Genomic DNA, 45,783 nt, shown 5'->3' on the forward strand with positions numbered 1-45,783 from the left:
TGGGAGCGGTCGGCCGCACGGTCGGAGCGGTCAACCCGCGGTCGACCCGTCGGCCGGTCGGAGCGGCCAGCCGGTCGGCCCTGACGGTCGGGGGTGGGTCTAGGCCAGGCCTCCCGCTCGCTGTCGTCGTCGGCTTCGCCAGACCCCGTCGAGGGAGAGGACCGGGGCGCCGGCGAGGACGAGGGGCAGCCAGGCCATGAGGTAGGCGAGGTCGTTGCCGTAGTAGTACGGGTCCGAGGCCCAGCTCACCGTCAGCCACAGACTGAGCGAGATCAGCGCGCCGCCGAGCGCGGCGATTCGAGTGAGAAGGCCCAGCAGGGTGCCGATACCGACGGCGAGTTCCCCGAAGGCCATGGCGTAGCCGAAGCCGACGGGGCTCTTCAGGGCCATGTCGACCAGGGCCGGGATGGCCGAGGAGTCACGGGCGGCGCGCATGGTGTCGCCGATCGAGCCGGCGCCGCTGCCCTTCAGGAAGGCGCCGTCGGTGAGTTTGTCGAGGCCCGCATAGATGAAGGTGACGCCGAGGAAGATGCGCAGAGGAAGGAGGGCGTACCGGGTGGCGGTGTCACGCCAACTGCGGCCGCCGCCGTCTAGGTAAGGGGGGTAGGTGTCCATCCGCATGCCGTGAGTCATCGCCCGTAGCCGCCTCTCGCCCGGAGTGGTGGGACCCCTCAACAGACCTTACGTACGAAATGGGGGGTGCGCTCAACTGCTTGCACGGGCTTTCCGCCCACCAATTGACAGCACGGGTGCTCCATCCCGCCGGTTCGCCCCCCGCTGTTCACTCCCCGCCGGTTCACTCCCGCTGTTCACTCCCCGTCGTTCACTTCGCGTCGGTTCGCCCGTCGGTTCACTCACCGCCCGTTCTCCCCCGGCCCGTTCTCCCCCGGCCCGTTCTCCCCCGGCCCGTTCTCCCCTTCCCGTTCCCTCCCCCTCCCGTTCAGTCCGTCACGTCGATCACGTAGCGGTTCGTCTCCGTTCCCGCGGCTGTGACGACCTGTACTTCGACTCGGCCCGGTTCCACGTCCGCCGGGACGGGGACGGTGAGGACGGCGTCGGTCGGATTGCTGAAGCCGCCCGTGACCGGGACGAGGGGGACGTGGACGTGGACCGGGCCGATGCGGACGACCATGCGGGAGAGACGGTCCGCGGTCTGGGCGCCGGGCGGCACGAAGCCGGCGCCGCGGATCTCGATGTCGTCGCCGGTGCGGATCGGGGCGTCGAGGTCGCCGGCCTCGCGGGAGCGGACGACGGAGAGAATGACGGGACGGCCGCCCTCGGCGTACTTGCCGGCGAGGTAGGTCGCCGCCGAGACCAGGACGACGACGGCCAGGCCCCAGGGCAGGTCGGGGAGCTGGTCGGGGCGGCGGGCCAGCCGGACCGCGGCGAAGACGAGGGCGACGGCGACGATCACGACGTACTGGATGTCGGCGAAGGTGCCGCGGCCGGCGTCGTCGGTCAGCAGGTCGGCGGCGCGCGGGCGGTGGGCGCGGACCTTCTGGAGCCGCTGGGCGAGGACGCGCAGGCCGACCACCCGGCGCACCAGCACGGCGATCCCGCAGACCACGGCGAGGACGGTCACCACACCGGCGCCCCGGGCGAGGTCGAGGCCGGCGATCAGCGCGTCGCGTTGGGCGTGGTCGGAGGCGGCGGCGAGCCGTCCGACCAGGACCAGCACGGCGTAGGCGACGAGCAGGACCCAGGCGGCGGCGACCGCACGGGAGGTGGAGAGGCGGTTGTCCTCGCCGATCACCGGTGCGAGCGCCCCGCCGCGGGCCCGGTGGAACCAGGAGGCGGCGGTCAGCACGCCGGCGACGACGAGCGCGGCGAGGAGTCCGGCGGTGCGGGCGGCGGTCCAGCCCGCACCGATGGCGGTCAGGGACTGGACCAGCAGCAGCGCGACGACCGTCACCCATACGGTGACCGCCGTGCGGAACCACAGGCGGGCCAGCCAGGCCTCGCCCTCGGCGCGCCCGCGGTCGGCGACGAGTTCCGCGGACTGGGTGAGCTCCTCGGAGACCCACTGCCGGGAGGCGGACGCGGAGTGGACGACGGCGGCCGGCACACCCTGTCCAGCCGCGAACTCGTCCCGTTTCACCAGGAACGCGGCCACCGCGCGCCGGTGCCCTTCGCGTGCCCCGTGCGGGCAGTCCCCGCAGGTGCAGCCGCCGTCGTGCGCGCCCGCTCCCTGGCCAGGGACCATGCCCTGCCTCGCCTCCTGCACCGCCACGTCCGACGCCCGCCTTCCCCGCGACCCGATCGGATGGCGGCCCTGGAGAACCCGCTGCGGACCCCGCCCGCCACCCTGTGAACAACTCCCCTGTAATGACAGCGAATTGTGCCCTACGGCACACCCTGTCGTTTCCGGTAGGTGTGATCGGCGCGGGTGAAGCGGGGCGGGCCGTGTTGACCCGGCTGCGAGAATTTCCGTATGGCCGAGATCATCCAGCGTGACGGGACCTGGGCCTTCGACGGCACGACGGTCAGGATCACGCCGGGGCTGCATCGCTCCGTGCCGCTGTTCCGGCAGACGTACGGGGAGATCGCCGTGCCTCTGGAGGCGGTCGCCGGGATCGTCTACGAGCCCGAACGCAGGCGCGGCCGGCTGCGGATGCGGCTGCGCGAGGGCGCGGATCCGCTGTTGCAGGCGACGGGCGGTCGGCTGCCCGACGCGGCCGATCCCTATCGGCTCACGGTGGACATGGACCGCTCCGGGGTCGCCGAGTACCTGGCCGAGGAGATCCGGCACGCGCTGCTGCTCGAGCAGATTCCCCATGAGGCGACCAGGGCGTATCTCCTGCCGGGTCCGCCGGTTCCGGTCTCGGTGCGGTCGTCCGACGGGACGGTCTCCTTCGACGGCATCCAGGTGCGCGTCGACTGGGCGGACACCTCCGACCGGGTGAAGCGGGCGACCGGCCCGCGGGTGATCGACGTCGGGGATCTGGTGCAGGTCGAGTGGCTGCCCAACTCCGGTTACGAGGACGGTTTCCTGCGCTTCGTGACCCGCGAGACGGTGTTCTCGAAACTGCCGGCGGAGAAGGACCCGTACGCCTTGGACCTGTGGGGCAACGTGAGCCGCGACCTGCTGACGGCGCTGGTGGCGACCGCGGTCACCGCCCGTCTCCCGCACCCCTCAGCCCGCGCGCACACCGAACTCGGCCACGAGGACGCGGGCGAGGGTGAGCGCGCGGGCGCGGGTGCGGGAGACGACCGGTTCCGCCGGGCGGCCGCGGCCCACGTGCCCCGGGCCGACCACCACGACGTACTGCTGCGCCGGCTGCGCGAACTGGGCGAGCTGCACCGGGACGGGGTACTGACGGACGAGGAGTTCGCGAGGACGAAGGCGGTCGTCCTTCGGGGTTTCTGAGACCGGACGCCCCTTGAACCCCCGTTGAATCCCCCGTACTCAGCTCACTCAGCTCACTCAGCTCAACAGGTCCGGTTCGCTGCGGCTGATGTCCTGCCAGAGCGGCTGGTAGTTGATCCAGGCCACCAGGTCGCCGCCGAGCTGTTCCCGGGTCGCCACCGCCGCCCGATGGTCGATCAGGACGGGCCGGCCCGCCGCCCGCGCGGTCAGCTGGACCTGGCTGGAGCGTTCCATCGACAGGAACCACCAGGCGGCCGCGTCGACGGAGTCGCCGACCGTCAGCAGGCCGTGGTTGCGCAGTACGAGCGCCTTGTGGGAGCCGAGCGCGGCCGCGATGCGCCGCCCTTCACCCGCGTCGACGGCCACCCCGGTATAGGCGTCGTAGAGGGCGTGGTCCTCGTAGAACGCGCAGCTCTCCTGGGTGATGGGGTCGAGGAGTTCGCCGAGCGCGGCCAGGGCGCGGCCGTGGACCGAGTGGCAGTGAGCCACGGCGACGACGTCGGGGCGGGCGGCGTGGACCTGCGCGTGCACGGTGAAGGCGGCCTGGTTGACGTGGTAGCGGCCCTCGACGACCTGTCCCTCGGCGTTGGCCAGCACCAGGTCGCTGACGGTGACGTGCTTGAACGGCATCCCGAACGGGTTGACCCAGAAGCAGTCGCTGAACTCGGGGTCGCGGGCGGTGATGTGCCCGGAGACGCCGTCCTCGAAGCCGAGCCGTCCGAAGATCCGCACCGCCCCTGCCAGCCGTTCCTTGCGGTGCCTGCGCTCGTCCTCCGTCGAGTCGTGCATCGGCGGCATCGCGAACTGCAGCCGGTCGGTGGGCAGCGGGGCAGGCGGCGTGGGCCCGTGCATCGGTCCTCCAGCACTGGGTTGCTTTACGACGCGGAAGTTACCGTCGGTCAGTGCAAAAGGGCAGAGCTGTTATGCAAAGATGACGATTTCCGTCACCTTCGGAGCACGTCTTGAGCATCGCCGACCGCCACATCACCTCCCTCATGCGTCAGATCTCGACGCGCAACGCCATCGAGCTGGTCCATCCCTTCGCCGAGTTGCAGACGTTCGGTGCACTGGTCTACATCGCCGAGTGCTACGGCTTCCGGTACGAGAGCGTGCGTCTGGTCGGCAAGCAGCGCATCCTGCACGTCCAGCTGGTGCGCGACCCCAGCCCGTGGGCGCGGCAGCGGGCCGCGGCGAACTCGGCGGCCTTCCCCGACCCGGGCCCCGGCCGGCCCGTGCCGGGCATGTACCTGGGCTCGCTCACCCCGGTCCCCGAGGCCCAGCCGGACGTCGACCTGATCACGGCGCTCATCCGCCACGACGCCCTCGGCGCGGCCGCCAACCGCAGGCAGCTGCAGTTCATCGGCTGGGGCTCGGCGGTGCTGTTCCTGCTGATAGCCGTGCTGACCGGCGTGTACGCCGTGCTGCTCCCGCTCGCCGTGCTGATGCCGGCGTTCATGCTGGGCGCGCTGCGGGTGAACACGAGCCGACGCGCGAAGCTGGCCAAGCAGCTCACGGCGGCCGGGTGCACGCCGGTGCGGGGCGCGGCGGGGTCGGAGCGGTATGTGCGGCCGGTGCCGCAGGGATTCTGACCCGACGTCCTGACCCGACGTCCTTCCCGACGTCCTGACCCGACGTCCTGGCTATACCTGGGCTATACCGGACAGAAGATGTCGGGTATCGGCGTCAGACTCGCCGTATGACAGCGAACTGGGCGGTCTTCGCCGCCGACGAACCCGCACTCGCGAAGGTCGCCGAGGACCGCTTCGGGGCTTTCACGCATCACGTCCTCGCCACTCTCCGCAAGGACGGCTCCCCGCGCACCACCGGTATCGAGGTCCGTTTCCTCGGCGGTGAGCTGTGGCTCGGCATGATGCCGGGCTCGCTCAAGGCCCTCGACCTGCGCCGGGACCCTCGCTTCGCCCTCCAGGCCAACCCGGGCGAGGGCACCGGGATGGGCGGGGGCGACGTACGGATCGCCGGTCGGGCCGTGGAGGTGGTGGACGGGGCGGCGAAGGCGGCGTACGTGAAAGAGGTGGAACCGCCGGAGCCGTTCCACCTCTTCCGCACCGAGCTGACGGAGGTCGTGCGGACCTACGTCGAGGACGACACGTATCTGGTCGCCCAGGTCTGGAAGCCCGGAGAGCCGGTGCGCACTCTCAAGCGGACCTGAACCCCGTGGAGGGGGTCACTCCCACTCGATGGTGCCCGGCGGCTTCGAGGTCACGTCGACGACGACACGGTTGACGTCACGCACCTCGTTGGTGATCCGGGTGGAGATCTTCGCCAGGACGTCGTAGGGCAGGCGGGACCAGTCGGCGGTCATCGCGTCCTCGGAGGAGACCGGGCGCAGGACGATCGGGTGGCCGTAGGTGCGGCCGTCGCCCTGGACACCGACGCTGCGCACGTCCGCGAGCAGGACCACCGGGCACTGCCAGATCTCCCGGTCGAGACCGGCGGCCGTCAGCTCCTCGCGGGCGATGGCGTCGGCGTCGCGCAGCAGGTCCAGGCGGTCCTTGGTGACCTCGCCGACGATCCGGATACCGAGGCCGGGACCCGGGAACGGCTGACGCTGGACGATCTCCTCCGGCAGGCCGAGTTCCTGGCCGACCATCCGGACCTCGTCCTTGAACAGCTTGCGCAGCGGCTCGATCAGCTGGAACTCGAGGTCCTCCGGCAGGCCGCCCACGTTGTGGTGCGACTTGATGTTCGCCGTGCCGGTGCCGCCGCCGGACTCGACGACGTCCGGGTACAGCGTGCCCTGGACGAGGAACTCCACGGCCGGGCCCTCGTCGGCGATGATCTCCGCCTGGGCCTGCTCGAAGACGCGGATGAACTCGCGGCCGATGATCTTCCGCTTCTCCTCGGGGTCGCTGACCCCCTTGAGAGCGGTGAGGAAACGCTCCTCCGCGTCGACGACCTTCAGCTGGACGCCGGTCGCGGCCACGAAGTCCTTCTCGACCTGCTCGGTCTCGCCCTTGCGCATCAGACCGTGGTCGACGTAGACGCAGGTCAGCTGGGAGCCGATGGCCTTCTGGACGAGGGCGGCGGCGACCGCGGAGTCCACGCCGCCCGAGAGACCGCAGATGGCGCGCTTGTCGCCGACCTGCTCGCGGATGGCCGCGACCTGCTCCTCGATGACGTTGCCCGTGGTCCAGGACGGGGTGAGCCCGGCGCCTCGGTAGAGGAAGTGCTCCAGCACCTGCTGGCCGTGCGTGGAGTGCATGACCTCGGGGTGGTACTGGACGCCGTACAGCTTCTTCTCGTCGTTCTCGAAGGCGGCGACCGGGACGACGTCCGTGGACGCCGAGACGGAGAAGCCCTCGGGAGCAGCGGAGCAGGCGTCGCCGTGCGACATCCACACGGCCTGCTCGGCCGGGGTGCCCTCGAAGAGGGTGGAGGACGAGCGGGAGACGTGCAGGTCGGTGCGGCCGTACTCACGGGCACCGGTGTTGTCGACGGTGCCGCCGAGGGTCTGCGCCATCAGCTGGAAGCCGTAGCACATGCCGAAGACGGGGACGCCGGCCTCGAAAAGGGCGCGGTCGACGGTCGGGGCGCCCTCCTCGTACACGGACGAGGGGCCGCCGGAGAGGATGATCGCCGCCGGGTTCTTGGCGAGCATCTCCTCGACCGGCGTGGTGCTCGGCACGATCTCGCTGTAGACCCGCGCCTCGCGGACTCGACGGGCGATGAGCTGGGCGTACTGCGCGCCGAAGTCGACGACCAGGACGGTGTCGGGGGCGGCGGCAGCGGGAGTCGCTGATGACACGGGGGCCTTCCGGCGGTGGGCGGGGTCTCTGTGCTGGCCAATTCTACCGAGGTGGGCGTGGGTCCGGGCCCGTGCCCGCACAGCCGCCTCGTCTCAGGATGCGAACCGCCTTGGACCTCGCCCGACGACACTGCATACTGGCCGCATGCTTTCGCACACGACCTTCGTCTTTACCTATGGCAACCGGCCCACCGGCTGCCATGGTCGTGCTGCTTGAGCAACTGACAAGCGACTTCCCAGGCGCCCCGGGCCGACAAGGTCCGGGGCGCCTGGTGTTTTCCGGATCCTGTCGCTCCGGGGCGTCCCACCGAACCGACGAGGAGCCCCCATGACCGCCACCGACGTGACCGGCGCCCGTACCCCCGAGGCCGCCGACGTGATCACCGGCGCACGCGCACGCATCGACGCCCTGGACGACCGGATCATCGGGCTGATCCAGGAACGGATGGCGGTGTCCGCCGTCGTCCAGGAGGCGCGGATCACCTCCGGCGGGCGGCGGGTGAACCTCTCCCGCGAGATGGAGATCCTCAGCCACTACAGCGAGGCGCTGGGCAAGCCGGGTACGTCCCTCGCCATGACGCTCCTGGAGCTGTGCCGGGGTCGCATCTGAGTTCGGGCGGCCTCTCACCCGTACGGCGCGTGACTGCCCCAAGGACGGTGTCGTTGGTCCCGGTGTCCGCTCCAGCCAGGGGCGGGCCCGTAAGAACCACGCGTGGCTCGCTGGAGCGATGAGGCGTGCGGATCGTGCCGTGCGTCGTGGGACCTCGCTCCGGAAAGGTGACCGGACGGCAGGGGACAGCAGCCCGGTCACCCAAGAGAACGGCCGGCCTCGGGGACGCCCGGGGCCGACCGGCGGAAATTGCAAAAATGCACAAGGGCTGGGTCAAACGGTTGCGGGGGCCGCGCTCATCCAGCACGATGCGTAGAAAGCTCCATTTCGACCCTGCAGGGCGGTGCACGCCACTCGGTCTTGCACTGCACTCGACAAGCCAGCGGCGCAACCCCCCGGCGCCGCTCCCAGGCACCGGCGCTGCCCTGACGCCGGTGCTGACGATGACGAAGGGCCTCGCGGATTCCGTCCCGCGAGGCCCTTCGCCATGTCCGGGCGAGCGGTCGGGCGAAAGGCCGGGAAGTGGACCCGGGACGTGGACCCGGGAAGCGGACCCGGGAGGGGACCCAGGAAGAGGACCCGGGAGGGGACCCAGGAAGAGGACCCGGCAAAGGTCATGGATTTCTCAAAACTTTCGCCGATCTTTCACGCTATGCACACATCGAGCCTCTTAGAGATCACATCGAGCCAAACAGCGCTTGGTCAACTTTTGGCCAGTGCTTGATCCCGTTAGATCGCCCCATCCGCCCCGCGCTCATCGGAACCTCCGATGAATCGCACAGGTGGCGGACAGACAGGGGGGATCGCAGGTGGCGATCAAACGGAGAACGGTCTTCGTCATAGGGGTGGCGACCGCCGCCCTGGCCGCGGGCACCACCATGGTCCAGGCCGCACTGACCGACAACATGTACCCGACCAGTAACTACTTCCACACCTGTTTCGACGGCGACATGGGCGACGGGTTCTGCCAGACGGACAACAAGACCCTCACCCTCTACAGGGAGGGCAGTCTCTCCTCGGCCGAGAAGAACACCATCGCCCGTGCGGCGAAGGACTACTTCGGGCCGACCGACCTCGTCGTGAAGATCCAGTCCTCGGGTGTCTACCGGGGCGGCGCGGAGACCGACGTCATCTACAAAGCGAAGACCCTCTCGCGCGGGAAGATCGGCATCACCTGGTGTGACGACGCCGTCGACGCGAAGAAGTGCGACCAGCACTACATCGTCTTCAACAAGGACCACACCGGAATCGGCTCGGTCAACAAGTCGGACGCCTGCCACGAGACCGGGCACGCCGTCGGCCTGACGCACGGCCCCGACGCCAGCCCCCGGCTCGGCCTGTACGACGACCGCCTCGGCTGCATGTCGTACAACGACGTCTACAAGCTCGGCGCCAACAACAAAGAGAACATCAACGCGACCTACTGAGGTCCGTCCGGATCTGGCGAGAACAGTTCACATCTGACGAGCTGACCAGGGGGAATCTCGTGGCAATGAGCACCAGAAGAAAAGTGACGGGGACCGTGCTGGGCGCCGCCGTGGCCGGTGTCCTGATCGGTTCGGCCGCGCTCGTCCCGTTCACGGACGACGCGCACGCCGATGCGGCGGGCCGGCGCGGCGACGTCGTCCTCGGCGAGTCGAAGGACGCCATCCCCTCCCGCACCGCGAGCGACTGGGTCTCGTACGGCGACCAGGCGGCGGTCGTCCATGTGGCCGCCGAGCACGAAGGGGTCGCCGACAGCGAGGAGACCGCGGCCGGCGAGGGGTATCTGTCCCGGACGATCGACCTCCAGGTCAAGGAGCGCGTGTGGTCGCGGTCCGGGGCCACCGCCCTGCCCGACAGCCTGTCGATCATCGCCGACGGCTGGGAGTTCAAGGAGGGCGACAGCAAGCTCCGGGTGAGCTCGCAGGACGCCTCCCGCATGGAGGTCGGGCATGACTACCTGGTCTCGTTCGCCCACTTCTCCGACGGGGAGTGGTCGACGCTGGGGACCGGCGCCATCCTGCCCTACGACGGCAACGAGGTGGGCCAGGGCGAGTACGAGGGCACGACGGTCACCGCCTCGGCGTACCGCTCGACGATGGCGGCCCGGCTGGTCAGCGGGGTGGCCGAGCCCCTCACCTACCAGGCGGCCGGCAAGACCGCGGCCGGTGTCAAGACGCTGCTGACCAGCGCCACGCCCGACGCCACCGCCGCACAGAACTACGCCCTCGACGCGGTGGCCCGGGCCCGGCTGGTCGCCAAGGCCGCCGCGGCCGCGGCGGCGGCCTCGGACACCTTCTGCCGGGTCGCGGCGCCGCTCGCGACCGACGCCGGCAGCAAGTACTCGCCGGGTGAGCTCTCGGACATCGTGGGCGACCTGGCCGGGATGACGGAGACGCCGGCGGACGCCACGATCCTGCGGGCCTACGCGGCGCAGCTGCGCTCCGGCGACACGTCCACCTGGACCGCCAGCACCATCCGCAGGACGGCGGCCACCCGGATCGGGCGCGCCTGCACCATCGACGTCGGCGACCTCCTGCCGAACGACACGGGCGACACGGAGTAACCGGCGCGGAGTGACCGGCATGAAGTGACCGGCGCGGAGTGACCGGCGCGGAGTGACGGATGCGAGTCGTGGCCCGAGCGTTCGGGCCACGACTCGGCCGGGGGCCGTGCTCCCCGAACGAACAGAGGCCTCGCGGCGTCACAGTGGCGACCTGCTGTACCGACCAAGGGGGAGTCCCGTGGCCATGACCACGCGAACGAAGATCACGGGGGTCGTGCTGGGCGCGGCCCTCGCCGGCGCGCTCGCGCTCGTCCCGCTGACGGACGACGGCCCCGGCCCCGGCCACGACACCGGCCACGACTCCGCCGCCACAGGCGCCACCGCAGGCGGGAACGTCGTGCTCGGCGAGTCGGAGAAGGAGGCCGTGCCCTCGTTCACCGCGACCGACTGGGTGTCGCACGGCGACCAGGTCGCGGTCGTCCGGGTCACGGCCGAGCACGAGCGGCGCGAGACCTCGAGCGCGGACTCAAGCGCGGACCCGGGCAAGGACTCGGGCGAGGACTCGGGTGACGGCTCGGGTGACGGCTCGGGCGAGGACTACCTGTCGCGGACGGTCGACCTCCGGGTCGACCGACGACTCTGGACCCGCGCCGGCGCGCCGGCGCTGCCGGCCACCGTGTCGGTCACCGCCGACGGATGGCAGCTGAAGGACGGCGCGAAGAGGGAGGTGGGGTCGCGGGACTCCTCGCGGCTGGAGGTCGGCCACGACTACGTGGTCGCGTTCGGACACTTCTCCGACGGAGGGTGGGCCCCGCTCGGTTCGGGCGCCGTCCTGCCCTGCGACGGCGGTCGGATCGGCGAGGGCGAGTTCCAGGGGGAGACCGTCACCGCCGACGCCTACCGCTCGGCGCTGCGGCAGCGGCTGATCCCCGGCGACGAGGAGCCGGTGGCGTACCGGGCCGCGGGGAAACCGGCCGCCGGCGTCCAGGGGATCCTGCGGGGCGCGAAGCCGACCGGTGGCTGAATCCGACCCGCCACCCGACCCGCCAAAGGTGTGATGCGCGCCACATAAAGATCCTGTGAGCCCAGGGCAACTGTTCACAGGCTTCACCTGTCACACCTACTGAAACAAGGCCCACTCCCACACCCCCATGCGGAAGGCCTCCCCCCAACCGGATCGACCCGAGGTCTTCATGAAGCTTCGCCGCACGATGGTGACCATGGCCGCGACCGCTGTCATCGCGCCGCTCGCCCTGCTGTCCGCGCCCGCCGCCTTCGCGGAGGAGAACGGCACGTCCTCCCCGAGCCCGACCGCGACGGAGACCGTCACCTCCACGCCGTCCACGGCCGACTCGAACACCCCGGGCACGTCCGGCTCCCCGACCGACACCACGTCGCCGTCCTCGTCGTCCTCGTCGGACGGCGGCGCGAAGACGTCCGGTACGCCGTCGGACACCACGTCGCCGTCCGCGACCGGCTCGGGCACGGCCGGCGCGAGCGCTTCGGCAAGCGCGGACGACGGCGGGTTCGACCCGTACACGGACTGCAAGAGCGTCGACCTGGACAAGAACCTCTCGGCGACGATCAGCGGCCTGCCGAGCAAGATCGTCGCCGGTTCCGGCTGGCACGACTTCACGTACGAGGTGGAGAACAACTCCGACGTCGACTTCAAGAACGTGTACATGGCCACGTTCCTGGAGTACTCCGACGACACGGACGCCTGGCTGTCCGAGGGCCTCGCCGTCGTCCAGGTCAAGGAGGACGGCAAGTGGACCAACGCCTACCAGGACTCCTACGAGGACGAGGACGGCAAGACCGTCAACGTCACCGGTTCCTTCGTGGGTCTGCTGGACGAGCTGGAGAAGGACTCCTCCGCCACCCTCGACCTGCGGGTGAAGGTCGGCGCGAAAGCTCCGGCGGGCTCCTCGCTCGCGATGAGCGAGGCCGTCTACGTGGGCGACAAGGCCGACTGCCACTACAACGGTGACGAGTACGACGTCCAGATCCTCGCCGCCGGCGGCGACGCGGGCGGCGCCGGCGACGCCAAGCCGAACGGCGACAAGCCCACCAGCGGCACCGGCGCCCGGCCCCAGGGCAGCGCCAAGCCGATCAGCGGCAGCCTCGCCTCGACCGGCTCCAGCTCCGCGCTGCCGATGATCGGACTGATCGGCGGGGTCACCGTGATCGCCGGCGCGGGCGCGGTGTTCGCCGCACGCCGCCGCAAGGTGGGCTCGCACGCGTAACACGTCTTGACGGTCCGAGGACCGGAGGACCAGCGAAGGGACCTGCGCTCGGAGGGGGGCGCAGGTCCCTTCGCCCATTCCCTGGGCCGGTGGCCCTACTCCTTGGGCGGGACGGCCGGCATGCCCAGGAAGGGCAGGCGCAGCGCGCCGAACGCCTCCGCCGGGACCGCCGGGCTGACCGGCTCCACCGGCTTCAGCCGCTCGTACGCCGTTCCCTGTGCCGGGCGTGGGTCCGTCTCGCCCTTGTTGGGCCAGTACGACATCGCCCGCTCGGCCTGCGCGGTGATGGTGAGGGAGGGGTTCACGCCCAGGTTGGCGGAGACCGCGGCGCCGTCGACGACGGAGATGCCGGGGTGGCCGTAGAGGCGGTGGTAGGGGTCGATGACGCCGGTCTCGCGGGAGTCGCCGATGGGGCAGCCGCCGAGGAAGTGGGCGGTGAGTGGGGTGCCCATCAGCTCTCCGACGTTGGAGCCGGCGAAGCCGTTGATGTCGGCGGCGATCGCGGAGGCGGCCTCGGAAGCGGCCCTGATCTGCTTGGGGTTGGGGGCGCCATGCCCTTGACGCGCCGTCAGCAGACCCTTGCCGACGCCGTCCGGTTTCAGGTAGGTCGTCAGCGAGTTGTCCAGGGACTGCATGACCAGGCCGATGATGGTCCGCTCCGACCAGCGGCGGTTGGACAGCGAGCGCAGGACGAGCAGGGGGTGACGGACGGCGTTCGCCAGCCAGCCGGCGACCCTCGACGAGCCGTCCGCGTAGGGCACTTGGAGGATCGACAGGCCGCCCATCGAGTTGGAGCCCTTGCCGTAGCGGACGGGTTCGATATGGGTGTCGGCGTCGGGGTGGATCGAGGAGGTGATGGCGACGCCGCGCGTGAAGTCCGCCTTCGGCGCGCCGGTCGCCTTGCGGTAGCGGCGGTCGTCGGTCTGCGCGCCGACCAGGGCCTCGGAGTTGGTGCGGGTCAGCTCGCCCAGCCGATGGGAGAGGTGGGGGAGTTGGCCGCCCGCCTTCATGCGGTGCAGGAGGGTCTGGGTGCCGTACGTCCCGGCGGCGAGGACGACCCGGCGGGCCTTGAAGATCCGGCCCTTCGCCTTGCGGCGGTCGTCGGTGGGGAGGGTGGCGACGGCGTAGCCGCCCTGTGAGTCGTCCGTGACGGACACGACCGTCGTCATCGGGTGCACGACCGCGCCCGCCTGTTCGGCGAGGTGGAGGTAGTTCTCGTTCAGGGTGTTCTTCGCGCCGTGCCGGCAGCCGGTCATGCACTCGCCGCACTCGGTACAGGCGGTGCGGTCGGGGCCGACGCCCCCGAAGTAGGGGTCGGGCACCTGCTCCCCCGGCCTCGCCTTCACGCCTGTGCCGTCCGCGTCCTCGCCGTCGCCGAAGAACACGCCGACCGGCGCCATGTGGAAGGTGTCACCGACGCCCATCCGCTCCGCGGCCGCCTTCAGGTGCACGTCGGAGGGGGTGATGGTCGGGTTGAGGCGTACGCCGAGCATGCGGCGCGCCTGGTCGTAGTACGGCTTCAGCTCCTCCTGCCAGTCGGTGATGTCACGCCACTGGGGGTCGTCGAAGAAGGGCTTGGGCGGTACGTAGAGGGTGTTGGCGTAGTTCAGGGAGCCGCCGCCCACGCCCGCGCCGGCCAGCACCATGACGTTGCCCAGCAGGTGGATGCGCTGGATGCCGTACAGGCCCAGTCCGGGGGCCCAGAGGTAGTTCTTCAGGTCCCAGGAGTTCTTCGGGAGTGCCTCGCGGGTGAAGCGGCGGCCGGCTTCCAGGACGCCGACGCGGTAACCCTTTTCCGTCAGCCGCAGGGCGGTCACGGAGCCGCCGAAGCCGGATCCGACGACGATGACGTCGTAGTCGTAGTCATCGTCGTGGGCGCGGGAGTGGGCGGGGGCGGGGGCTTGGGCGTGGGCGTCCTGGGGCACGTGCTCTCCTCGTTGAGAACGGGCGGGGTTCTGGGGCGTGTTGCGCCCTAAGGCCTGTCCGGCGGAGCATGCCGCAGACGCGGGGAATGGCACGCCCTCCTCCGCCTTGCAGGTGGCCGCACCATCCCCCGCTCACCTGCATCGATCAGGCACCGCTGCTTTCCTGCGACCTGATCCGCCGGACAGGCCCTAGCGCAGCCGGAGTGCCTTCATCACCTTCAGGCTCCGGCTCATGAACTCCGCGTACTTCGCGTCGTCCATGCCCAGCGCCGGGGCCAGCGGCAGCAGACGCTGCTGGGCGACCGTCTGGGCCTCCGTGTACTTGAGGATGCCCTCGGAGCCGTGGCGGCGGCCGAGGCCGGACTCCTTCATGCCGCCCATGGGGGACTGGACGCTGCCGTAGGCGGCGGCATAGCCCTCGTTGACGTTCACGGTGCCGGCCCGCACGCGGGAGGCGACGTCGCGGCCGCGGCGGCCGTCCTTCGTCCACACCGACGAGTTCAGGCCGTACGGCGTGGCGTTGGCCTGCTCGATCGCCTCGTCGTCGGTCTTGAAGCGGTAGATGGAGACGACCGGGCCGAAGGTCTCCTCCGTGCACACCGACATCGGCTCGGTCACACCGTCGAGGATGGTCGGCTCGAAGAAGTACGGGCCGATGTCCGGGCGGGCGACACCGCCGGCGACGACCTCGGCGCCCTTGGCGACGGCCTCGTCCACGTGCCGGGTCACCGTCTCCAGCTGGCGCTCGCCGACCAGGGAGCCCATGTCGGCGCCGTAGGCGAGGGAGGTGCCGAGGCGCATGGCCCTGGTGCGGGCGGCGAAGCGCTCGACGAAGGCGTCCGCGATCGACTCGTGGACGTACAACCGCTCGATGGAGATGCAGAGTTGACCGGCGGAGGAGAAGCAGGCGCGGACGGCGCCGGCCGCGGCCTTCTCGATGTCGGCGTCATCGAGGACCAGCATGGCGTTCTTGCCGCCGAGTTCGAGGGAGACGCCGACGAGACGGGCGGCGGCGCCCTGGGCGACCTCGCGGCCGGTGCGGGTGGAGCCGGTGAAGGACACGTAGTCGGCGTGCTTGACGACCTCCGGGCCGACGACCGGGCCCTCGCCGAGGACGACCTGGAAGACGTCGGCGGGCAGGCCGGCCTCGACGAGCAGGTCACGGGCCCACAGGGCGGTCAGGCAGGTCTCGGTGTCGGGCTTCATGACGACCGCGTTGCCCGCGACGAACGCGGGGAGCGCATCGCCGACCGACAGCTCCAGCGGGTAGTTCCAGGGCGCGATCTGGCCGACGACGCCGCGCGGGTGGCGCAGTTCGGTGACCTTCGTCAGGGTCGGCATGGCACCGGCGTGCCGCTTGGGGCGCAGGTAGTAGGGGGCCCTGCGGCCGTAGTGCCGTGCGGCGACGGCGACGGCCTGCACCTCCTCGTGGGCGTGCAGGCGCGCCTTGCCGGTCTCCAGCTGGATCAGGTCGAGCACCTCGGCCTGACGGGCCAGTATCAGATCGTGGAAACGGAGCAGGACGGCGGCGCGCTCCCGCACGGGCGTGCGCGCCCAGACGGCCTGCGCCCTGCGGGCCGTCTCGTAGGCCCGCTCCACGTCCGCCGGGGTGGACTCTGGCAGGTCGGCCAGCTTCTCGCCGGTGAACGGTGTGTGGTTGGCCGTACGGCCGGAGCCGGTCACGCCCTTGGTGAGCTGGGCGACCAGCTCCGGCGTGACCACGTCGGCGGCGGTGCGGACACCGGTGGGGGTGGGGGCGATCGGGTTGGTGCCGGTCTTGGCCGACATCTTGTCCGGCGTCGTTTCCGGTGTTGCTTCCGGCGTCGTTTCCGGGGCCTGCGAGTCCGTCATGAGGCGCAGGGTATGACGTGGGGAAGACTTTGGGTACCCGCCGGTAATACGGTTTCACCGACCGCACACACGACGCCAGCGTTCACTGGCAACAAACCTGCTGATCAGGGCGTCGGGTCAGGTCGTTCACCGAGCTCCAGGCGGTCGCGGGCCTGCTTGAACACGGCGGTGCCCTGCTTCTCGTCCGGGGTGCCCTTGGGCATGTCGACGCGCAGTTCGTACAGGCGGGCGTCGGCGGTGCGGACGAAGAGCTCCATGACGCGGGTCGGCGTGTCGTCCAGTCCGTAGGTGGTGTCGGCGAGGGCGGCGTCGTATCCGTGGAAGGTGGTGCGGGTGGTCTGGGTGCGCGCGTCGGGGGCGTGGCCCCGCCAGGTCTCGTGTGCCTGGGCCGCCAGCGCCATCGGCGCGGCGGGCGCCCGATCCCACTGCCTGAGCCGTACGTCGACGGCGCCCGCCGAGTAGACCACCTGGCGGGGCTGCCGACCGGCGGCGCCCTGCCGGGCGGACTCCCGGTACGGACTCGGGAGGGTGAGCACGGCGTCCATTGCGTCCTCCCGGTGGGCGACCCAACGCGCCCGCGCGGGGGCAGGCTCCGACGGGGCGGCCGGCGCCGAACTGGCGTAGGTCACCGTCCGCTCCCCGTCCGCCCCGCTCGCGCCCTCCCCCGGGAGGAGGGAGGTTCCCAGCCAGGCCCCGCCGACGAGGACCCCGGTGAGCAGCGCGAGGGCGAGGGGGCGGTGGTGGAGGATGCGGTGGTGAAGGGGACGCCGGGGCCGCGGGATCGGGGTGGGGCGCGGCCCCCCGGTCTGCAGCGTCCCGACCCGAAGCGTCCCGACGTCGTCCCCGAGCTCGCGCAGGCTCCCCGCGTCCTGAGGCACGGTGTCCTTCCCCGCTCCCTCCGCCACGGGGAAGGACGCGGATCCGCCCTCGGCCGCCCGCTCCAGCGCGCCGGCGGTCTCCTCGGCGGTGGGGCGGTCGTTCGGGTCGCGGGTCAGAAGGGCGGTGAGAAGAGGTGCGAGGGGGCCGGCCTGTTCCGGCTCGGGTGGGTCCGTGGCGAGGATCGCGGCGAGCGTGGACTCCGGGGTCGGGCGGCGGAACGGCGAGTGGCCCTCGACGGCCGTGTAGAGGAGGACGCCCAGCGACCACAGGTCGGAGGCCGGTCCCGCGCCACGACCGGACATCCGCTCGGGCGCCACGAACTCCAGCGAGCCCAGGAACTCTGCGTCGGCGGTGAGGGACTCCTCGCCCTGGACGTGCGCGATGCCGAAGTCTGTGAGGACGACCCGGCCGTGAGGGTGCCCCCGGTCCGGCGAAGCCGGGAGCGGGGCAGGCCCGAGCAGGACGTTGGCGGGCTTCACGTCCCGGTGGACGATCCCGACGGCGTGCGCGGCACGCAGGGCGCCCAGCACGCCGAGGCCGACACGGGCCGCCTCGGCGGGTTCCAGCGGGCCGCGCCTCAGCACCTCGTGCAGGGACTCGCCCCGGATCAACTCCATGACGATCCAGGGCAGTCCCCCATCGGGGCCGGCCCCGTCCTCCTCGACCACCACGTCGTGAATGGTGACGGCGCAGGGATGGTCGACGCGGGCGGCGGCCCGGGCCTCGCGGTAGAGGCGGTGGGCGGCCCGACGGTGGGACTCGTCCTCGGGGTCGCCGGCCAACCGGGGCTGCTTGACGGCGACTTCGCGTTCCACGAGCTCGTCGCGGGCCCGCCAGACGGTGCCCATGCCACCGGAGCCGATGCGTTCGAGCAGCCGGTAACGCCCGCCCACTATCCGTCCCTTGGCGCCGCCGGGATCACCGTCGTTGCTCATGCCTCCATGACTACCACGATCCCCCTCACCCCCACCGCCCCACAGCGAACCCTCCCGTCCCCGACCGCCGCACCTCCACCACACCCGACCCGACGAAGTGCGTCGGTATCACCAACTCACCCTCGTCCGCCGCCCGTTCGAGGACCCGGGCGCGACTGGCAGCCGCCCGGCCGGGGTCGAGGCAGAAGCAGCTGCTGCACTCCGGCCGCAGCACCTGCACCGGGTTGTGCAGTCCGGCCCGGTGCACGGGCGCGACACTGTCCTCGTGGACCAGCCGGTCGTCCTCCCCCACGCCACCGCCGTGGCCGCCTGCCGGACCGAAGTAGCTGTCGTCGGCGGCCGGGAGGAGGTAACGGGCCCGGGGGAAGGCCGGCGTCCACTCCCCCGCCGCGTAGGCTTGTCGAGGGCCAGGCCGGCGGTCGTCGTGCGGGCCGCCTCGCGGCCGTTCCTACCGTGTCACGAACGTGTCGACGGCGACGTCGAAGTACTCCCGCGCCTCCCGCACCTTCCCGACCGGAGCCGACACCCACACGTCGTACAGCCGCCCGCTCTCCTCCCAGCACAGGTCGTACGTGTGCCGGGGGCCCTCCGCCGCGCTGAAGCCGTCCCAGGTGAACTCCCAGAGGGCGGCGGGGCGTCCGCCGTGTGTGGACTTCGTGACCCGGCCGTCGTGGTAGCCGGGGTTGGTGTCCGCACCCTTGGCCGCCGCCCGCTCCATCACGCTCAGCGGGCCGCCCGGTTGCGGGTCGGCGATCTTGACGCCGAGACGGAAGACCTGCCCCGGGGACATGTAGAAGACCCGCTCGCCCTGCGGCACCCGCGTGAAGCCGTCCGGCACGGCGAGCGCGAACCCGCCGGGGTCGTCGGCCACGCGGTAGCCCGACGGCGCGGAGGGCCCGCGGGTCCCCCCGACGGGCTGCACGGGAACCGCCGTGGAGGAAGGGGGGAAGGCTGCGGAAGAGGAGGGTCGGGGGGTGGGTGTGGGCGCAGGGCTCGTCGTACCGCCGGCCGAACCGCTCGCCGTACCGCTCGTCGACGCACCGGTCCCCGGTGCCGAACTCGTGGGCGTGCGCCCTCCGTCGCCGTCCTTCCCGTTCATCAGCAGCGCCGCCGCCGACACGCCCGCCCCCGCCATCGCGGCGACCAGCAGCGCGGCCACCAGCACCCCCCGCGTCGAGCGCTCCCGGGCGGGCGGGTCCGGCTGTGGCCGGGGAAGATCGGCCTGGGTCGGCGTGTAGCCGGACGACACCGGCTGCGGCGTCCGCCCGGTCTCCAGGTAGGCGCGCAGCAGCCGCTCCGCCTCCGCCCCGCCCAGCCGCCGGTCCGGATCGCGCTCCAACAGGCCCCGTACGACGGGCAGGAGCGGCCCGGCCTGCGCGGGCGTACGGATCTCGGCGAAGACGACGGCATGCAGGATGCCGCCCAACGAGTCGCGCCGGAAAGGGGATTCGCCGCTGAGCGCCGTACACAGCAGCGCGCCCAGCGACCACAGGTCGGCCTCCGCGCCGGTCCGCGCCCCGGACATCCGCTCCGGCGCGGTGTATTCGGGCGAGCCGACGAACGAGCCGGTCTCGGTGAGCGTGGTGGCGCCCGCGACCTGCGCGATGCCGAAGTCGGTGAGGACGACGCGGTCGCTGTCGCGTTCCAGCAGGACGTTCGCGGGCTTGATGTCCCGGTGCAGGACCCCCGCCGCGTGTGCGGCGCGCAGCGCGCCCAGCAGGGCCACGCCGATGCGGGCCACCTCGTCCGGCGCGAGCGGGCCGTGCGCGGCGATCCGGTCGGCGAGCGAGCCGCCGTCGATCAACTCCATGACGATGTACGGGCGTTCGCCGTCCTCGACGACGTCGTGCACGACGATGATGTGCGGGTGGCTCAGCTGGGCGACCGCGCGGGCCTCGCGCAGTGTCCGGTCGCGGCGGCCCCGCGCCTCCTCGTCCGACAGCGTGTCGTCGTGGGTCAGCTCCTTGACGGCGACACGCCGTCCCAGCAGCTGGTCGGTGGCCCGCCACACGACCCCCATGCCGCCGCGCCCGAGCCTCGCCTCCAGCCGGTAACGGCCCGCGATGACCCGTACGTCGTTCCCGCCCCCCTCGGTCCCCATGCGCCCATCATGCCCCACCGGACGCCATGCCTCCGGGACGCCGTCCGGCCAACTGCGGGGAGCTATGAGGCGGGTTCGCGCCAGCTCTGCAGCACGGACCTGAACTGCTTGGCCGTCGTGGCCCAGTCCGCCGCGGGCGAGGACATGTAGATCGCGTACTCGGTGCCGTTGCGGGCGACGTACGTCTCCTCGATCGCGCGGCGCGGCCCGGGGAACTCCGTGTCCTTGGCCTGCGCGGTCCAGGTGTACTCCCACTCGGAGCCGTCGCGGTCGCGGTAGACGTTCTTCTCCAGGGTGACCCGGTTGTAGGCGACCAGCCGCTTGAGCTGCTGCTCCAGGTCGATCTGGTGCGCGTACGGGTCGCTGAAGTCGGGGGACTTGTCGAGGGCGATGCGCACGAAGTGCTTGCCGCCGTCGGGCGAGTAGTCGATCTGCTGGAGGTCGCCGTCGTCCTGGAACACCGTCCGCTCCCAGCCGTCGGGCAGCGAGAGCCCGAAGCCGAGCGGGTCCTCGACCGGCTTCCAGGAGTCGGGCACGGCGCTCGGGGCGCCGATGCCCGTCGGGCTCGGCGATGCGGACGACGACGCCTGCCCCGCCGAACCACTGGCCTCCGGCTGCCCCGTGTCCCACTCCTGCAGCGCCACCGCCGTACCCCCGCCGACCAGCGCGGCGACGACGATCACGAGCGCGAGCGTGCGCAGCCGGCGGCGCCGGGGCGGCCGGCCGACCGACGTGGACGAGTCCGGGCCGATGTGCGTCGGGCCCACGGCCGTCGGGCCGTAGCCGGGAACCGGCGTCGACGCCTCCGGCGGCACGGGAACGTACGCCGTACCAGCGGTACCGGAGATACCACCGGCACCAGAGGTACCACCTGTACCGGGGATACCGCCCGTGCCAGAGATACCGCCCGTGCCCGAAGTAGCGCCCGTGCCCGACGTCGGGCTGAACATGGAGTGCGAGATGGGGTGACCCCCCGTGGCCCGGTCGGGGCCGCCGAACTGCGTCGGCACATACGCCGGTGGCCCGTTCGGGCGCCGTCCCTCGGCCACCTCGGCCAGAAGGTGCTCGGCTTCGGTGGTGTCGGGGCGGGTGGCCGGGTCCTTGCGCAGCAGGGCGGTGATGACGGGGCCGAGCGGGCCGGCGTACTGCGGGTCGGCGGCCTCCTCCTCGACGACGGCCTGCAGCGTGGTCAGCGGCGAGGTGCGCCGGAACGGCGACCGCCCCTCCACCGCCGTGTACAGCGTCGCACCCAGCGCCCACAGGTCGGAGGACGGACCGGGATCGTGGCCGCGCACCCGCTCGGGGGCGAGATAGTCGACGGAGCCGACGACCTCACCGGTGCGCGTGATGGTCGTGTCGCCCTCGATCTGCGCGATGCCGAAGTCGGTGAGCAGGACACGGCCGTCGTGCCCGAGGAGAACGTTGCCGGGCTTGACGTCACGGTGCAGGACGCCCGCGGAGTGCGCGGCACGCAGGGCACGCAGCACCCACAGGCCGATCCGGGCCGCCTCGGCGGGCTCGACGCGCCCGTCCTCCTTGACGGCGTCGGCCAGCGAGCGGCCCTCGACCAGCTCCATCACGATCCACGGCCGGCCGTCGTGTTCGAGCACGTCATGCACGGTGACCACGGCGGAGTGGTTGATCCGCGCCGCCGCGCGCGCCTCCGCCCTGGTCCGCGCCAGCAGGACGCCCCGGTCGCCCTCCGATACGTAGAGCGCGGCCGTCAGCTCCTTGATGGCGACAGCCCGGTGCAGCAGCTCGTCGTGGGCACGCCACACCCGGCCCATGCCGCCGCTGCCGATGGAATCGGCAAGCCGGTAGCGGCCCGCGAGGAGCAGGCCCTGCATCTGATTCACGTTGCCCCGCAATGCTCTTGACAGGCTCAGCGTAAAGACCGGGCCGCATTCGTGGAACCAGCGGGGTCCCAAGGAGACACCACTGTGACGGTTGTCGCTTCCACGACCATGCGGGAACCGGGACGAACCGGGCGACTCTCAGCCGGTGTACTGGTAAGTGGCCGACGCCTGCTCGTACAGCCGCGTGACCTCGTCGCGCTCCGCCTCGGGACCTCTGACCTGCACGATGTGGTACCGCCCTGAGATGAGAACAGCGAGGTTGCGCACGTAGAGCGCGCGTCCGCCACCGTCGGTCCAGGTGAACTGCCCCTCGGCCATGGTCCGCGCGCCCACCGTCGTCGTACGCAGCCCGGAGGCCGTCGCCCAGCTGGAGTCGCGGTACGGCTGGAGCTCGCTCTCCTTCTCCCGCTGGTAGACCATCGGGTCGCTGCCGTTCGACGAGGCGCTGTCGCGTCCCGGTACGACGATCAGCTCGAAGTCCCCGTGCGCGTAGACGACCTGCCCGCGTCCGTTCTTCGGCGTACGGTCCCAGCCGTTGGCCACGGCCACCTGGAAGCCGGCGTCGTCCTTACGGACGGTGAAGCCGTCGGCGACGTTCGCGCCGGCGCCGCCCGTGCTGCCGGTGCCTCCGGTCTGCGTCCGGGTGGCTTCCGAGGACGCGGAGGCCCCGGCGCCCGGCGAGGTCTGGTCGGGCCGGGGCTCGCTGCTCGCGTCGGGCGCCTGGCCCGCCGGCGTCGCCGTGGACCCGGTCCGTTGGGAGCCGTCGGTACCGGCCGCGCCGTCCTCACCGGCCTTGGGCATGAACAGCACGGCGTAGGCGATCGCCGCGGCCAGCACCAGCAGGATCAGCACCAGCAGCGTGCGGCCCAGACTGCGCGGCGAGCGGTCCGTGTCCTGGCGGCCCCGCTTGTGCCGCCCGTGCGTCGCGGGCAGTCCGGCGCGCCGTCTGCGCACCAGCTCGCCCTTGCGGCGGACGATCGGCAGCCGACGCGGATCGGCGGGCGGCGCGGCCACGACGTACGTGCCCGCCTCCGGCTCCGGCGCGGAACGGACCAGCGAGCGCAGCCAGCCCCGCAGTTCCTCGAAGTCGAGGCGCTCGGTGGGGTCCTGGCGCAGCAGCGACTCCACGACCGGCCTGAGCGGTCCGCACTCCTCGGCGAAGGCGGGCGGCTCGGCGCACACCAGCTGCACCAGCTCGGCCGTCGACTCCTCCGGGTACGGCGCATGCCCCTGTACGGCCCGGAAGAGCAGCGCGCCGAGCGCCCACAGGTCGGTCGCGGGACCGATCGGCGCGGCCAGCTGCCAGTTCTCGTGCACGGGTCCGGCCTGCTCGGGCGCCCACCGCTCGGTGACCGGCCCGACGACGGCCATCCGCGCCTGCCGTGCCCGCTCGGCGGCCAGCGCGGTGGCGGGTCCACGCCGGGGAACGCTCCCGGGCGCCTCGGCCGCGAGCTCGTCCCAACGGGCCCCGGCCGGCGCCTCGCCCGACGGTTCCTGCGCGGGCGGGTGGGAAGCGTGCGGGAGCGGAGCATACGGCGACACGCCGGGCACGGGGGCGCCCCGGACACCGTAGGGGTCGGCGATCTGCCCGGGAGGCCCGCCGTCCACGCCCCCGGAGGCGTTGTCCGCCGAGGGCCGGGCGCCGGGCAGGGCCGCCCGCCCGTTCTGCTGCGCCTCCTGGGCCTCCTGCACCCGGGCCGCCGCCCGCGCGCCCGCCCGGTACGCGGCGATCGCCCCGGCCCGCGCGGCACGGATGTCTCCGCCGGTCTCCAGGGGCGCCCTGCGGGCCACCGCCCCGCCCCCACCGGACGCCTCGCCCGCCGGCACCGGCAGCACACCGGTCGCCCGCGCCTCTATGGCAGCCCGCCGAGCAGCCTCAGGATCCACCGCCTCGGCCCCCGACCCAAACCCACCTTCAACAGCACCACCAACCCCAGCCCCACCAAACCCACCAGCAGCCCCACCAACACCACCTGCACCAGCAGGCCCAAGGGCAGCCCCTCTGACACCACCTGCCCCACCTGCCCCAGCACCACCGAGCACACCGGGCCCACCAACACCTCTGGATGCACCGGGATCACTGGAACCACCGGCACCACCGGCACCACCGGGCTGAAGCGGCACCGCGGCCCGAGGCCCGCTGCCTCCACCTGCCCCGCCGCTCCCACCGTTACCGGCGCTACCGCCGGAGGCATCCTCGTCCGTCGGCACCGGGTCGTACCCGCACAGCGCCTCTTCGGCCGCGCCGACCGCGAGGCCGGTCAGCATGACCCGCCCGTCGTCGCAGACGAGGACCGTGCGCGCGGTGATGTTCCGGTGCACCCAGCCATGTGCGTGCAGCACCCGCAGCGCCGTGAGCACGTCGGAGGCGACCTCGGCCGCCCGGTACGGCGTCAGCGGCTGCTCGGCGAGCAGTGCCGCCAGCGGCCGGGCGGCGACCAGTTCACTCACTATCCACAGCGAACCGCCCTCGGCGAACACGTCGAAGACCTGGTCCAGCCGCGGATGGTCGGGAATGCTCGCCGCGGCCTGCGCCGCCTCCATCGCCCGCCGTACGACAGGGTCGGCGGGCCGTCTCGTCCCGGCGCCCGCACCCGCACCCGCGCCCACACCCCGTGCCCCCGGCCGCCGTGCGCCGCGCTCGCGGGCCGTGAACCCGTCGGGCAGCCCCTCCGCGTCGAGCACCTCCGCCTCGACGACCTCCGGCAACGGCACCTGGCGAACCAGGACTTCCTGCCCGCTGTAGGTGTCGAAGGCCCGGGTCTCGGTGAGTTCGTACTCGTCGGAGGGCGGCAGCGGCAGGCGGTAGCGGTCGACGAGTACCCGACCCGCATAGTCGTCCACGTTGCCTCCCCCGGCCACCCGGTCGGTCAATTCCGTTCGCCTTGCGTGCCGTTACAGCCTTATCCGGCCGTGTTGCCGGATGCGTACGGTCCGCAAGCACTCACGATACGTGCCGGAGGCAACCCGCAGAGAGGGGATGCGAGATCTCGCGCCCCCAACACGGTCGCCGACGGCCGCTACTTCTTCGGCGTGAAGGTGTCCGTCAGCGTCGTCCAGGTGGTCGCCCGCAGGTCGGTGCCCCAGGCGGCGGACTTCGCCGCGTACATCAGCGCGTACCCCTGGCTGGCGCTCACGACGAACCCGCGGTCGATCGTGCGGTACGCCGTCCCGCGCTTCGTGTAGGTGAACTCCCAGTCGGCCGTGTTCCAGCCCCGGTAGTTCACCTTCTCTATTCGGATCTTCTTGTACTGAGAACGCTCCATGGAGCGCTCCTGGTTCTTCCAGTCGGCGACGGGATCGTCCTTGGGCGTGGTCGTCCAGGCGACGAGCAGCGTCTGTCCGTCGGGCCCGGTGAAACGGTCCCCCGCTGCGTCCGAGGACTTGTACTTCCACCCTGTGGGCAGCCCGATCGAGTAGCCCTGACCGCCCTGGTACGTCGTCGCCGCCTTGCTGGTCTCGGTGGCGTTGACGCCGGACCCGGCGCCGCCGTCCGTGGCGGTGTTGCTGGGCGTGGCACCGGACGAGGAGCCGGACGGCGCCGACGACCCGTCCGTACGCGTCCCGCTGCCCTCGTCCTCCTTGGTGCCGGCGCTCGCGCTGCCGCCGGCCGCCGTCCGGGAACCGCCGCCGCTCTTCGAGCCGCCCGCGGTGTCGTCGCCACCGCCGAGCGTGAGGGCCAGCACGGTGCCGAGCACCGCGAGCACCACGACCACGGCGATGATCACGAGCGTCCGCTTCGGCACCACGTCGGTCAGCGGGGCCCTGGGCACGGGCCGCGGCGGCAGGTCCGGCGGCGTCATCACGGGCCATCCCGAACTCCGCCCGCCCGCTTCCCCGTTCCCCCGCGAACCGGAAGCGGAAGCCGAAGCGGAAGCGGAGGCCGGGCCGGAAGGGGAGCCGGAACGCGCCGCAGGAACCGACGGGGACGACGACGGCGAAGCCGATGCCGCTCCGGCCGCCGGCCTGGACGCCGACGCCGGTGCCGACGCCGAGGCTGATGCCGTCCTGGCCTGGGACGCCGGTGAGGCAGGCGTGGCGGCGGGTGGGGCAGCGGCAGACCGTGCGGCCCCGGCAGACCGTGCGGCCCCGGTACCCCGTGCCGCCCCGCCGTTGGGCGCCTCGCCCGCACTCATGGAACCGGAAGCACCCGGCCCGTTCGCCGACTTGGCGCGGGACGCGGCCGCCGAGGTGGCCGCGCCCGCCGCGACGGCGGCCTTCCGCACGGACCGGAACGCCCCGCGCAGCTTCTCGCCCGCCTCAGCGCCCGACGAACTCCCCTTTCCTCCCGGGGCGTCCGGCTGTGCCGGCAGCGGCACGACCTTCGTCGCGTCGGCCGGCTCCGCGTGACGCGGCTCGGGGGCGTGAAGCACCGCGTTGAACATCGCCCGCGCACCGGCGTCGTCGAGTCGCCGCGCGGGATCCTTGGTGAGCAGCCCGTAGATGACGTCCTTCAGCGGGCCCGCGTTCTTCGGCTCCTCCAACTGCTCGGTCATCACCGCGGTGAGCGTCGCGATCGCGGAGCCCTTGTCGTACGGGGGCGCGCCTTCGACCGCCGCGTACAGCAGACCGCCGAGCGACCACAGGTCGGCCGCCGGTCCCGGCTTGTGCCCGCGGGCCCGCTCCGGGGAGATGTAGGAGGGCGCGCCGACGAGCATGCCGGTGGAGGTGATCGACGGGTCGCCCTCGACCTGGGCGATGCCGAAGTCGGTGAGCACGACCCGGCCGTCCTCGGCGATCAGCACGTTGGACGGCTTCACGTCACGGTGCAGGATGCCTTCGCGGTGCGCCGACCGCAGCACGTCGAGGATCGCCAGCCCGACCTCGGCCGCGCGCTTCGGCTCCAGCACGCCGTCCTCGCGGATGACCTCGGCGAGCGACTTGCCCTCGACGAGCTCCATCACGATCCACGGCCGGTCGTCCTCCTCGACCACGTCGAAGACCGTCACCGCGCTGTTGTTGCGGATCCGCGCGATGGCCTTGGCCTCGCGCAGCGTCCGCGTGATCAGCCGCCGCTTCTCGTCCTCGTCGATGTTCCCCGGGAACCGCAGCTCCTTGACGGCGACCGTGCGCCCGAGGGTCTCGTCCTCGGCACGCCACACCGTCCCCATGCCGCCGCGGCCGAGTACGTCTCCAAGCCGGTACCGCCCGGCGAGGAGACGTGCGCTCTTGTCCTGACGGGATGACCCCGCCCGCTCCGCCTCCGACATGCGTCCCCTCATGCAACCCGCCCTGACAGAGCCTCCATTGTCCCTCACCCGACAAGTGCCCGACGCCCAGGGTGCCCCTCATCGCATCCCGCCCGCCCCCCAGAAGTGGATCATTCCGGCCAGAAGGCCGAGTTCTGCCCTCGCACCCCGTAGAACGAGCCGGTTCCGAACAGGGATCCCGGTTCCCTACGCTCGTTCGAGTGAACCGGCCGCACACAGGCCCAAGTCGGCAGAGGCAGGTGGGAGTCGAGGCGGACCGGAGCAGATCAGAAGGGCACGATGTCCGGTGCGCCCAGGCGGGCCGCGTCCGCCGTCAGGTCGTCGGGCTGGCGTTGCGACTCCCGCTCGGCCTCCACCCGCTTCTCGTAGTGCTGGACCTCGCGTTCGATGTGGTCCTTGTCCCAGCCGAGGACCGGCGCCATCAGTTCGGCGGCCTCCCGGGCGCTGCGCGTGCCGCGGTCGAACGTCTCGATGGAGATGCGCGTACGGCGCGTCAGCACGTCGTCCAGATGGCGTGCTCCCTCGTGGGAGGCGGCGTAGACGATCTCGGCGCGCAGATAGTCGTCGGCGGCCTGGAGCGGCTCGCCGAGCGAGGGGTCGGCCGCGATGAGATCCAGCACCTCCTCCGCCAGCGAACCGTAACGGTTCAGCAGGTGCTCCACGCGCACCACGTGCAGGCCCGTCCGCGCGGCGGTCCGCGCCCGCGCGTTCCACAGCGCCGGGTAGCCCTCCGCGCCCAGCAGCGGCACGTCCTCCGTGACGCAGTCGGCGACCCGCTGGTCGAGCCCGTGCACCGCCTCGTCGGTCGCGTCCTTCGCCATCACCCGGTACGTCGTGTACTTGCCGCCCGCCACGACCACCAGTCCCGGCACCGGATGCGCGACGGTGTGCTCCCGCGACAGCTTGCTGGTGGCGTCGGACTCGCCTGCCAGCAGCGGCCGTAGCCCCGCGTACACGCCCTCGACGTCGTCCCTGGTCAGCGGCACCGCGAGCACCGAGTTCACATGCTCGAGGAGGTAGTCGATGTCGGCGCTGGACGCGGCCGGGTGGGCCTTGTCGAGGTCCCAGTCGGTGTCGGTGGTGCCGATGATCCAGTGCCGGCCCCAGGGGATGACGAACAGCACGGACTTCTCGGTTCGCAGGATCAGGCCGGTGGAGGAGCTGATGCGGTCCCGCGGCACGACGAGGTGGATTCCCTTGGAGGCGCGGACGTGGAACTGGCCCCGCTCCCCCACCATGGCCTGCGTGTCGTCGGTCCACACGCCTGTGGCGTTGACGATCTGCCGGGCGCGGACCTCGTACTCCCCGCCCGCCTCGACGTCCTGTACGCGCGCGCCCACGACCCGTTCGCCCTCGCGCAGAAAGCCCGTCACCCGCGCGCGGTTGGCCGCCTTCGCCCCGTAGGCCGCCGCGGTGCGCACCAGGGTGGCGACGAAGCGGGCGTCGTCCATCTGCGCGTCGTAGTACTGCAACGCGCCGATCAGGGCGTCCTTCTTCAAGGCGGGGGCGACACGCAGCGCGTGACGGCGGGTCAGGTGGCGGTGCGTCGGCAGGCCCCGGCCGTGCCCGCGGGCCATGGACATCGCGTCGTAGAGCGCGACGCCCGAACCGGCGTACAGCCGCTCCCAGCCCTTGTGCTGAAGCGGGTACAGGAAGGGCACCGGCTTCACGAGGTGCGGAGCGAGCCGCTCCAGCAGCAGCCCGCGTTCCTTGAGCGCTTCCCGCACGAGGGCGAAGTCGAGCATCTCCAGGTAGCGCAGGCCGCCGTGGATCAGCTTGCTGGACCTGCTCGACGTGCCCGACGCCCAGTCGCGTGCCTCGACCAGTCCGGTGGACAGGCCGCGCGTCACGGCGTCCAGGGCGGTGCCCGCGCCGACCACGCCCGCTCCCACCACCAGCACGTCCAGCTCGCGCTCGGCCATGGCCGCCAGTGACTCGGCTCGCTGCGCCGGCCCCAGTGTCGCTGTCCTCACCGCTGCCTCCCGCTGTCGGTCGCGCCGGCCGCACCCGTCAGGGCGAAGCCCGGTCCATACCCTTCATGCCCAAATTCTGACGGTGTTGCCCGACTTCAGCCACCACTCGCCCCCAGCCTGTGGACAACTCTCGCGGAACCGGAGCGGACCTCCCGGGAAACGGGCCGGCCGCACACGGCCGCGCACGGCGGGTCAACACGGCAGGCCAACACAGCCGACCAATCCCACATAACGGTCATATTTACTCCTAGTCTGACATTGCGCTCGTCCATCCTGTCCACCGGGCTTGCGCACCTGTCCCACCTCGGTTATTGGGAAGGACGGCATACGCCATGCCCGCAGATCTCGCCGTCATCGGACTCGGCCCGCTCGGCCTGCCCCTGGCCCAGGCCGCCGTGGCCGCCGGCGTCCCCACCGTCGGCTACCGCACCGGCCCCGAGGCCGGCTCCCTCAGCCCCGCCGAACTGCGCCGGATGCTCTCGGGGGGCTTCCGGCCGGCCACCAACCCCGCCGAACTGGGCCGCGTGCGCACCGCCGTCATCTGCGCCCCGACCTCGCGCGACGCGGACGGCGCACTCGACCTGAGCCAGGTGGAGGCGGCCGCCCGCACCCTCGCCGGACACCTGCGCCCGCACACCACCGTGATCCTGGAGTCGCCCGTGTACCCCGGTGCAACGGAGGAATTCCTGCGACCGCTGCTGGAGGAGATGTCCGGCCTGCGCGCGGGCCGCGATTTCCACCTCGCCTACTCCCCCAGCCGGGTCGACCCGGGCAGTCGCGCCTTCACCCCGGCCAACACCCCGAAGGTCATCGGCGGACTCACCCCCGCCTGCACCGAGTCCGCGGCGACCTTCTACAGCCGCCTCACCGACAAGGTGGTACGCGCGCGTGGCCTGCGGGAAGCCGAGACCGTGCAGCTTCTGGAGACCAACTTCCGGCACGTCAACATCGCCCTCGTCAACGAGATGGCCGTCCTCTGCCACGACTTGGGCGTCGACCTGTGGGACGTCGTCCGCTGCGCCGAGACCAAGCCGTTCGGCTTCGAGTCCTTCCGCCCCGGACCCGGCGTCGGCGGCCACTCCGTCCCCCTGGACCGCACCGGCCGGCCCGGCAGCCCCCTGCGCATGGTGGAACTCGCCCAACAGGTCAACAGCCGCATGCCCCGCTACGTCGTCCAGCGCGCCGCCGCCCTCCTCAACGAGTACGGCAAGTCGGCGCGGGGCGCGCGCGTGCTGCTCCTCGGCGTCACCTACAAGCCCGACCTCGCCGACCAGCAGGGCACACCCGCGCGCGAGATCGCGATCCGCCTGATGGAACTGGGCGCGGCCGTCAGCTACCACGACCCGCACGTCCCGTCCTGGAGCGTCCTGGACCGCCCGGTCCCCCGCGCCGACTCCCTCTACGAGGCCGCCGCCGAAGCCGATCTGACGATCCTCCTCCAACAGCACCGCACGTACGACCTCCAGGGCCTGTCGGTGAAGGCCCAGCTGTTGCTGGACACGCGGGGCGCGACTCCCACGGGGGCGGCGCACCGGTTGTGAACCGGGGCGCACACGCTCGACCCGGGCTCCTGGAGCTGGTGGCGCACGACCCTGCCCGCCGGTAACGTACGAAGCGGGTGGAGCCCTCCGCAGCGGGAACTGCGGCGGGCTCCAGATGGATCACGGAGTGTCCGCCCCTAGTGTGTTTGGGGGCGGCCGCTCACCACCCGAAAAGGGTGGAGCCCGCCGCAGTGGGCACTGCGGCGGGCTCCAGATGGTTCACGGAGTGTCCGCCCCTAGTGTGTTTGGGGGCGGCCGCTCACCATCCGAAAAGACGCAAGATCCACCTCCTCCGGCACTGCACCATCCGAAGACGGAGTCGGTCCCAGCGGGTGGGCTTGCGGTGGCGTCCCATGGGCGCCCCCTTCCACGACACCGCCCATACCCGGTGGACGGCACGTTCAGGAACTCGGGCCGGGCCCCGAGGGCGGGGTCCGGAACACATGTCCTTGGAAGGGGGCACCCCACACAACTGGGGCGCCGACAGGGACGCTACCGCCCACGACCCCCCTGACCAGCCCACATCCGCCCCGAACGCAACCGCACGCCCCCACGCCACGCGCCCCGGCCCGCCCGTCGGCGGGCGAACGTGCAAACGAGAGGGGCCGGTCATCTCACCCGGGTGAGATGACCGGCCCCTTTCGGCCGTCCGGGGAACTACCGCCGGTGCACCGAGTCCGCCACCGTGACCTCGACCCGCTGGAACTCCTTGAGCTCGCTGTAGCCGGTGGTGGCCATGGCGCGGCGCAGGGCGCCGAAGAAGTTCATCGAGCCGTCGGGCGTGTGCGAGGGGCCCGTGAGGACCTCCTCGATGGTGCCGACCGTGCCGAGGTCGACCTTCTTGCCGCGCGGCAGCTCCTCGTTGACGGCCTCCATGCCCCAGTGGTGGCCACGGCCCGGCGCGTCGGTCGCGCGCGCGAGCGGGGAGCCCATCATCACCGAGTCGGCGCCGCAGGCGATCGCCTTGGGCAGGTCGCCGGACCAGCCGACGCCGCCGTCCGCGATCACGTGCACATACCGGCCGCCGGACTCGTCCATGTAGTCGCGGCGGGCCGCGGCGACGTCCGCCACCGCCGTCGCCATCGGGACCTGGATGCCCAGCACGTTGCGCGTGGTGTGCGCCGCGCCGCCGCCGAAGCCGACCAGGACGCCCGCCGCACCCGTGCGCATCAGGTGCAGGGCCGCCGTGTAGGTGGCGCAGCCGCCGACGATCACCGGGACGTCGAGCTCGTAGATGAACTGCTTCAGGTTCAGCGGCTCGTGCGAGCCGGAGACGTGCTCGGCCGACACCGTCGTACCGCGGATGACGAAGATGTCCACGCCCGCGTCGACGACGGCCTTGGAGAACTGGGCCGTGCGCTGCGGGGAGAGCGCGGCGGCGGTGACCACACCGGAGTCGCGCACCTCCTTGATGCGCCGGCCGATCAGGTCTTCCTTGATGGGGGCGGCGTAGATCTCCTGGAGGCGGCGGGTGGCCGCCTCGACGGGCAGGCCCACGATCTCGTCGAGCAGCGGCTGCGGGTCCTCGTGCCGCGTCCACAGGCCCTCGAGGTTGAGCACGCCGAGGCCGCCCAGCTCGCCGATGCGGATCGCGGTGGCCGGGGAGACGACCGAGTCCATGGGGGCGGCCAGGAAGGGCAGCTCGAAACGGTAGGCGTCGATCTGCCAGGCGATCGAGACCTCCTTCGGGTCCCGCGTACGGCGGCTGGGGACGACGGCGATGTCGTCGAAGGCGTACGCCCGGCGGCCGCGCTTGCCGCGCCCGATCTCGATCTCAGTCACGTGTGTGGCCTTTCCCTGATGCGTTCAGCGTCTTCCAGTATCGCCGACGGGCACGACAAGGGCGGCCCCGGATGCTCCGGGACCGCCCTCGCCGTGCCGCACGCGCGCGCGTGACAACTACTTGCTGCTGTAGTTCGGCGCCTCGACCGTCATCTGGATGTCGTGCGGGTGGCTCTCCTTGAGGCCCGCGGAGGTGATCCGGACGAAGCGGCCCTTGGACTCCATCTCCTCGATGGTGGCGGCGCCCACGTAGCCCATGGTCTGGCGCAGACCGCCGACGAGCTGGTGCAGCACGTTGCCGAGCGGGCCGCGGTAGGGCACCTGGCCCTCGATGCCCTCGGGCACGAGCTTGTCGTCGGCGGCGACCTCGGCCTGGAAGTAGCGGTCCTTGGAGTACGACTTGGCCTGGCCGCGGGACTGCATGGCGCCCAGCGAGCCCATGCCGCGGTACGACTTGAACTGCTTGCCGTTGATGAACTGCAGCTCGCCCGGGGACTCCTCGCAGCCCGCGAGCAGTGAGCCCAGCATCACCGTGTCGGCGCCGGCGGCGAGCGCCTTGCCGATGTCGCCGGAGTACTGCAGGCCGCCGTCGCCGATCAGCGGGATGCCCGCCGGGCGGGCGGCGAGGGAGGCCTCGTAGATGGCGGTGACCTGCGGGACGCCGATGCCGGCGACCACGCGGGTGGTGCAGATCGAGCCGGGGCCGACGCCGACCTTGATGCCGTCGACGCCGGCGTCGATCAGGGCCTGGGCGCCGTCGCGGGTGGCGACGTTGCCGCCGATCACGTCGACGCGGACGCTCGACTTGATCTTCGACATCCAGCTGAGGGCGTTGCTGTTGTGGCCGTGCGATGTGTCGACGACCAGGAAGTCCACGCCGGCCTCGGCGAGGGCCTGGGCGCGCTCCAGCGCCTCGGGGCTGGCTCCGACGGCGGCGCCGACGAGGAGGCGGCCCTCGCCGTCCTTCGCCGCCCGGGGGTACTGCTCGGCCTTGACGAAGTCCTTGACGGTGATGAGGCCCTTGAGGACGCCCGCCTCGTCGACCAGGGGAAGCTTCTCGATCTTGTGGCGGCGCAGCAGCTCCATGGCGTCCGTGCCGGAGATGCCGACGTGGCCGGTGACCAGCGGCATCGGCGTCATGACCTCGCGCACCTGACGGGTGCGGTCGGACTCGAAGGCCATGTCGCGGTTGGTGACGATGCCGAGGAGCTTCTTGTCGCCGTCGGTGACCGGGACGCCGCTGATGCGGAACTTCGCGCACAGGGCGTCGGCCTCGGCGAGCGTGGCGTCCGGGTGCACGGTGATCGGGTCGGTGACCATGCCGGACTCGGAGCGCTTCACCAGGTCGACCTGGTTGACCTGGTCCTCGATGGAGAGGTTGCGGTGCAGCACGCCGACGCCGCCCTGGCGGGCCATCGCGATCGCCATGCGGGACTCGGTGACCTTGTCCATCGCCGCCGACAGCAGCGGGATGTTGACACGGACGTTCCGGGAGATGCGGGACGAGGTGTCGACCGCGTTGGGGAGCACCTCGGATGCGCCCGGCAGCAGCAGCACGTCGTCGTAGGTGAGCCCGAGGGTCGCGAATTTTCCGGGCACTCCGTCGACGTTGGCAGTCATGACACCTTCCCCAAATGGCCTTGATCGGTGCGGATGTCCATGCTAACGGGAAGCGCACCTCCCGAATTCCACGGTCGAGTGTGACTCCGGGCTTCGTATGTTCGTACGGAAACAGTGGGCCGCCTGTTCACCGAAGGCACTGTTACCGGGATCTGTGGCGGGATCCGTTACCAGGACGGCTACTGCTCGGCGAGCGCCCGCAGCCTGCTCAGCGCCCGGTGCTGGGCCACACGGACCGCGCCGGGTGACATTCCCAACATCTGGCCGGTCTCCTCTGCGGTGAGGCCCACCGCGATGCGCAGCAGGAGCAGTTCCCGCTGGTTCTCGGGCAGGTTGGCCAGCAGTTTCTTGGCCCATTCGGCATCGCTGCTGAGGAGGGCGCGCTCCTCGGGGCCGAGCGAGTCGTCCGGACGTTCGGGCATCTCGTCGGACGGGACCGCCGTCGAGCCCGGGTGACGCATCGCGGCGCGCTGGAGGTCGGCGACCTTGTGCGCTGCGATGGCGAAGACGAAGGCTTCGAAGGGCCTGCCGGTGTCCCGGTAGCGGGGCAGGGCGAGGAGGACGGCCACGCAGACCTCCTGGGCGAGGTCCTCCACGAAGTGCCGTGCGTCGCCGGGCAGCCGGGACAGCCGGGTGCGGCAGTAACGCAGGGCCAGCGGGTGGACGTGGGCCAGCAGGTCGTGGGTGGCCTGCTCGTCGCCGTCCACGGCGCGATGGACGAGCGATCCGATCGTCCCCACGGCAGTGACCGCCTCGTCATCGCGCATCGGTCCATGGTGCACTGCGGCCGGACCAGCCGCGGCACCGTGCCCGTCGTTGTGCACCGAAGCGTTATGAGCAGGTGCGCCGGAACTCATCCCCTGCGCCCTCCCCTTCCGCTCGACCGACTCGTCCCCGAGGAACTCCACACCTCAAGGATGCGGCATCCGCGGCGAAACGAGCAGCGGGCACCCGGCGGGACGGGGTGCCGCTCCCGCCCGCCGTGCGGCGGGAGGGGGTGTCACCCGGCCTCCGGACCGCTTCTGAGCAGGGAGATTCGCCCATGAGCCCGCTCCCCTCACTGAATGACCGATGTCACCCTGAACCGGCCCGATCCGGATGCGATCCGGATGTGATCCGGACTCGATCCGAACCGGTCCGATGGCCGGACGGCCCAGGACCTGTCCCCTTGCGGACCGGTCCGGGCCACGGGGCCGGGCAGCCGGGGCAGTCGCTAACGGACCAGTCCCCAGCGGAAGCCGAGCGCCACGGCGTGCGCGCGGTCCGAGGCGCCGAGTTTCTTGAACAGCCGCCGCGCGTGCGTCTTGACGGTGTCCTCGGAGAGGAACAGCTCGCGACCGATCTCCGCGTTGGAGCGGCCGTGACTCATGCCTTCGAGGACCTGGATCTCACGCGCGGTGAGCGTGGGCGCCGCGCCCATCTCGGCCGAGCGCAGCCGGCGCGGGGCGAGCCGCCACGTCGGGTCGGCGAGGGCCTGGGTGACGGTCGCGCGCAGTTCCGCACGCGAGGCGTCCTTGTGCAGGTAGCCGCGGGCGCCGGCGGCGACCGCGAGGGCGACGCCGTCCAGGTCCTCGGCGACGGTCAGCATGATGATGCGTGCGCCGGGGTCGGCGGACAGCAGCCGCCGTACGGTCTCGACGCCGCCCAGTCCGGGCATGCGTACGTCCATCAGAATCAGGTCCGAGCGGTCGGCACCCCAGCGGCGGAGGACTTCCTCGCCGTTGGCCGCCGTCGTCACGCGCTCGACGCCGGGCACGGTCGCGACCGCGCGGCGGAGCGCCTCTCGGGCAAGCGGGGAGTCGTCGCAGACGAGGACGGAAGTCATGGCCGCCCTCCGCAGCTGATGCGCGTCACCTTGTGCCTCCAGGCTGGTACGAATCGTCACCTGTGCGGTCGACCGTCTCGGACGCCTGCCCGAGCGTTTGTGTTTTCAACCGCCACCGCACTCTCAACGACGGTCACTCGAAAGAGTTACGGGGCTGCGTGCATTCTTCGGCACTCTACGTGAGGGCGCGGACACAGAGGAGACAGCCACACGGACCCTCAAGCTTTCATCACAACCCATGCCCCATTCAGACCTATTTCTTCCCTTTTACTGGTGTCTGAGGCTAGATTCGCAATGAGTCATATTTTCATCTCCTTAGATCGTAGTTGTACGGTCGTGGGCACCGTATCCGCTCAGAACGGCTACAAGGGGTCACGCAATGGCAGATTTCTCCCGCCTTCCCGGACCGAACGCCGACCTGTGGGACTGGCAGCTGCTGGCTGCCTGCCGCGGGGTGGACAGTTCGCTCTTCTTCCATCCGGAGGGTGAGCGCGGGGCGGCTCGGAGCGCTCGAGAGAACTCGGCCAAGGAGGTCTGCATGAGGTGCCCGGTCCGTGCGCAGTGCGCAGCGCACGCGCTGGCGGTACGCGAGCCGTACGGCGTCTGGGGCGGGTTGACCGAGGACGAGCGCGAGGAGCTCATGGGGCGGGCGCGCAACCGCCTGGTATCGGCGTCCTCCGGCGCGAGAGACGCCTCGTCGAACACATGAAGGAACGTTTCTTCAGAGCGGAGGGCACGCGCGCGTGCCCTCCGCTTCGTTCTGGGGCGCTGCCCTACTGGCGCGCCGCGGCCCGTCCCAGCTGCTCCAGCGTGGCCGTCACGGCCGGCACCTGGGCCAGGTCGGGCAGGGTGAGCGCGACGATCTCCCGCCGCACCGGCGGTTCCAGCGTCACCGCGCGGGCGCCCCGGGGCCGTACGGAGTCGATCGCGAGCTGGGGCAGGACGGCGACGCCGAGGCCGGCGCCCACCAGGCCGACCACCGCCGGGTAGTCGTCGGTCGCGAAGTCGATACGGGGCGTGAAGCCCGCGTTCTCGCACACCTGGACGAGCTGGCCGCGGCAGCGCGGGCAGCCGGCGATCCACGGCTCGGCCGCGAGGTCGCCGATGGCGACGGACCCCCGGGCGCCGGTGCGCGCGAGGCGGTGGCCTTCGGGGACGAGAGCGACCAGCCGGTCCGTCAGCAGCGGCCGTACGACCAGGTCGTCCCACTCGCCTTCGCCGGCTTCCCTGGCTTCCGCGGCTTTCCCGGCTTTCCCTGCCCCACCGCCGCCGTTGCCCGTGGTGCGTTCGTAGCGGAAGGCGAGGGCGATGTCGCAGTCGCCCTCGCGCAGCAGTTCGACCGACCTCGGGGGCTCGGCCTCCTCCAGGGAGACGCGGGTGCCGGGGTGGGCCGCACGCAGGGCGGCGAGGGCGGTCGGGACGAGGGTGGAGCTGCCGCTGGGGAAGGAGACCAGGCGGACCCGGCCGGCCCGCAGGCCCGCGATGGCGGCGACCTCCTCCTCGGCGGCGGTCAGTCCGGAGAGGATGCCGGCCGCATGCCGGACGAGAGCCTCGCCCGCCTGGGTCAGGCGCATCTCGCGGCCGCTGCGGACCAGCAGGGGTGTGCCGACGGACGCCTCCAGGGCCTTCATCTGCTGGCTGACGGCCGGCTGGGTGCAGCCCAGCTCGCGCCCGGCCGCCGAGAACGAGCCGGTGGCGGCCACGGCGCGCAGGACACGGAGATGACGGGCCTCGATCATGACGTCGAGCATAAGCGAAGCTTGGACATGGCGGCGAATAATCGGTCGACGCTTTGACATCCGGTCGCTTAGCGTGGCGGCATGAGACTTCTGGCAGTCAACCTGGGCCGTGCGAAGGCTGTGCCGTACACGGACAACCCGGAGGGCGTGACCGGGATCGACAAACGGCCGGTGGAGGGGCCGGTGCGGGTGGCCGCGCCCGGCCCCAAGGGCATCGGCGGGAGCGGGCTGGCCGGGGACGCGGTGTGCAAGAGACAACACCACGGCGGCGACGACCAGGCCGTGTACGCGATGGCGCGCGAGGACCTCGACGAGTGGGAACGCGCGCTGGGCCGCCCCCTGGCCGACGGGGCGTTCGGCGAGAACCTCACGACGGCGGGCCTCGACGTGTCCGGCGCGCTGGTCGGGGAGCGCTGGCGCATCGGATCCGGTGTCGTACTGGAGATCACCTGCGGGCGCATCCCCTGTATGACCTTTCAGGGGCACCTGGGCGAGCAGCGGTGGGTGAAGCGGTTCACCGAGCGCGGCGCGCCGGGGGCGTATCTGCGGGTGATCGCGCCGGGTGAGATCCGCGCCGGGGACCCGGTGGAGATCGTGCACCGGCCGGACCACGACGTGACGGTGGCGCTGCAGTTCCGGGCCGTCACCACGCACCGGGAGCTGCTGCCCCGGCTGCTCGCGGCGGGCGAGGCGCTGCATCCGGAGTCACTGGCCGCGGCCCGGAAGTACGCGGCGGAGCACGGGGGCTGAGCCCAGGTCACGGGCCCGGCGCTCACCGGGCCTTCACGTTCGGGAGGCCGCGTGCAGAGAACGGACGGAGGCACTCCGGGTCATTACGCTTCTGCCATGACAACGGCTCTCATTACGGGTTCGACCGCGGGCATCGGTGCCGCGTTCGCACGCAGACTCGCGGCGGACGGGCATGATCTCGTCCTCGTGGCACGGGACACCAAGCGGCTGCGCGAGCAGGCGACCGAGTTGCACGACCGGCACGGCATCGAGGCGGAGGTGCTGACGGCCGACCTGGCGACGGACGAGGGCATCGAGACGGTGGCCGCCCGGCTCAACGACCGCAAGAACCCCGTCGACCTGCTGATCAACAACGCGGGCTTCGGCAACAAGGGCCGCTATCTCGACGTGTCCATGGCCGACGAGCTGAAGATGCTCAAGGTGCACTGCGAGGCGGTGCTGCGGCTGACGTCCGCGGCGGCGACGACGATGCGGGAGCGCGGGCGAGGGGGCGTGGTCAACGTGGCCTCGGTGGCGGCGTTCGTGCCGCGCGGGACGTACGGGGCGTCCAAGGCGTGGGTCGTGCAGTTCACGCAGGGTGCGGCGAAGGATCTGGCGGGCAGCGGGGTGCGGCTGATGGCGCTGTGCCCGGGGTTCGTGCGCACGGAGTTCCACGAGCGGGCCGGGATGGGCACGGACAACATCCCGGGCTGGATGTGGCTGGACGCGGACAAGCTGGTCGCGGCGGCGCTGGACGATCTGGCGCGCGGGAAGTCGCTGTCGATTCCCGACCCGCGCTACAAGGCGCTGATGGGGCTGGTGAAGGTGACGCCCCGGTCGCTGCTGGGCGGGATCAGCTCGAAGACGGGACGCAAGTACGGGCCTCGGTGACCGGGCTCGGCGGGGACCGCTCTGGTGGGCAGGTGGCGTCGGCGCTCCGGTGGGAAGATGGGCGTGAGGGGTACCGGACCCAGGGGGGCCGGAGGCTGCGCCATGACGTTCGTACAGCTCATCGACTGCAGGACCAGCCGGTTCGACGAGATGGACCGGCTGATGGACACATGGGTCGAACAGACCAAGGGGAAGCGAACCGCGACGCACGCGGTGGTCGGCAAGGACCGTTCCGACGCGTCGCACTTCATCGAGATCGTGGAGTTCCCGTCGTACGAGGAGGCGATGCGGAACTCGAACCTTCCGGAGACCGGCAAAGTGTTCCAGGAGCTGGTGGCCCTGTGCGACGAGATGCCGACGTTCACGGATCTCGAGGTGGTACGGGACGAGCAGTTGTATGCGGAGACCGCGCGGCGGTTCTTCGAGGCCGTGGCCGCGCGGGGTGAACTGCCGCCGCTGGACGGGCTGATCGCCGAGGAGTACCACGACCACGATCCCGCCAACGAGCAGGACACCATGGGCATGGACGCGATGCGGCGGGAGGTCGAGATGTGGCGGGGCGGCTTCGACTTCGCCTTCTCCGTCGAAGACCAGTTCGGGCAGGGCGACCGGGTGTGCAACCGGTGGACCTGGCGCGGGACCCACAAGGGCGACTTCATGGGGCTCCCGGCGACGGGGAAGCAGGTCACGATGACCGGGACGACCGTCTTCCGGTGCCGGGAGGACGGAAAGCTCGTCGAGGGCTGGTGGCAGTACGACCGGCTCGGGCTGATGGGGCAGCTGGGGGCGCTGGACGCGCTGGAGACGTGAAAGCCGAGCCGTAAGTCACGGGGCCGCCCGCGAAGAGACCGCCCGCGAAGGGGGAAGCCCCCGTTCCGTGACCGGAACGGGGGCTTCTTCGTGCTGTTCGGTGCTGCTCGCCTCAGTGGGAGTGGCCGTGGCCGTGGCCCGCGGCGGCCGGCTCTTCCTCTTCCTTCTTCTCGACGACCAGGGTCTCGGTCGTCAGCAGGAGGGAGGCGATGGAGGCGGCGTTCTCCAGGGCGGAGCGGGTGACCTTGACCGGGTCGATGACGCCGGCCTTGACCAGGTCGCCGTACTCGCCGGTGGCGGCGTTGAAGCCCTGGCCCTTGTCGAGCTCGGCGACCTTGGAGGTGATGACATAGCCCTCCAGGCCGGCGTTCTCGGCGATCCAGCGCAGCGGCTCGACGACGGCGCGGCGGACGACGGCGACACCGGTCGCCTCGTCGCCGGTCTTGCCGAGGCCGCCCTCCAGCACCTTGGCGGCGTGGACGAGCGCGGAACCGCCACCGGAGACGATGCCCTCCTCGACCGCGGCGCGGGTCGCGGAGATGGCGTCCTCCAGGCGGTGCTTCTTCTCCTTCAGCTCCACCTCGGTGGCGGCGCCGACCTTGATCACGCACACGCCGCCGGCCAGCTTCGCGAGGCGCTCCTGGAGCTTCTCGCGGTCCCAGTCGGAGTCGGTGTTCTCGATCTCGGCCTTGATCTGGGCGATGCGGCCCACGACGTCCTCGGAGTTGCCGGCGCCGTCGACGAGGGTGGTGTCGTCCTTGGTGACGGTGACGCGGCGGGCGGAGCCGAGCACGTCGATGCCGACCTGGTCGAGCTTGAGGCCGACCTCCTCGGAGATGACGGTGGCGCCGGTGAGGACGGCCATGTCCTGCAGCATCGCCTTGCGACGGTCACCGAAGCCGGGGGCCTTCACGGCGACCGCGTTGAACGTGCCGCGGATCTTGTTGACGACGAGGGTGGAGAGCGCCTCGCCCTCCAGGTCCTCGGCGATGATCAGCAGCGGCTTGGAGGAGTTGGTCTGGATGACCTTCTCCAGCAGCGGCAGCAGGTCGGCGATGGAGGAGATCTTGCCCTGGTTGATGAGGATGTAGGGGTCCTCCAGGACGGCCTCCATGCGCTCCTGGTCCGTCACGAAGTACGGCGACAGGTAGCCCTTGTCGAAGGCCATGCCCTCGGTGAAGTCCAGCTCCAGACCGAAGGTGTTGGACTCCTCGACGGTGATGACGCCGTCCTTGCCGACCTTGTCCATCGCCTCGGCGATGAGCTCGCCGACCTGCGTGTCCTGGGCGGACAGGGCGGCGACGGCGGCGATGTCGGACTTCTCGTCGATCGGCCGGGCGGTGGCCAGCAGGTCCTCGGAGATCGCCTTGACGGCGGCGTCGATGCCCTTCTTCAGGGCGGCCGGGGAGGCGCCGGCGGCGACGTTCTTCAGGCCCTCGCGGACGAGCGCCTGGGCCAGGACGGTGGCGGTGGTGGTGCCGTCGCCCGCGATGTCGTTGGTCTTGGTCGCCACCTCCTTCACCAGCTGCGCGCCGAGGTTCTCGTACGGGTCGTCGAGCTCGACCTCACGGGCGATCGTGACACCGTCGTTGGTGATGGTGGGGGCGCCGAACTTCTTGTCGATGACGACGTTGCGGCCCTTGGGGCCGATCGTCACCTTGACCGTGTCGGCAAGCTTGTTGACGCCGCGCTCGAGGGCGCGACGGGCGTCCTCGTCGAACTTCAGGATCTTCGCCATGGGAGCGGTTCAGCCCTCTCGGAAAACGTGGGGAACGAACTGCGCCCCCAGCGCCCGGCTTCACAAAGTCGCGGGGGCCAGGGGCGCAGTTCACTGCAAAACTGGGTGAATTACTTCTCGATGATCGCGAGCACGTCGCGAGCCGAGAGGACGAGGTACTCCTCGCCGTTGTACTTCACCTCGGTGCCGCCGTACTTGCTGTACAGGACGACGTCGCCAACCTTGACGTCGAGCGGCAGGCGCTCGCCGTTCTCGAAGCGGCCCGGACCCACGGCGAGGACGGCGCCCTCCTGGGGCTTCTCCTTCGCGGTGTCCGGGATGACCAGGCCAGAGGCGGTGGTCTGCTCGGCGTCGAGCGGCTGGACCACGATGCGGTCCTCGAGCGGCTTGATGGCAACCTTGGAGCTGGTGGTCGTCACGATCCGACCTCCCCCTTCGGAGATCTCACGGGGTTAACTGTCTGAGGTGGCGACCAGGTGGATCCGTCGTCGCGGGTGCCGGACCTGCCCGTCGCTGTGTTGGCACTCTCCAGTGGTGAGTGCCAGAGCTGAGACTATGACCGCGATTAGCACTCGGTCAAGCCGAGTGCCAATCGCGTTTGGAGGCTGTCGCCCCCGGACCCCCCGCTTCGGCGGAGACGGACCCGCCGGCGCCGCGAAGAACTCTCACACGTAGTCCTCCAACCGGCCCACCGTCAGACCCTCTTCCTGCACCCGTCGCAGCAGCCGCACCGTGCGTTGTCTCATGCTCGGGCCCGTCGTCTCGTCGGGGTCCACGGCGATGATGTCGCCGGGGCGCAGACGGGGGGAGCCGTGGGCGTAGGCGAGGTCGGCGGGACCCATGGAGACGCGCCAGAGGACGATCGCCGTGATGCCGCAGTCGGCGGCGGCGCGGCGGGTGGTGGTGTCGTAGGCGCCGTAGGGCGGGCGGAAGAGGCGGGGGCGCAGGCCGAAGCGGGCGCGGAGCTTGTCCTGCTGGCCGCAGATCTCGGCGCGCTGGCCGGCGTAGGGCAGGCCGCGCAGGGCCGGGTGGTCCAGGGTGTGGTTCTGGATGTTCGCCCCGACGGAGCGGAGGCGGGCGAAGTGCCCGTAGCCGGGGCCGACCACACTGTCCGTCAGGAACATGCTGACCGGGAGACGCAGTTCGCGGACCATGTCGACGAAGCGGGGGTCGCGTTCGGCGCCGTCGTCGTAGGTGAGGAAGACGACCTTGTCGGTGGTCGGGACGTGGTCGACGACCGGTGGGAGGCCGGCGCCGGGGCTGCCCGCGAGGGGCCGGCCGGCCGGGTGGGACGGGGCGGGGGCCAGGGGGGAGGTCAGACCCCAACGGCGGTACGGGTCCTGGGCGGCCGGGCCGGGTGGGCGGACCCCGGCGGCGGCCTTCCTGCCCAGCCGTTCGATCGGGTCGACGGACTGGGCGCAGCCGGTGAGCAGGGCGAGTGCCAGGACGCCGGCGGTCAGGGACCGGAGGCTCACAGGTAGTCCTCCAGCCGTGCCACCGCGTACCCCTTCTCCGTGATCTTGTCGAGGAACCGGCGGATCATGTCGGGCATCGTGCCCTTCCAGTCGCCGCGACCGCGGAAATGGCTCAGGACGATGTCGCCGGGGTGGATGTCCTGGTCCCACTCGCGGTACTCCCAGTGGTCGACGAAGACCTCCTCGTCCCAGATGGGGGCGTATCTGATGCCGCACGACTTGGCGGCGCGCAGGGTGTCCTGGTTGTAGTTGCCGTAGGGCGGGCGGAACAGGGTGGGGCGTCTGCCGTACTGCCGCTCCATCACGTCCTGCATGCCGCAGATCTCGCGCTGCTGCTGCCGGTACGACAGCCCCGGCAGGTACGGGTGGTGGAGCGTGTGGTTGTTCAGTACGACCCCGGTGCCCTGCATCTTCTTGAAGTAGCCGTAGTCGTCCTTGATCAGGTAGTCGCTGAGGAAGGCGGAGTACGGGATCTTCAGGTCGCTCATCATGCGCAGGAACGCCGGGTCCTTCTCGGAGCCGTCGTCGATGGTGAGGAAGACGACCCTGTCGTTGGTCGGGATCGTGGTGAAGACCGGGGGGAGGCCGAGCGTCTCCTGGTCGTCCACCTCGAAGCCCTCGCGGGCCGTGATCTCCGGCTTGTGGGCGGGCGGCGCCGGGGGCGTCAGCGGGACCTTCTTCAGCCCCCAGCGCTTCGCCGCGGCGACCCGGGCCTGCTGGGCGGCGCGGAGCCGGGAGGCGTACGTGTGCAGGGCGCGGGCCGGTGGGGCCGCGGGGGGCGCCGCCCGGTCCGGCTGCTGGCCCGGCGCGGGGCGGATCCCCTTGCCTGCCCCACCGGTCCCCGCGCCGCCTCCCGCGCAGCCCGTCGCGACGGCGGCGAGGGTGAGGACCGCGGCCGCGCTCCGGAGGCCCGTGAGGCGGAGCCCCGTGCGCCTTGTCCACCTCGTGCGCCGCGTGCTCCTCATGTGCCCGATGCGCCCCGCCTCCACGGCTCCGGTGCGGCGACAACCAGCCTCGTAACGGCCACTCTTGTCATCATTTTGTACGACAGATCCCATGGCGCCGGATCCTCGCAGTCACCGCCCCGGAACCTCGCCCGACACCGCCGCCGGAGGCGCACCATCCACCGACTGGCCCACAATGACCCGGTGAACGACCTCGCCCCCCTCCTCACCCCCGAGGGCCGCGCCCTCCTCGACGCCGTGCGCGGCATCGCCCCCGCCGACGAGCTCGCGGTCGCCACCCGGCTGCGCCGCGAGCACCCCGCGGACCTGGTGTCCGCGGCCCTGGGCCAGGCCCGGCTGCGCCAGCGGGCGGCGGCGAAGTTCGGGGCCGAGGACGCCGAGCGGATGTTCTTCACGCCGCACGGGGTGGAGCAGTCGACGCGGGCGAGTGTGGCGACGTATCGGGCGGAGTGCTTCCGGGCGCTGGGCATCCGCTCCCTCGCGGACCTGTGCTGCGGTATCGGCGGGGACGCCATCGCGCTCGCCCGTGCCGGGATCCGGGTGCTCGCGGTGGACCGGGATCCGCTGACCGCGGCGGTGGCGCGGGCGAACGCCGACGCGCTGGGGCTCGCCGACCTCATCGAGGTGCGGGAGGCGGACGTCACGGACGTCGACACGAGCGGCTACGACGCCGTGTTCGTCGACCCTGCGCGGCGTGGCGGTCGCGGCCGGATCTTCGATCCGGAGGCCTATTCGCCGCCGTTGTCCTGGGCCGTCGAGGCCGCCCGCAAGGCGCCGCGCGCCGCGCTGAAGATCGCGCCCGGCGTCCCTCACGAGGCGATCCCCGAGGACGCCGAGGCCGAGTGGATCTCGGACGGCGGGGATGTGAAGGAGGCCGTGCTGTGGTTCGGGACCGGCGAGCCGGGGGCCGTTCGGGCGACCCTGCTGCCCGGCCCGCGGACGCTGCTCGGCGGCGGTCTGCCCGACCCGGCGGTCCGGCCGGTCGGGCGGTATCTGTACGAGCCCGACGGCGCCGTCATCCGGGCGCATCTGGTCGCCGACGTGGCCCGGGACCTCGACGGCGGGCTGATCGACGAGACCATCGCCTACGTCACCGCCGACGCCCTGCACGCCACCCCGTACGCCTCCGCCTACGAGATCACCGACCAACTGCCGTTCAACGTCAAGAAGTTGAAGGCGCTGCTGCGGGAGCGTGAGGTCGGGATCCTCACCGTGAAGAAGCGGGGGTCGGCGGTCGAGCCGGAGGAGCTGCGCAAGAAGGCGCTGCCCAGGCCGCAGGGGCGCAACTCCGTGACCGTGTTCCTGACGCGGGTGGCGGGGGGGGGGGGGGGGGGGGGGGGGGGGGGGGGCCGCCGCCCGCCCCCGCGGGCCGGGGGGGGGGGGGGGGGCGGGGCGGGGGGGGGGGCGGGGGGGCCGGGGGGGGGGGGGGGCGGGGGGGGCGGCGGGGGCGCCCCCCCCCCCGCG

The 45,783-nt window shown here is 71.6% G+C and carries 35 protein-coding genes and 1 pseudogene; 14 read left to right on the plus strand and 22 right to left on the minus strand.

All coding sequences use genetic code 11. The features are described from left to right. Positions 1–99: 99 nt before the first annotated feature. Together ACIBTS_RS26505 and ACIBTS_RS26510 are read right to left on the minus strand one after the other, a co-directional pair. Positions 100–633, minus strand: coding sequence for a DoxX family protein (locus ACIBTS_RS26505; RefSeq protein WP_399322626.1), 534 nt, complete (start codon positions 631–633; stop codon positions 100–102). A 307-nt stretch (positions 634–940) separates the two neighbouring features. Then, positions 941–2,230, minus strand: a complete 1,290-nt coding sequence (locus ACIBTS_RS26510; protein WP_399322628.1) for a hypothetical protein — start codon at positions 2,228–2,230, stop codon at positions 941–943. A 201-nt stretch (positions 2,231–2,431) separates the two neighbouring features. On the opposite strand from ACIBTS_RS26510, the gene ACIBTS_RS26515 reads away from it, so the two are divergent. After that, positions 2,432–3,367 carry a DUF4429 domain-containing protein gene (locus tag ACIBTS_RS26515; protein ID WP_399322630.1) on the plus strand — a complete coding sequence of 312 codons (936 nt, stop codon included), beginning with the start codon at positions 2,432–2,434 and terminating at the stop codon, positions 3,365–3,367. Between the two features lie 57 nt (positions 3,368–3,424). On the opposite strand, the gene ACIBTS_RS26520 is transcribed toward ACIBTS_RS26515, so the two are convergent. Beyond that, complete coding sequence (locus tag ACIBTS_RS26520; protein ID WP_399322632.1) at positions 3,425–4,219, minus strand: class II aldolase/adducin family protein; 795 nt, start codon at positions 4,217–4,219, stop codon at positions 3,425–3,427. Positions 4,220–4,329: 110 nt separating this feature from the next. On the opposite strand from ACIBTS_RS26520, the gene ACIBTS_RS26525 reads away from it, so the two are divergent. Together ACIBTS_RS26525 and ACIBTS_RS26530 are read left to right on the plus strand one after the other, a co-directional pair. Beyond that, positions 4,330–4,956, plus strand: a complete 627-nt coding sequence (locus tag ACIBTS_RS26525; RefSeq protein ID WP_399322633.1) for a hypothetical protein — start codon at positions 4,330–4,332, stop codon at positions 4,954–4,956. 107 nt (positions 4,957–5,063) lie between these two features. Beyond that, complete coding sequence (locus ACIBTS_RS26530; protein WP_399322635.1) at positions 5,064–5,537, plus strand: pyridoxamine 5'-phosphate oxidase family protein; 474 nt, start codon at positions 5,064–5,066, stop codon at positions 5,535–5,537. A gap of 15 nt (positions 5,538–5,552) precedes the next feature. Here ACIBTS_RS26530 and guaA read toward each other — a convergent pair whose 3' ends face one another. Then, positions 5,553–7,133 (minus strand): glutamine-hydrolyzing GMP synthase, encoded by a 1,581-nt coding sequence (gene guaA, locus ACIBTS_RS26535; protein ID WP_079660351.1) that lies wholly within the window; start codon positions 7,131–7,133, stop codon positions 5,553–5,555. Positions 7,134–7,419: 286 nt separating this feature from the next. On the opposite strand from guaA, the gene ACIBTS_RS26540 reads away from it, so the two are divergent. The 5 genes from ACIBTS_RS26540 (at position 7,420) to ACIBTS_RS26560 (ending at position 12,474) form a co-directional block, all read left to right on the plus strand. Further along, entirely contained in the window at positions 7,420–7,743 is a 324-nt protein-coding gene (locus ACIBTS_RS26540; RefSeq protein ID WP_319672262.1) for a chorismate mutase, read from the plus strand. A gap of 809 nt (positions 7,744–8,552) precedes the next feature. Beyond that, positions 8,553–9,170 carry a hypothetical protein gene (locus ACIBTS_RS26545; protein ID WP_319672257.1) on the plus strand — a complete coding sequence of 206 codons (618 nt, stop codon included), beginning with the start codon at positions 8,553–8,555 and terminating at the stop codon, positions 9,168–9,170. A 65-nt stretch (positions 9,171–9,235) separates the two neighbouring features. Beyond that, positions 9,236–10,291: a hypothetical protein gene (locus ACIBTS_RS26550; RefSeq protein ID WP_399322636.1), complete on the plus strand. Its 1,056-nt coding sequence runs from the start codon at positions 9,236–9,238 to the stop codon at positions 10,289–10,291. A gap of 184 nt (positions 10,292–10,475) precedes the next feature. Further along, a complete protein-coding gene (locus ACIBTS_RS26555) occupies positions 10,476–11,255 on the plus strand; it encodes a hypothetical protein (protein WP_399322637.1) in 780 nt (259 codons plus the stop codon). Between the two features lie 196 nt (positions 11,256–11,451). Then, on the plus strand, positions 11,452–12,474 hold the full coding sequence (locus ACIBTS_RS26560; RefSeq protein ID WP_399322638.1) for an LPXTG cell wall anchor domain-containing protein: 1,023 nt from the start codon (positions 11,452–11,454) through the stop codon (positions 12,472–12,474). 95 nt (positions 12,475–12,569) lie between these two features. On the opposite strand, the gene ACIBTS_RS26565 is transcribed toward ACIBTS_RS26560, so the two are convergent. The 9 genes and pseudogenes from ACIBTS_RS26565 to ACIBTS_RS26605 form a co-directional block, all read right to left on the minus strand. Further along, positions 12,570–14,399, minus strand: coding sequence for a GMC family oxidoreductase N-terminal domain-containing protein (locus ACIBTS_RS26565; protein ID WP_399322639.1), 1,830 nt, complete (start codon positions 14,397–14,399; stop codon positions 12,570–12,572). A 189-nt stretch (positions 14,400–14,588) separates the two neighbouring features. Then, complete coding sequence (locus ACIBTS_RS26570; RefSeq protein WP_399322640.1) at positions 14,589–16,250, minus strand: succinic semialdehyde dehydrogenase; 1,662 nt, start codon at positions 16,248–16,250, stop codon at positions 14,589–14,591. 104 nt (positions 16,251–16,354) lie between these two features. Then, the gene (locus ACIBTS_RS26575; RefSeq protein WP_399322641.1) at positions 16,355–18,064 is read right to left on the minus strand and encodes a serine/threonine-protein kinase; all 1,710 of its coding nucleotides are present in this window, start codon (positions 18,062–18,064) and stop codon (positions 16,355–16,357) included. 25 nt (positions 18,065–18,089) lie between these two features. Continuing rightward, a pseudogene (locus ACIBTS_RS26580) lies at positions 18,090–18,449 on the minus strand (MBL fold metallo-hydrolase); the annotation flags it as partial. Positions 18,450–18,512: 63 nt separating this feature from the next. Next, positions 18,513–20,165 carry a serine/threonine-protein kinase gene (locus ACIBTS_RS26585; protein ID WP_399322643.1) on the minus strand — a complete coding sequence of 551 codons (1,653 nt, stop codon included), beginning with the start codon at positions 20,163–20,165 and terminating at the stop codon, positions 18,513–18,515. 62 nt (positions 20,166–20,227) lie between these two features. After that, complete coding sequence (locus tag ACIBTS_RS26590; protein WP_399322645.1) at positions 20,228–22,012, minus strand: serine/threonine-protein kinase; 1,785 nt, start codon at positions 22,010–22,012, stop codon at positions 20,228–20,230. Positions 22,013–22,159: 147 nt separating this feature from the next. Continuing rightward, on the minus strand, positions 22,160–24,865 hold the full coding sequence (locus tag ACIBTS_RS26595) for a protein kinase (RefSeq protein WP_399322646.1): 2,706 nt from the start codon (positions 24,863–24,865) through the stop codon (positions 22,160–22,162). Positions 24,866–25,041: 176 nt separating this feature from the next. After that, complete coding sequence (locus tag ACIBTS_RS26600) at positions 25,042–27,231, minus strand: serine/threonine-protein kinase (protein WP_399322647.1); 2,190 nt, start codon at positions 27,229–27,231, stop codon at positions 25,042–25,044. Positions 27,232–27,497: 266 nt separating this feature from the next. Continuing rightward, on the minus strand, positions 27,498–29,204 hold the full coding sequence (locus tag ACIBTS_RS26605; protein ID WP_319674878.1) for a glycerol-3-phosphate dehydrogenase/oxidase: 1,707 nt from the start codon (positions 29,202–29,204) through the stop codon (positions 27,498–27,500). A gap of 332 nt (positions 29,205–29,536) precedes the next feature. Between ACIBTS_RS26605 and ACIBTS_RS26610 the strand changes: the two genes are divergently transcribed. Next, complete coding sequence (locus ACIBTS_RS26610) at positions 29,537–30,745, plus strand: nucleotide sugar dehydrogenase (RefSeq protein WP_319674879.1); 1,209 nt, start codon at positions 29,537–29,539, stop codon at positions 30,743–30,745. Between the two features lie 657 nt (positions 30,746–31,402). Here the strand turns inward: ACIBTS_RS26610 and ACIBTS_RS26615 are convergent. The 4 genes from ACIBTS_RS26615 to ACIBTS_RS26630 all read right to left on the minus strand — a co-directional run bounded on the left by ACIBTS_RS26615 (position 31,403) and on the right by ACIBTS_RS26630 (position 35,972). Beyond that, positions 31,403–32,527: a GuaB3 family IMP dehydrogenase-related protein gene (locus tag ACIBTS_RS26615; protein ID WP_334577769.1), complete on the minus strand. Its 1,125-nt coding sequence runs from the start codon at positions 32,525–32,527 to the stop codon at positions 31,403–31,405. A 117-nt stretch (positions 32,528–32,644) separates the two neighbouring features. Beyond that, positions 32,645–34,147 carry an IMP dehydrogenase gene (gene guaB / locus ACIBTS_RS26620; protein WP_079660366.1) on the minus strand — a complete coding sequence of 501 codons (1,503 nt, stop codon included), beginning with the start codon at positions 34,145–34,147 and terminating at the stop codon, positions 32,645–32,647. Positions 34,148–34,326: 179 nt separating this feature from the next. Then, positions 34,327–34,914, minus strand: coding sequence for a sigma-70 family RNA polymerase sigma factor (locus ACIBTS_RS26625; RefSeq protein WP_079660367.1), 588 nt, complete (start codon positions 34,912–34,914; stop codon positions 34,327–34,329). A gap of 446 nt (positions 34,915–35,360) precedes the next feature. Then, a complete protein-coding gene (locus ACIBTS_RS26630) occupies positions 35,361–35,972 on the minus strand; it encodes a response regulator transcription factor (RefSeq protein ID WP_003948568.1) in 612 nt (203 codons plus the stop codon). 379 nt (positions 35,973–36,351) lie between these two features. On the opposite strand from ACIBTS_RS26630, the gene ACIBTS_RS26635 reads away from it, so the two are divergent. Then, on the plus strand, positions 36,352–36,681 hold the full coding sequence (locus ACIBTS_RS26635; RefSeq protein ID WP_020132152.1) for a WhiB family transcriptional regulator: 330 nt from the start codon (positions 36,352–36,354) through the stop codon (positions 36,679–36,681). 64 nt (positions 36,682–36,745) lie between these two features. Here ACIBTS_RS26635 and ACIBTS_RS26640 read toward each other — a convergent pair whose 3' ends face one another. Further along, on the minus strand, positions 36,746–37,711 hold the full coding sequence (locus tag ACIBTS_RS26640) for a LysR family transcriptional regulator (protein ID WP_399322650.1): 966 nt from the start codon (positions 37,709–37,711) through the stop codon (positions 36,746–36,748). Between the two features lie 81 nt (positions 37,712–37,792). Between ACIBTS_RS26640 and ACIBTS_RS26645 the strand changes: the two genes are divergently transcribed. From ACIBTS_RS26645 to ACIBTS_RS26655, 3 genes are all read left to right on the plus strand, one after another. Next, entirely contained in the window at positions 37,793–38,461 is a 669-nt protein-coding gene (locus ACIBTS_RS26645; RefSeq protein WP_399322651.1) for an MOSC domain-containing protein, read from the plus strand. Positions 38,462–38,557: 96 nt separating this feature from the next. Then, on the plus strand, positions 38,558–39,331 hold the full coding sequence (locus tag ACIBTS_RS26650) for an SDR family oxidoreductase (protein ID WP_319674883.1): 774 nt from the start codon (positions 38,558–38,560) through the stop codon (positions 39,329–39,331). A 102-nt stretch (positions 39,332–39,433) separates the two neighbouring features. Continuing rightward, complete coding sequence (locus ACIBTS_RS26655) at positions 39,434–40,141, plus strand: ester cyclase (protein ID WP_399322654.1); 708 nt, start codon at positions 39,434–39,436, stop codon at positions 40,139–40,141. Between the two features lie 112 nt (positions 40,142–40,253). On the opposite strand, the gene groL is transcribed toward ACIBTS_RS26655, so the two are convergent. From groL to ACIBTS_RS26675, 4 genes are all read right to left on the minus strand, one after another. After that, the gene (gene groL, locus ACIBTS_RS26660) at positions 40,254–41,879 is read right to left on the minus strand and encodes a chaperonin GroEL (RefSeq protein ID WP_319333999.1); all 1,626 of its coding nucleotides are present in this window, start codon (positions 41,877–41,879) and stop codon (positions 40,254–40,256) included. A gap of 110 nt (positions 41,880–41,989) precedes the next feature. Beyond that, positions 41,990–42,298 carry a co-chaperone GroES gene (groES, locus tag ACIBTS_RS26665; protein ID WP_020132158.1) on the minus strand — a complete coding sequence of 103 codons (309 nt, stop codon included), beginning with the start codon at positions 42,296–42,298 and terminating at the stop codon, positions 41,990–41,992. Between the two features lie 246 nt (positions 42,299–42,544). Beyond that, positions 42,545–43,354, minus strand: coding sequence for a polysaccharide deacetylase family protein (locus tag ACIBTS_RS26670; protein ID WP_399322656.1), 810 nt, complete (start codon positions 43,352–43,354; stop codon positions 42,545–42,547). Continuing rightward, positions 43,351–44,319 (minus strand): polysaccharide deacetylase family protein, encoded by a 969-nt coding sequence (locus ACIBTS_RS26675; RefSeq protein WP_399322658.1) that lies wholly within the window; start codon positions 44,317–44,319, stop codon positions 43,351–43,353. The genes ACIBTS_RS26670 and ACIBTS_RS26675 overlap by 4 nt, the downstream gene beginning before the upstream one ends. Positions 44,320–44,502: 183 nt before the next feature. Here ACIBTS_RS26675 and ACIBTS_RS26680 point away from each other — a divergent pair. After that, positions 44,503–45,783, plus strand: a 1,281-nt coding sequence (locus ACIBTS_RS26680) for a methyltransferase domain-containing protein (protein ID WP_399322660.1), incomplete at its 3' end; no start/stop codon positions are given.

Source organism: Streptomyces sp. NPDC050121 (genome assembly GCF_044460385.1).
In the GTDB taxonomy this organism is placed as follows: domain Bacteria; phylum Actinomycetota; class Actinomycetes; order Streptomycetales; family Streptomycetaceae; genus Streptomyces; species Streptomyces soliscabiei.

What these genes read in the sequence shown, in the direction of transcription:
- ACIBTS_RS26610 (WP_319674879.1), top strand. Translation starts at nt 29,537, where the DNA reads ATGCCCGCAGATCTCGCCGTCATCGGACTCGGCCCGCTCGGCCTGCCC.
- ACIBTS_RS26625 (WP_079660367.1), bottom strand. Translation starts at nt 34,914, where the DNA reads ATGCGCGATGACGAGGCGGTCACTGCCGTGGGGACGATCGGATCGCTC.
- ACIBTS_RS26585 (WP_399322643.1), bottom strand. Translation starts at nt 20,165, where the DNA reads ATGGGGACCGAGGGGGGCGGGAACGACGTACGGGTCATCGCGGGCCGT.
- ACIBTS_RS26550 (WP_399322636.1), top strand. Translation starts at nt 9,236, where the DNA reads ATGAGCACCAGAAGAAAAGTGACGGGGACCGTGCTGGGCGCCGCCGTG.
- ACIBTS_RS26655 (WP_399322654.1), top strand. Translation starts at nt 39,434, where the DNA reads ATGACGTTCGTACAGCTCATCGACTGCAGGACCAGCCGGTTCGACGAG.
- ACIBTS_RS26570 (WP_399322640.1), bottom strand. Translation starts at nt 16,250, where the DNA reads ATGACGGACTCGCAGGCCCCGGAAACGACGCCGGAAGCAACACCGGAA.
- ACIBTS_RS26675 (WP_399322658.1), bottom strand. Translation starts at nt 44,319, where the DNA reads ATGAGGAGCACGCGGCGCACGAGGTGGACAAGGCGCACGGGGCTCCGC.
- ACIBTS_RS26520 (WP_399322632.1), bottom strand. Translation starts at nt 4,219, where the DNA reads ATGCACGGGCCCACGCCGCCTGCCCCGCTGCCCACCGACCGGCTGCAG.
- ACIBTS_RS26560 (WP_399322638.1), top strand. Translation starts at nt 11,452, where the DNA reads ATGGCCGCGACCGCTGTCATCGCGCCGCTCGCCCTGCTGTCCGCGCCC.
- ACIBTS_RS26600 (WP_399322647.1), bottom strand. Translation starts at nt 27,231, where the DNA reads ATGTCGGAGGCGGAGCGGGCGGGGTCATCCCGTCAGGACAAGAGCGCA.
- ACIBTS_RS26645 (WP_399322651.1), top strand. Translation starts at nt 37,793, where the DNA reads ATGAGACTTCTGGCAGTCAACCTGGGCCGTGCGAAGGCTGTGCCGTAC.
- ACIBTS_RS26575 (WP_399322641.1), bottom strand. Translation starts at nt 18,064, where the DNA reads ATGAGCAACGACGGTGATCCCGGCGGCGCCAAGGGACGGATAGTGGGC.
- ACIBTS_RS26635 (WP_020132152.1), top strand. Translation starts at nt 36,352, where the DNA reads ATGGCAGATTTCTCCCGCCTTCCCGGACCGAACGCCGACCTGTGGGAC.
- guaB (WP_079660366.1), bottom strand. Translation starts at nt 34,147, where the DNA reads ATGACTGCCAACGTCGACGGAGTGCCCGGAAAATTCGCGACCCTCGGG.
- ACIBTS_RS26650 (WP_319674883.1), top strand. Translation starts at nt 38,558, where the DNA reads ATGACAACGGCTCTCATTACGGGTTCGACCGCGGGCATCGGTGCCGCG.
- groL (WP_319333999.1), bottom strand. Translation starts at nt 41,879, where the DNA reads ATGGCGAAGATCCTGAAGTTCGACGAGGACGCCCGTCGCGCCCTCGAG.
- ACIBTS_RS26530 (WP_399322635.1), top strand. Translation starts at nt 5,064, where the DNA reads ATGACAGCGAACTGGGCGGTCTTCGCCGCCGACGAACCCGCACTCGCG.
- ACIBTS_RS26640 (WP_399322650.1), bottom strand. Translation starts at nt 37,711, where the DNA reads ATGATCGAGGCCCGTCATCTCCGTGTCCTGCGCGCCGTGGCCGCCACC.
- ACIBTS_RS26630 (WP_003948568.1), bottom strand. Translation starts at nt 35,972, where the DNA reads ATGACTTCCGTCCTCGTCTGCGACGACTCCCCGCTTGCCCGAGAGGCG.
- ACIBTS_RS26505 (WP_399322626.1), bottom strand. Translation starts at nt 633, where the DNA reads ATGACTCACGGCATGCGGATGGACACCTACCCCCCTTACCTAGACGGC.
- ACIBTS_RS26590 (WP_399322645.1), bottom strand. Translation starts at nt 22,012, where the DNA reads ATGCAGGGCCTGCTCCTCGCGGGCCGCTACCGGCTTGCCGATTCCATC.
- ACIBTS_RS26555 (WP_399322637.1), top strand. Translation starts at nt 10,476, where the DNA reads ATGACCACGCGAACGAAGATCACGGGGGTCGTGCTGGGCGCGGCCCTC.
- ACIBTS_RS26515 (WP_399322630.1), top strand. Translation starts at nt 2,432, where the DNA reads ATGGCCGAGATCATCCAGCGTGACGGGACCTGGGCCTTCGACGGCACG.